The following is a 57464-nucleotide window of genomic DNA, read 5'->3' on the forward strand; positions in this document are numbered from 1 at the left end:
ATGTCGATTGCCGAGCTCTCCGTGACCGTGGGGCGCACCAAGAACGCTCTTCGCCCGGTCCTCCGCCATCTCGTCGAGGACGGAAGAGTGATCCCCACCGCCGGGCCCCGGAGCAGACACCGTCGATATCTGCTGCCGGAGCCGACGACCAGAGACTGCGAGACGTGACCTGGGGACTGTTAGATTAGGTACCCCCCTAATCTGACACTGATCCTCAATTTTCGCGATTAGTGACAGATTACGGCGGCGCCCCTCCGCCACTCAGAGCACCGCCTCGGCGGCCTGCTCGGCATCCTTGACGGTGATCCGGCCGTTCATGAGAATGGGAAGCAGTTCGTCGCGGGTGCGGGCCAGCGAGTCAATCTCCAACGAAGCTGCTACGGATCGGTCGTATAGGGGATCCACCGTCGACCGCACGACCGCGACCCAATCATCGAGCGGCACTGCTACCGTCTCAGTGGCCAAGTCCGACTTATTCAAATGTATTACGGTCGTGGCGACTTTTGACCGCTCGATAAGACTTAGCGGCCCTTCAAGCGCAACCATTGCCACGGCGTTACCATATTTTGCACTGGAAACCTTCATGACACGCTGATTAACTAGAGCCGCTGGGCCCGCCCAGCGTGTTGCTCGGAACTCTGCATCCATTCCGACGAGAAGGGTCCCCGGCTCAGCAATTATTTCGTTGCGACGAATTTCTTTCGTCCAGACCTTACACCTGAAGCTCTTAAGATCTCTGATGCGAATAAGTGGGCGGCCGGTTCCCGGCTCCGAGAAGTGCTCTCCCTTGAATGCTTCGCCGAACTTGAATGTGAAGGCCTCTACTAGTGGAAGTCGGGTAGTCGGAGTTCTACGAACCAATCCGCGAATCAACTGATCGCCCACCTCAATGACCTGCCGGTTCGCGGCGATCTTATCGTCCAGCGCGCCGATGACCTCAGAGATCGCGTCCTGTACGCCTCGGGGAGGGACCAATACCGGAACGTGTTTAATGTAATTCCGATTCAGCATCGGCTGAACGCTACCGGAATCGAATCCCGCTAGATCAAGCGTCTCGAACAGATGGTACAACCACTTGGGGTTGTTTCCTTTGAAATCCGTAGCGTAAAGGGTCGTATTCAGTGGCCAGAAGTCGGTTTCGCTCCACTGAGGCTTTCCGAGATTAGTCGCTCGTCCGACCGCAAACCCGGGCCCTTCCACCATTGCTTCGTGGTGAGTTCCATTGAGCTTCCCAGCCGAAACGACAGGAAAGGCTCCGGGTACGCGTTCAGAACTGGGCAGATCGAATCCTCGCCTGAGTTCGATCACGTCGTCGAGAGTCGCGCTTCTCCAGTTCACGCGAGCCTCCCCAACTGCTCGCGAACCACGGCATCGAGCCGGGCCGACTCGTCCAACGCTGCGGTGAGCTCTCCGGTCAGCCGTGCGATCTTCTCGTCGATCGGCTCAAGATCCTCTTCCGCCTCGGGCACACCCACGTAGCGGCCCGGGGTGAGCGCGTAGCCGGCAGCCTTGATCTCCTCGAGCGTCGCCGACCTGCAGAAGCCGGCCACGTCCTCGTACTCGCCCATCGCGGAGGGGCGCCCGCGCCAGGAGCGGAACGTCTCGGCGATACGCTGCAGGTCCTCCTCGCTCAGCGTCCGCTCCACGCGGTCGATCATGTGGCCGAGTTCGCGGGCGTCGATGAACAGCACCTGCCCCCGACGATCCACCGAGCCGCCCTTGCCAGCGGCCTTGTTCTTGGCGAAGAACCACACGCACACCGGGATGCCCGTCGCCCGGAATAACTGCCCCGGCAGGGCGACGATGCACTGCACCACGTCGCCCTCGACCATCGCCTTGCGGATGTCGCCCTCGCCGCTGGTCGAGGTGGTCATGGTCCCGTTGGCCATCACCACGCCGGCCTCGCCGTTCGGCGCCAGCTTGGACAGGATGTGCTGCATCCACGCGTAGTTGGCGTTGCGCTTGGGCGGCACCCCGTAGACCCACCGCGGATCGTCCTCGCGTCGCGCCCAGTCCTTGATGTTGAACGGCGGGTTGGCCATCACGTAGTCGGCCTGCATGTCCGGGTGGATGTCCCGGGCAAAGGTGTCGCCCCAGCGCGAGCCGAGGCCCTGCGAGTCGATCCCGTGGATCGCCAGGTTCATCTTGGCCATCCGCCACGTGCGCTCGTTGAGCTCCTGTCCGTACACGGCGACGTTGGTCGGATCCTCCTTGTGGCCCTCGAGGAACTTCTCCGTCTGCACGAACATGCCCCCCGACCCACAGCACGGGTCGTACACGCGCCCCGAGTGTGGCTCGAGGATCTCCACCAGCGTCCGCACCACCACGGGCGGGGTGTAGAACTCGCCGCCGCGCTTGCCCTCTGCCTTGGCGAACTTGTCCAGGAAGTACTCGTAGACCTCCCCGAGCAGATCCCGCGCCTTGGAAGCGCCACCACCGGTGAAACGCGCCGCGTTGAACAGGTCCACGAGCTCACCCAGTCGGCGCTGCTCCACATTGTCGCGACCGAACAACACCGGCAGCGTGCCCACCAACGACTCGTTGGCCTGCATCAACGCGCGCATCGCGGCGTCGATCAGCTCACCGATCGACTGCGCGTCGTTGGTCGACGACGCCGGGATGCCCTTGGCATGCCGCGAAAGGTACTCCCAGCGCGCCTCGGCGGGCACCCAGAACACGCCCGAGCCCAGGTACTCGTCGGCGTCCTCGAGCGTCTCCGCGAGGTAGGCCTCGTCCTCACCGGCCAGCTCCTCGCGGATCGCGTCCCGGCGCTCTTCGAAGGCGTCCGAGACATATTTGAGAAACACCAACCCCAGCACGACGTCCTTGTACTGCGACGCATCCATGGACCCGCGGAGCTTGTCCGCCGCCTTCCACAGCGTGTCCTTGAGTTCCTTGGGGGTCGATGCCTCCATGGGCATCGGAACCAGCACTTTCGCCATCAGGCGTTCTCCTCGTAGTTCTGATCTGAATAGTCGTGGTCTATGCGCAGCGTGCCCGCCGCGAGTCCGTCGGAAAGTTCTGTGGTGAGCGCGTCGAGCGCACGCAGTTCGGCCAGGAGCCGTGCCCGATGCTCGGCGGCCCGTGCCGCCACCGCGCGCCAAGGGCTACAGGCGTCGACGACGACGGTGCGCAGCCGCCAGGAACGGCAATCCGATCCCCGCGAAGCCGAAATATCTCGAACCGCGAGCTCGGGAAGAATACGTCGCGATCCCTCGACCGGCTCCAGACACCGCAGGATCCGCGCCGGCGCCTGAACGGCATTGCCGCCGACTGCGTCGATGATCGCGGCCGGCCCCCTCGTCGTCGTAAACACCACGTCGCCCGGCTCCGTGAGCCGGAACCGAGGTGCGCCACGGACCAGCGCCACCAGGTCGACCGACCGTGACCCGATCGCGCACTGCCCGCGCACCTCGTCCGGGCCGATCACCCCGATGCCGCCCGAACCCGCCGCGAAGACCTCCGCGGGGATGCGCACGCCCGTGATCACCCGCGCCGGCCGGTGCCGTCCCGAGGTCGCCGCCTTCCACGGCAGCGAGTGATCAGCCGCAGCTCCGGCAGCCACCACCTCGACCCCGTCGAGCACTCCGGACGCCGACGCATCGCGCTTCTCCCACAGTCGGGCCAGCGCATCACCGCCGTCCTCGACCAGGTGATCGGTCAACGGCAACGCCAGAGCGTCGAGGGCAACCACGGCCTCGGTGACGCGATGTGCGCTGCGCAGGAACGCATGTGAGCGGCGCGTCCCACCGCCCTGCAGCGCTGCCGCGATGTCGTGGGCCACCGCGCTGTTCTCCGCGTCGTCGAGCGCATGGCCCGCGTGCTCACCGAACGTGGTGAACTGACGCTCGGACTCCGCTTCACCGGGGTGGCCCAGCGCCCAGAGCGCCAGACGGCGACGCCCTCCGAAGCGGCACAGACCCGCAGGCAACCGCGCCACATACCGCAGCGGTGCGAGATACCCGCCTGGTTCCTCACCCAGCACACGGCGACGAAGCGCCGGATTCGGCAGCCGGTCGACCAGCAGCGGTGACGGGGCCACCACCAATGCGGCACTCCCGGGTTCCAAGCCGATCACCGTCTGATCGAGATCGTCGAAGAACGTCTCCGCATCGGCCGGCGCCAGCGATATCCACTGCCCCACCACCAGGGTCTCCACGCACGAACCGGCGGGCTCGAACTGCACCCCGAGCGCCGCGAGGTAGCGCCACAGCAGCTGATCGACCGGATTCGTGACCTGGCCCGGGGCGACGATCCGCGGACGACCGGACTCGGGCAATGACTCCAAGACTCGAACTAGAAGCCGCAGCCCTCCCGGCCCCCGCGGCACGAGTGCCCTCTCCGAGTCCTCAGCGACTGCGGAGACAACCGACGTCAGTAGACGATCCCCCTGAACCGTCAGGGTCTCCGACCCGAGGCGGGAACCGCTCGTCTCCTGCTTAGCCACCAGCTTCCCCAGCACGCGGGAGGCCGTCACGCCCGCCTCGGCCAGTGTATCGACCTGAGCGGTCAGCTCGGTGTCATCGAGTGCGGACGCGGCATCCGTCAGAGAAAGGACCGGATCGACGTCCGCCTGCGCGAGTAAGAGAAGAACGTCGTCCGGATCGCTCTCGGAGAGAGGCGAGCCCGACAGCGCGTGGAGGAGCAGTAACGCGGAGGCGTCCGCCAGGCGGACGGCGACGGCATCCGCGAGGGTCGAGTGAAGGAGTGCATCAGCACGCGCTTCACGGTTGTTTCCCCTGCCGGTCTCTTCCAACCATCGGCCGACCTCGTCGGCATCGAACACGAGTGAGGACGAAACCACCGGTGTGGGGAACGGCGAGTCGGACCCCGCACTTCGTCGGCGCCAGGTCGACACGACCGGCCGCCGCACGCCGGCGAGGTCGGCGACCTGCTGCATGGTCAGGGTTTCCTGCGGCCGCACCGAGCCACCCCCTCACGTCACTCTGGTCACCAGTGCGAATGACGCTACCGCTCAACATCGAGTGATTAAGCATGGCCTCCGCTAACACCCCTTATCGCGTGACTGGTTTTACGAATTGAGGGGTGCCATCCAGTGTGGTTGCCGGGCCGACGCCCAAGTCCAACCCAAGCCCCTTCACAAGGAGACCACGATGACCTCGACCTCTATCCGCACCTATGCCACGGCGTCCGTGGCCACCGCCCTGCTCGGAGCCAGCGCGGTCCTTGCACCCGCCCTTGCCGTGGCGCAGCCCCTCGCGCCGTCCGACATCATCAAGATCGACTCCCCGGAGCTACAGGTGCGGGTCAGCGGCGATACTGCCCACGTCACCGTGGCCGCGCCGAAGGACATGGTCTGCGTGGGCCCGCTGGTCGTCGAAGGCTCGATCGATGCCGACGACATCGACCCCGAGAACATCGATGAGACGTTCTTCGAGGACCTGTTCGACGAGGCTGTCTGGCCCACCGAGGAGAAGGACCTCCATGCGGTGGTCAACGAGGGCAGCCCCCTCGCGGACGAGCCGGGGGTGTCGGTCAGCCCGCTCAAGGTCAGCGTGCCCGACCTCAATGATGGCGCCTACGTCGCCACCTCCCTGTGCGTGACCGAGGACAGCATCAACACCACCAACGCGGCAGACCAGTTCAGCACCTACGCGGACGCGGACTACCCGGTGCAGATCCACCTGCGCAACTTCTCCGTCACCACCACCGGCAGCGTGAGCCTGGGCAGCGCCGACGTCTTCGGCAGCCTCGGCAGCATGGGCAGCTGACGGCGGAGACTTCGGCGGTCATCACCGACTACGGCCGTCGCCGGTAACCGCCTGCAGCCGCCCCGATCGTCCGGGGCGGCTGCAGGCCGTGCGCTGGATAACTACTGTGGCGAGAGCACCAGCCTCGATCTACGGGAGAAACCATGGACGTCGCCGCCGTTACTGCGATCGCACCAGACGCACCGTTGGAGAAGACCACGATCCGCCGGCGGGACACCGGCCCGGACGACGTGCTCATCAGGATCGAGTTCGCGGGCATCTGCCACTCGGACATCCACCACGCGCGCGGAGAGTGGGGACGCACCATGTACCCCACGACACCAGGTCACGAGATCGTCGGGATCGTCCGCGAGGTCGGCTCGGAGGTCACCCGGCATGCGGTCGGTGACCGCGTGGGCGTGGGCTGCATGGTGGGCGCCTGCCACGAATGTTCCTCGTGCGAGGCCGGCCAGGAACAGGAATGCGAGCGCGGGGCGGTGATGACCTACGGCTCCCCGCTGCCCGAGGACTCGGTCGAGGGCACCACCACGCAGGGCGGATATTCGACACACATCGTGGTGGAGGAGCGCATGGTCGTCTCCGTCCCTGAGGACCTGGATCCGGCAGCCGCCACACCACTGCTGTGCGCGGGTGTCACCATGTTCTCGCCGCTACGGCAGTGGAACGTCGGCCCTGGTTCAAAAGTCGCGGTGATCGGCATGGGCGGGCTCGGACACGTGGGCGTGCAACTCGCCGTGGCGATGGGCGCCGAGGTCACCGTCCTGTCGCAGACCACCTCCAAACGGGACGATTCGCTGCGCTTCGGCGCCGTCGAGCACTACGCGACCGCCGGCGACGAGGGCAAGCAGAACCTGCGCAACCTGATCGGCACCTTCGACGTCATCCTCAACACCGTGTCCGCCCCGCTGCCGCTCGACCAGTTCATGCGCACACTCAAGCCGCGCGGCGCAATGGTGGAGATCGGGATCCCCAGCGAGCCGATGTCGCTGCGCGCGGGGTCGGTGACAGGCGGGCGCAAGATCCTCACCGGGTCGATGATCGGCGGCATCCCCGAGACCCAGGAGATGCTGGACTTCTGTGCCGAGCACGGGATCACCGCCGAGATCGAGTTGATCGCGGCGGACACGATCAACGAGGCCTACGACCGCGTGGTCCGTTCGGACGTGCGCTACCGCTTCGTGATCGACGCCAAGACGTTCTAACACAAGAGCCGGGCCGTCAACGCCAGCCAAAGAACTGCATGCCGAAGAGCGTCACGAGGAGCACCAGGCCTGCGATGATGAGTGCGCATCCCTGTTCTTTCATGCTCGCGCCGAACCGACGCTTGAATTCCGTCCACTTGCCGTCCCAGAATCCCGGCTTGGCGTCGAGCGCCGGGTGTTCGTGGGGCCCTCCCGGCCGCCCCTGTGAGTCGGATGGCCAATTCTCATCGCTCATTGCCCAGTCATCCTTTACGTCATCCATCAAGAGAACTTTTCATGCACTGCGTCGCCGGCCTTCTGGCCCAGGTAGGTCCCGACCACCGCCCCGATCCCAGCGCCGATGAACGTGCCCACCGGCCCGAACACTGTTCCGGCCGCAGCGCCGGCAGCGGCGCCCCCCAGAGCTCCCCCACCAAACGCGGCAGTCGTTTCCACGACAGCTTCACCGGTTGAGGTCTTTCCCTCGGCATGCGCCTTCATCCCGTCGTAGACCGTAAGCCCACCACCCAGCGGACCGGCGAGCCTTCCGAGGCCCCTCAAGCCAGCGCTCGCGGCACGCCCGAAGTCGTCTGGGACCGGATTCAACTTGTGCCTGCCCCGGGTGTCCGGATCGAGTTCGTCGGCGAAGTCCGGGTATCCCCGTGACGCCGCCGCCGTCATCGCGTCCACTCCCCGACCGGGCCACGGGTCATCCGGGCCCGGGAGCGGCGATCTGTCGACCTCCGAGGGGATGGCGCCGTAAAGCCGGGCGGCGATCTCGTCGATCTGCCCTCCATAGTCATCGTCGAGCGAGACCACGGTGTCCACCGCTAATCGGATCGCCTCGGCGTGCTCGTCGACAGTTGCCTGGTCAATGTCATCGCGACCGGCGGCAGGACGCACCAACTCGTCTCCTACCTCGAGTCCGGCTCCTTCAGCCTCGGCAATCCGTTCGCGGACGGCCCGGACCGCCGAACCCAGGGCGGCCCGCGCTCTGCGGAGCACATCGGCGAGATCATCGAGCGCGTCGGCCAGCTTGGTGACATGTGCCCTTTCGAGCTCCACGGCATCGAGAACCGCGTCAGCGGCGAGTCCGTCCCAACCTTCGTCCAATGCCTCGCCGCCATCGGAGAGGATGCTCCGGGCGTCTTGTGCCACCGATGCCCGGCCCGCCACCGCATCGCCCGCCTCGATCAGGGCCCCGACCTCCCAGTTCCGGACCTGGCCCACCGAGTACGTCATGGCCCCGCCACCGCCCCGAGCAGGGCGGCGAAGTCGGCGTCCTCCGCCTCGAGGAACCGGTGCGCCTGGTCCGCGAAATCCGCCAGTCCCGCGAGCCGGTCCGAACTCCGGGCCGCGCACACCGCCGCCGCGCCGCAGGCCCGGTCCAGCGCCTGCTCTACGGCCGAACCTCCCGGCAACGCCACCGCTACTCCTGCGGCCACCTGCGGGAACTCCACGTCTGCGACTCGGTCGCCGGACGCGCGGAACACGGAGACCGCACTGGTGATCTTCCCGGCATCCGCCCTGATCGTCCCGTCGGGCATGGGCTCACCTCGTCGTCGTCATCACAGTCCGTCACCTTCTACGACGGGGCGACTACCGAGAATGGTTCCGGGAGCCGCCGACCTTCATCACGGCGACAACGACCACACGATGCCGTTTGCACGCATGTGCGGACGTCACACGTCCCGTGCGAGCTCATAGCGGCGCAGCGCCTCGCGGCGCTCCTCCGCATGATCTATGATCCGCTCGGGGTACCCGTGGTCGTACCCTTTGGAAGCCTTCCACGGTTCATGGGCATCACTCCCCCGCAGGTGGGCGAGTTCCGGAACCCACCGCCGCACGTAATCACCCTGCGGATCGAATCGTCGCCCCTGGGTAACCGGGTTGAATACCCGAAAGAACGGGGACGCGTCGGTCCCTGTCCCGGCGACCCACTGCCACCCGTGGTTATTGGAAGCGATGTCGCCGTCGAGCAGCAGAGACAGAAAATGACGTGCACCCACCGGCCACCACACGTGGAGGTCCTTGACCAAGAAACTCGCCGTGACCATGCGGACGCGATTGTGCATCCACCCCTCGGAACGAAGTTGCCGCATCCCCGCGTCCACGAACGGGTACCCGGTGCGCCCCTCTCTCCATGCCTCCACCAGACCAGCCACCTCCGGTCCGTCGTCATACGGCATTGCGGACAGCTCGTCGCGGAGGTCACACCACGCCGAATCGGGTCGATGCCAGAGGACATCGGCATAGAACTCCCGCCACGCCAACTCGGTCACGAACCGGTGCGCCCCGTCTCCGGAGGCGGACTGGTGGTCGGCGAGTTCGGCCAGAATCGTCCGTGGGTGGATCTCGCCGTACTTGAGGTGCGCCGACAGTCGACTGGTCGTGTCGAGATCAGGACGGTCCCGTCCCTCCTCGTAGCCGGTCAGATCCTCGGCGAGAAACGCGCGCCAACGGTCGAGCGCAGCGGCCTCGCCGACTCCGGAGGAATGCCCGATCACCTTCTCGCCCGGTGCCGTGGCCCACGTGACGTCCGCTGGTAGGCGACCCGGCCCGGGCCACCCGTGGTCGTGCCATGCGCGCGAGAACGGGGTGAACACCTTGTAGGGCTCACCCGAGCGGTTGAGGATACGTCCAGGTCCGACGGCGTACGGTGAGCCAGTCTCCACCAGTTCGCGAGAGTGGCGTTCGAGCTCGGTCCGGACACGGTCATCACGGCGCCGACCGTAGGGTGACGGCTCCCGCGAGACGTGCACCTGCCGGCAGTCGGCCTCCTCGGCCAGGTCGACGATCACCTCCGCCGGATCTCCGGTGCGCACCACCAGCTTGCCGTCCATGCTCTCCGACAGGGCCGCCAGGGACGCCTCGAGTCGTTCCACCCGCGCCCCACCGCCGGACAGCAGTACCGGATCACGGACGAACACCGGCAGCACCTCATCCGTCGACTCGAGAGCGGCGAGGAGGGCCGGATGATCCGCCAACCGCAGATCGCGACGAAACCACACAATCGAGGTACTCACACTGCTCCCGACCGTCCGGGAACGGGGACCCGGACCGCACCGCACCGACACTAGCGGTCCACCGCGCTGGTCGTCTCCGGATCCTCCTCACGCGCGCCGACCGCCGTGTCGGCCCCATGGTGTCTACTTGAGGTGTGGCCGGGGCCCCGATTCTACGGCCACCACCCGGCGGCGTCGCCCGGCGCCGGGATCTCTCCCCCAAGGAGTTCCTCATGCCACTCACCTGGTCCCCCACCGTCGACCGCGCGCTCGCCGTGGCCGCCCGGTGCCATGCCGGCCAGACCCGCAAGGACGACCCGACGCCCTACATCGCCCACCCCGTCGCGGTGGCGATGATCGTCTCCGACTTCACAGAGGACGAGGACGTGGTGGTGGCCGCGCTGCTCCACGATGTGCTGGAGGACGTGCCGCCGTCGGTGTACTCGGCCGCCGACATGACCGCCGAGTTCGGCGAGCGCGTCACCGAGATGGTGCGCGGGGTGTCCGAGGAGAAGACCGCCGGTCAGGAGACGCCGCCGTGGCGGGTGCGCAAGGAGGGCTACCTCGCGCAGCTGGCCGACGACTCCCCGGAGTGCCTGCTCATCTCGGCCGCCGACAAGATCCACAACCTGCGATCGATGGTCGCGGCGCACGGTCGCCTCGGCGACGAGATGTGGGGATTGTTCAACGCCGGGCCGGACGAGAAGTTGTGGTTCTACAACGCGATCGCGGACACAGTGACCGAGCGGCTCGGCGACTGTCCGGCATCCCGCGAACTGCGCCGGGCGGTGGACGACGTGGCCACGCTCGCACCCACGGGCTGATCTGCGCAGGTCAGTCGGCCCAGAACGAGACCATGGACTGGCTGGAGATCACGGCGCCGTCCTCGTAGATCACCATGCCCGCGGGGCTGATCGAGTACACGACGCCGTTGTTGGCGACCGTCGCGGTGCCGCCGGTCACGACCGGATCGTCCACCTCGACCCCGGAGCCGCCGGCCGACCCGCGGTAGTAGTAACGGCCGTTGTCGGGATTGATGCAGATCGAGAACGACGCCTGCGTGGTCCTTCCGATCATCGTCGCGGGGTCGCCGGCGTTGCACCGGGCCTGGCGGTTGTCCAACCACCCCGAGTAGTCCGCGCCGGACGGGTATCCCGCCGACGGGTTCGGGCGCGGCGCGGGCGCCTCGCGGGTCACCGTGACAGTCTCGCGCTGCGGCGGGGTGGTGAAGGCGGTCTCGGTGACCGGGGACTGCGGAGGCTGCGCCGCGGTGGTCGACGACGACGAGGCCACCACACCTTGAGCCTGCCCGTCTCCGGAGGGTCCGCCAGGACGCAGGAAGAGATAGGCGACCACGCCGAGCAGTGCCAACACCAGGACTGTCAGCAGGGCGATGAGTGCCGTCATCGGGCCGGAGATCCCGCGCTTCTGTTGGGGCTGATAGCCACCCCGGCCTGCCCCGCCACCGTGCCCGTCGTACGTCATCGATCGCTCCCCCGGCCGTGCTCATCAATGTGATCGGACGGTAGCAGGCCCATCCCGCGAGAGACCGGCGTCGCTGCGATCTGTCCCCGCGGGGGATGTCGCACCCGTGGGGCACCATGGGCACGTGACCGGATTCCAGACCAGTTCCACCACAATCGCGGACGCGGTTCACCGTGTCCGATCGCGCGATCCTCTCTCCCCCATCACCGTGATCGTGCCGTCGTTCGGGGCGGCTCGGGACCTCATCCGGGCGCTGGCCATTGCGGGCGGCGCGGCCAACGTGGCGGTGCGGACCGCGGCGCAGGTCGTCGCCGAGCTGGCGGCTCCCGCGCTGGCGCCACGGGCCGCCCTGCCGCTGCCATTGCTGGCCGCTGCGGTGGACAAGGCGTTGGACTCCGAACCGGGCCGGTTGCATGCGGTGGCCACGGAGCCGGTCACCGGGCAGGCCGTGGCCCGGGCCTGTCTCCGGCTGGGCGCAGTCGAACCCGGGTCGGTCGCGCCGGAGACCCCGCTGCACGAGGAAGTACTCCGTCTCTCGCGGGAGGCTCTCACGCGGACCGGCACCGCGTATTACACGCAGTTCGAAGCGGTGACCACGGCGCTCGAGCGGCTGGAGCTCCTCGGGAGCGTGATCGTGGCGGCGCCGCTGCGCGGAACCGAGGTCGAGCGACGGCTGCGGACGGCGCTCGAGGCCCGCGGGGTGGACGCGGTCCCGGGTGCCGGGTCGGACCACCTGGCCCCCGCCGCGGAGCCGGACGCCGAGAGCGCGGTGACCGGCACCCACGTGCTGCACGCCTCGGATTCGGACGATGAGATCCGGGCGGTGGTCCGCTTCGTCCGGTCGCGACTCGCCTCCGGCATCCCGGGCCACCGCATCGGCGTGTACTACCCCTCGCCGGACCCCTACCAGCGCCTGGTGCACCGGGCTTTCGCCGAGGCCGGTATCGCCGTCCACGGGCCGAGCGACTCCGGGGTGGGCCGTTCGGCTGCGGGCCGGTCGCTGATCCGGTTGCTGCGGATGGATCACGACCTGATGGGGCGGGCGGAGTTGCTGTCGATCGTGGCCGAGGGGGCCGTGGTCGCCACCGATGAGAGCGGGAAACAGGTGTCCTCCCGTCGGTTGGAGCTACTGACGCGCACCCGATTCCCCGTGATCGGAGGTGCCGACTGGGGCCGCTTGGCCGAGACTCTGCGCGTCGAGCCGCCGGGGCTGAGCGAACGCGACCGGGAGGCGGCCGCCGCCGTGCTAGACCTGATCACGCGCATCCGTTCCGGCCTGGCATCCATCGATGCCGCGGCGTCCTGGGCGGAGACCGCCGAGGCGGTGGATCGCCTCGTGACGGCAGTCTTCCGGCAGAGCCCGGACCGTGCGGCAGTGCGGGCGGTCGTCGCCTCGCTGGCCGACCTGGACACGATCGCACCTGCGATCACCCGTGAACGGGTCGTGGGTGCCATCTCCTCGCGTCTGGACCCGATCACCGATCGCGTCGGTGACCAAGGCGCGGGGGTCGCGTTGGGGCCGATCGACGACGCCGTGGGGCGGGATCTGGACACGGTGTGCGTGGTCGGTATGGCAGAGGGCCTGCTGCCGGTGCTGGGCCGACCCGATCCGCTGCTCCCCGAGGGTGTGGCCGAGCCGTCCGCCTCCGAGCAACTCGACGAGCGGTACCGGGTCCTGCAGCTGGCCCTCACCGCAGGCTCCACGCATCGGTTGTGTTCCTTCCCCCGGGGGTCGATGCGGGGTGGCGGGGACCGCATCCCCTCCCGGTGGCTGCTGCCCACACTGTCCCGGCTCGCGGGCGCCAAGGTCCACGCGACCCGCTGGCAGGAGGCGGTCGCAGAATGTCCGACCGTCACCGCCGTGCCGTCCTTCGTCGACGGCATCCTCAGCCCGCCGCCCGTCCTCGGTTCCGATCCCGCGACCTCCGCCGAACTGCGCATCCGGACACTCGCCGGTTCCGCCTGGCGGGTGGGGGCCGACTCACCCGACCTGCTCGTGCGGGCGCATCAGTTGCGCGCCGATCGCCGGCTGGGCCGCTTCACCCGGTTCACCGGGGACGTCTCCGCTGCCGCGGATCTGCTCACGGTGCTGGATCGTCCGCTCTCTCCGACCCGTCTCGAGGACTGGGCCCAGAGCCCCTACCTGTTCTTCGTCGGCACGATCCTCCGGGTCCGAACCCTCGATGACCCCGCCGATGCGATCGAGATGGATCTACGCGACTACGGCGACCTCGTCCACGCGATCCTCCAGCGCTACGTCGACGACCGGATCGAGACCGGTTCCGGACCGGACCGGGACTTGCTGATGTCCGCGCTCAAGACGGAGTGCGATGCCGTTGTGGCGTCATCACCCGGGCTCGTCGCCTCGCTGTGGCGGCGCCGCGAGCTGCTGCTCCGGGCCGAGCTCGACCGGTGGTTCGACGAGGACACGGCCGATGCCTACCAGGGCTGGCGCCCCACCGCGACCGAGCTCGGCTTCGGCAGGGCGGATGACGCCGGCGAGGTACTCGAGATCCCGTACGAGGTGACCACCTCCACCGGCACCACGTCGCTGCTGCTCGCCGGCTCGATCGACCGCATCGACAACCGGTCCGGAGCCCAGCGCGTGACCGACTACAAGACCGGCAGGAAGCCCGAGGACGACGACCAGCCGACAGCGGAGGACCCCACCAGGTCGGGCACCAGGTTCCAACTGCCGCTCTACGCCGCAGCGGCAGCGACCGCCCGCGACCTGCCGGTGACCGAGGCGCGCTACTGGTACTGCACCGAGAAGGGGGAGTTCACCCAGATCAGCCTGGCCATCACCAACCAGCTACTGGACCGTGTTCGCGCGGACGTCGGTCACCTGGTGGACGCCCTCCAGCGTGGTTGGTTCCCCCTCAAGGGCGGCCGGGGCTCGTCTCGCGATCTGGCGAACATCCTCGGGGGGACCGACCTCGACGACGCCTGGGCCGTGCTCTCCACCGCGGAACCGATGACCACCCATCCCGCGTTCGCCGGCCTCCTGAGCGCCGACCAGACCCAGAACGAATCGGAGTCGCGCCCATGACCGATCTCGCCGATCAGACCGCCCGCGACCGGGTCGAGTCCGACACCTCCGCCACCCTGTTCGTCGAGGCGGGAGCCGGCACGGGAAAGACGTACGCGCTGGTCCGGCGGCTCAGCGCGCTGTTACTGGACGACGAAGTGCCGATCGACCAGATCGCTGCCATCACGTTCACCGAGAAGGCCGCCGCTGAGCTCCGCGACCGGCTCCGCGTGCACCTGGTCGACGAGCGGGACAAGGGCGACCGCCGAGCCGACGCGGCGCTCGCAGGGCTGGATACCGCCGCGATCGGAACGCTGCACTCGTTCGCACTGCGGCTGCTGTCCGAGAATCCGCTCGAGGCCGGGATCCCGCCACGGGTCACCGCCCAGCAGGACACCGCCGAGGCCGCAGCCGTCGACGCCCTCTGGCAGGAGTGCGCCACCCTCCTGTTCGGCAGCGGTCCGACCGCGACCCGGGGCGGCGACCTCGCGCGGTCCGTCGACGACATGCTCGACGCCGGGGTGGGCCCCACCTCGTTCCGTGAGGTCGTCGAGGCACTGCACAGCGACTGGGACCGGCTGCCGGCCATGCCTCTCCACGACGGCGCGCAGCTGCCGCCGAATCCCGACCTCGACGAGGTCGTCGCGGCCGTCGGGTCGATCGTGGGCTGGCGCGACTCCTGCCAGGACGAGACCGACCTGCTGTACCAGACCCTCGGGAAGCACCAGACCTGGCTGGAGGACCTCGACGCGGCTCTTGCCGATGCCACATCCTCGCCCACATGGGTCGAACTGCTGGGTAAGCCCGTCGGGCCCGGAAACGGTGGAAAGGGCCCCAACTGGGGAGGCACCGACGTGGTCAAGGGCATCAAGGATGAAATCAAACAGCTGCCGGGGATCTGCGAGAAAGTCATGGCCACGCACTGGCGGCCCCGCATCCAGCTGACCCTGGATGCTCTCATCCCGGTAGTGCGCAGGCACGCCGACGAGCGGCGTCGCCACGGCACCCTGCAGTTCCACGATCAGTTGGTGCTGGCCCGTGAACTGCTTCACGACCGCGCCGTCCGCGACCGGGTCCAGGACCAGTACAGACGGATCCTCATCGACGAGTTCCAGGACACCGATCCGATCCAGCTGGACCTGGCGGAGTTGCTCACCGCCGCCGCAGACGGGCCGGGTTCCGAACCCGGCCGGTTGTTCACGGTCGGAGATCCCAAGCAGTCGATCTACCGGTTCCGGCGTGCCGACATCTCCACCTACCTCCGCGCCCGCGGGGGCCGCGACGAGTCCGATCCCCCCGTCGAAGTCGAGCAGCTGAGCACGAACTTCCGGTGCTCGCGGGCGGTGTTGGAGTGGGTGAACACGGTGTTCGGCGAGGTGCTGCTCCCGATCGAGGGGATCCAACCCGAGTACCGCGCACTCGCCCCGGCGCCAACACGACCCGCGCACGATCCGAAACACGGGCCGGCCCCGTTCGTCTTCCGGACCGAGGACGCTCCCGAGCACTGCCCGGACGACGCCAACGACGGTCAGCGGCGCCACTGGACCGAGGCGGCCGATGTGGCACGAGTGATCGCCACCGCGATCCGAGAGGGCTGGACCCACGAGTGGAAGGACGGGGAGCAGACCCGCCTGCGGCTCGGCGACATCGCCATCCTCCTGCCGTCGCGCGGATCTCTGCCGATGCTGGAGACCTGCCTCGACCACGCCGGGATCGACTACCGGACCGAGGCTTCGTCGATCGTCTACGGAACTCCCGAGATCCGCGAGTTGCTGCTGGCGGTGCGGGCCATGGCCAACACCGCCGACGAAGCCTCGCTCGTGGGAGCGCTGCGATCTCCGTTGTTCGGCTGCGGTGACGACGACCTGTTGCGCTGGCATGCGGCAGGCGGCACGTGGTCGCCGCACGCCCGCGTACCCGACGAGCTCGACGACTCACCCGTAGCCGAGGCGATGCGCTACCTGTCCGGGCTCTCGCGCGACACCCGGCGGCCGGGAGAACTCCTGGAAAGGCTCGTCAACGACCGCATGGTGTTCGAATCCGTTGCCGAGTCACCGCGGCGACGCGACCTGTGGCGGCGCATCCGTTTCGTCATTGAGCACGCCTGGCAGTGGGAGGAGTCCGCCGCCGACCCGGCCCGCGCCGACCTGCGCGAGTACGCGGACTGGGCGTTGTCGCTCACCGCCGAGGACGCCCGGGTGCCCGAGGCGGCGATTCCCGAGATCGGCGTGGATGCGGTGCGCATCACCACGATCCACGCGTCCAAGGGCCTGGAGTATCCGATGGTCGTCCTCGCCGGAATGAGCCGAAAATGGCCCGACGACCGGGCGCGACTGCTCTGGACCGAGGACGAGCCGCCGCGGCCCGTGGCACGATTCTCGACGATCGTGCGTGATCCGGCGTTCGCCGCTGCCGCCGACCGCGAGAAGGTGCATTCGCGGGCCGAGCGGATCCGGCTTCTCTACGTGGCCACGACCCGGGCCGAGAGCCGTCTGGCCGTTTCCGGGCACGGATACGCGCTGTCCAAGGCTGCGAAACCCAGGCCTCTCTCACTGTGGGGATCGCTGTTCGGGTCGGTGGTCGAGGAACCCGATGCGCCTGCGCTGGTGGAGTACGGGAAGGGCTTGCTGCAGAGCGCACCGGTGCCGGCCGTCGACATCCCCGACGCGCTCGAGTGGGCCGAGCGCAGTCGTGAGATCACCGCCCGGTCGGCCGAACGCGCAGGCTGGTCAGCGACACGCATCGTCCACCCCGCGGATCCCGCAGAGCCCGGCGCACAGGGAGTGCTCGACGGCTCGGAGCGGGACTCCGGCGATGCGGAGGGGACGCCCTCCCTCCCCGAGCAGCTCGCGACCGCCCTGCGTGAGCGGTTCACCCCGGCTCCCGCGCGAGCGGAGGAACTCCCGGCAAAGCCCCGCAGCGCTCCGATCGCCGCCGGGCCCGACGTGGGGACGGCTGTGCACTATCTGGCCGAGCACTCGGACCTGACCGCGCTGCACAACCCGGAAGCCGACACCGCCGCCGCTCTGAGCGAGTGGCAGGGCTGGGCCGAGGAGCAGCTTCAGGCCCTGGGATTGAGTGGGGGTCTGCGCAGCGCCCGCACGCCGGAGGCTGTCGCCGAGATGGTGGCGGTGGCCCGAACCGCGCTGGCCTCGGAGCCTGTCCTCCGGGCCGCGACGAGGCGGCACTGGGCCGAGCTTCCGGTGGCAGGCCCCCTGACCACGACCGACGGGGCGACGGTCGCGGTGGACGGAGTCGTGGACCTCGTCGTGGACGAGCCGGACGGCACGCTATCCATCGTCGACTACAAGACCGACGTCGCCGTCTCACCGACAACCATCGACGAGTACCTGCTCCAACTGTGCGCGTATGCGCAATTGCTCGGTACGGCCACCGGCAGGTCGGTGTCTCGAATCGAGCTGGTGTTCTGCCGGGGCCCGCGAGCGACGGTGGTGACGCGCGAACTCAGCTGAGGTTGGTCCACACCACGCGGCCGTCGACGACAGCCCCGACGGCCGCGTCGCAGGGCGAGCCGGTCGTCAACGACTGGTACAACTCCACGAGCAGGTCGACCACCGAGTCCCACAGGCGGTGCAGCGGCTCGTCGCCGCCGTACGCCCAGACCGAGCCGGCGTCGGAGCCGCCACCGTAGACGACCGCATAGCCGAAGCCACGACGCTCGGCGATAGGCCACAGACGAGAAGCCCAGCGAACATCGGAGCCCGGCCGGGATCCGAGCCCGCCCTCGGACATCGCGCTCTCGAATCGGACGGACTGCGCATCGAAGCCCAGGCCGGCCGAGAGCGGTTCGGCGAACGGGAACAGCCCTTCCAGCGAGTCCAGACCAGTCCGACGTAGATGCCACAGCAGGGTTCGGATGCCCGCCTGGTCGTCCACCCCGCAGCTGTCGAGCAGCGCCCCCGACTCATCGGATGAGGAGCGCGGGTCATCGGACCACGCACCGGTCGGTGGCCGCACCCCGGCCATCATGGCGATCGCGTCGCACAGCTCGCCGATTTGCTCGTTCAGCACCGCGGACGCATCCTCGCGCGCCGACATCGAGCGCCGGGCCGGGCGGGCCGAGCCCGCAGCCGAGTCCGCGTCACCGCCCGAGGCTGCGGCTGGGGCTGGGGCTGCGCCCGCGGCTCGCGCCGGAACGACCGGCGGCCCCGGGGTGCCCGCCACAGCCCGGGGCGCGGGCTCCGGCGGGGCCGAGAGAAGTGGCGGCGCCTCGATCTTCGACTTCTCCATCGCGGAGCTGATGCCGGCCAGGACCCCGTCGAAAGCCGCGCCGAAGTCCGTGCTCCAGTCGGAAGCGGGCGCGGCGTCCCACTGCGGTTCGGCGGCGTAGCGGGCGGAGTGATGGTCTTCGGAAGGAGACTCGGTGTAGGACGCCGCGGGTGCCGTGGGTTCAGGCGCCGGGGCGGGATCGGACCCAGAGGCGGGGATCGCGGGCAGCGCGCCCGTCACGTCGGCCAGCAGCTCCATGCGTGCGCGACGTCCGTCGTCGAGGCGCCTGCGCTCGGAGCGTGTGAAGGACATGACCGGCAGGGTCAGCAGCAACGCCGCCTGGCGGCCGGTGAAGCCGAATCCGAGCTTGAGCGCGCGCCGTGCTTCGACCGGGGATTCCGCCTCCCGGATGGCCTCCATGACCGCGTCGAGGTCTTCGGCGGCCAACAGAATCGCCTCGGCCTCGTCACACGCGCGTTCGAGATCATCCCCGGGTCCGAACCATCCCCCATCTGCACTGATCGCACGCATTCACGGCCCCGTTCTCTCACACATCCGGCCCGACCGGCACCGGACGCCCGGAATCCTACGCGTAGTCGGCCCGGATCAGCCGTCCGTTCTCCGCCTCGACCACGGGGTCTGTGACCGAAATCTCCTGACTACATCGCCACGCTGACCTGCGGCGACGCCCACCGGTTGCAATCTTCAGGATTGTGGAAGGTTCGTCGCGACAGAACTACGTAGGGTCAAAAGTATGAGTAACCGTCTGGCACTGCAGGCGTGGGAGGGCCCGCAGCCTGACACCGAGCACGCCGAGCACGCCGACCGGGAGCATCCCGCGCCGACCCGGTCCGCCGCGCACAGCAGCGCGGGGGGCACTGACGCGGCGCTCCTGCCGGCCCCGCTGCACGCCCTGGGCGCCGCCGCACTCGGCAGTCTGGCCGGGCTCGGTGCCGTCTACCTGGTGGCGTCGCGGCTGGCTGGCACGTTGGCGGCCGTGGTGGCTGTCGTCCTGATCTTCGCCGTGACCATGGCCGGGCCGTGGGTCCACGCCCGCGCGGGCACCGAACTCGGCCGCGTGATCGCCGTGGCCCTGCAGGCGGTGGCGTTCGGCGGCGCGATCGGCGGCCTGGCCATCATGACCTGAGGCGCGCCCCCAGGGCGTCCACCGCCTCGCCGTCCATCCCGGCGCCCTCTACGAGGTACCGGCGGATGTCACCGAACTCCTTCGCGAGCGCCTCGAGTGAGCGCCGGATGTTGGCCTCCTCGACCCCCATCAGCACCTCGATCGCGTCGGCCTGGTGGGGCATCTTGACCCGCACGTACTGCATGATCGCGGCGGTGAGCTCGGCGGTGTTGTTCTGCGTCAGCAGGTAGTCGGCCACCACATCTTCCTCGGAGACCCCGGCGAGGAGCTGCAGGATCGCGGAGGTCCAGCCCGTCCGGTCCTTGCCGGCGGTGCAGTGCACGATCGACGTGCCCGTGGACGCGGCCACGGCGCTGATCGCGCGCCCGAACGCGGCGCGCTCGTCGTCGCCGACGACGAACCGCTCGTAGGTGCGGGCCATCTCGCTGCGGGCCTCCTCGACGGTGACGATCCCGGAGTTCATGAGCGTCGCCGCGGTGGAGTTGCCCTGCAGGATGTCGATCTGCACGTTCCGCGCGCCCGGGACCGGAACGTCCGGCTGCTGGGCCACCTCGCCCTCGGTCCGCAGGTCCACGATGGTGGTCACGTCGAGGCTCTCGAGGATGTCCACGTCGCCGTCCGTGGCCGAGATCGCGGCCGAGCGGAACACGATCCCGCGTGCCATGGCCCCCGGCGATCCGGCCCCGGAGGGCGCGACCGGGTAGCCGGGCCCGGCCACGTCGCGGAAGTTGTGGATGCCGGACAACGTGACCACGCCGTCAGTGCCCTCGATCCGGCTGCGGACCGCCGTGTCGTCGTCGCCACCCCCGACGTCCATCCCGATGCTTCCGTCCTGCTTCGCGACCATGTCTCGACCTTCCCCCTCCGGGCCGCGCCCGAACGGGCGCGTCACGTTGTTCTTACCGGATCACGAAGCCGCCCGGCGGCGACTTGGTGCCGGAGGTGGATCATCCACGTCGATCGGCGGGCCGGCACCCCGAGCCGAGGCCGCACCAGGCACCTTGACGGGTGTCAGCAATACGGGGGATCCGTCGCCCCGCGGGCCCGCCATGGCCTACTGTCGCGGTCCATGAGCCCCGCCGCTGTCACACCCGGACGCTTCAACCCCGGACACGCCATGCCGCACGCGACGTTCGGCGACATCCTGCTCGAGCGCGCGACCGACGACCACCCGGGCCTGCGATTCGAAGACTCGTCCTGGTCGTGGCGCGAGTTCGTGGCCGAGGCCGCCGTACGCGCGGAGATCCTGCGCGCCCTGTCGCGGAAGCACGCCGGCTCCTACGCCGACCGGCCCGAGCGTTACCGCCGGCTGCATCTCGGCGTCCTGCTGGAGAACGTGCCCGAGTACCTGTTCCTGGTGTGCGGCGCCGCGATGGCGGGCGTGACGATCATCGGCATCAACCCCACGCGCCGCGGCGCGGAACTCGCCTCGGACATCCGGGGCGTCGACTGCGACGTGATAATCACCGACGACGACGGCGCCGCGCTGCTCACCGGCCTGGACACCGGTGGCGCCGGGAGTGTGGGAGTGGATTCCGCGCGGTGGCGGGAGCTGCTCGCCGCGCACGCCGGGGCCGAGCCGCGCCTGGACGAGGCCGCGCGCGACCCGCACACGCTGCTGGCCCTGCTGTTCACCTCGGGCTCGACGGGCGCGCCCAAGGCCGTGATGTGCTCGACCGGGCGGCTGGCCATGCTCGGCACGGTCAACTACCGGGGGCTGGTCCGCAGCGACGTCACCTACAACGCGATGCCGCTGTTCCACGGCAACGCCCTCATGGCCGCGTTCGCGCCGTCGGCCTACGTCGGCTGCACGTTCACGATGCGCCGCACGTTCTCGGCCTCGGGATTCCTTCCGGACGTGCTGCGCTTCGGCGCCACCTACGTCAACTACGTCGGCCGTTCCCTGTCGTATGTGCTGGCCCAGCCCGAGCGGCCGGAGGAGGCGCAGACGGCGCTGCGGATCGTGTTCGGCACCGAGGCCTCCGTGCACGACCGGGCCGAGTTCGCCCGCCGGTTCGGCGTGACTCCCGGCGAGTCCTACGGCAGCAGCGAGGGCGGCGTGGTGATCTCCCGGACACCCGGCACCCCGCCGGGAGCGCTCGGGGTCGCGGGTGCGCACATGGACGTCGCGATCCTCGACTCCCACGGTCGCGAGTGCCCGCCCGCGCGGTTCGACGCCGACGGCGGGCTCGCCAACGCGGCCGAGGCGATCGGCGAGATCTGCAACCTCAGCGGTGCAGCCCTGTTCGAGGGCTACTACCGCAACCCGGAGGCCACCGCCGAGCGCAATATCGGCGACGTTTTCCACTCCGGCGACCTGGGCTACAAGGACCCGGACGGCTACTTCTACTTCGCGGGCCGCTCCGGCGACAAGATCCGCGTGGACAGCGAGAACTTCTCCGCCGGCCCGATCGAGCGGATCCTCGACCGCTTCCCCGGCGTGCTCGTGGTGGCCGTGTACCCCGTGCCCGACCCCCGCACGGGAGACCAGGTGATGGCCGCGATCCAGCTCGAACCCGGTGCCCGCTTCGACCCCGCCGCGTTCACCGTCTTCTGCCGAACCCAGCCCGACATGGGCACCAAGTGGGCGCCCCGCTTCGTGCGGATCCTCGGCGCGATGCCGGTCACCGCCACCCGCAAGATCTCCAAGCCGAGCCTGCGTCGCGAATCCTGGACCGAGCCGGGCGAGGTCTACCTGCGGGATCCTTCCGGTGGGTACCGCCTGCTGACCGACGCCGACCGCGCCGAGCTGCTCGCCCAGTACGAGACCCACGGCCGCCGACCCGCCGGCGTGTGAGTGAGCGGGGTGTGAAGATAGGACCATGCAGCCTCTCCGCCAGGTGATCGCGGCCCTCGGTGTCGCCGTCGTCGTCCCCACCATCGCTCTGACCGCCACCCACGGCGCCGCGTCCGCCGATCCGCTCGGCTCGGCGGTGGTCGGCGCGGCCACCTCGCTGGGGGCCGTCGGCGCACCCGTGTCGGGGTCGGTGGAGGCGGTGCCGTCGGGCTCCCACGCGGGCTCGGTCGCCGCGCTCGACGCCGGGTCGGACGCGGCGTTCGACCTGGGGACGTCCTCGGACTCCGCCGGGGCCCCGATCGGCGCGTGTGAGGGCCCCACGCCGCGCGTGATGACGTTCGGCGCCACCCCACCGCCGGTGCTGGGCTGGACCGAGAACATGGCGTTCGACGCCCGGGGACGCCTGTGGGTGTCGAAGACGTTCCTGGACCGCGTCGACGCGTACGACGACGACGGCGAGGTGGTCGCCAGCGTCCCCGTGCGCGCGCCCGGGGGAATCGCCCCGGGCCCCGACGGGCGCATGCACGTCGCGGCCGGGACCGGCTATCTCGCCGACCGCTCCGATCTCGTCACCTTCGACCCCGGGGCGGAGCGGCCGGAGGCGCGCATCGAGGCCCGGCTGGAGAACCGGAAGAACGGGCTGGCCGTGGATTCAGACGGCAACCGCTACCTCACGAGCCTTGAGGACACCGGGCTGACCAGGGTCGGTCCGGACGGCGAAGTGGACCACGACTGGTCGCGGGCCGCCACGCTCGGGGTGTCCAACGGGATCGCGATCGAGGGCGACACCGCGTATGTCACGCAGTCCACCGACCGGACCGTGGTGCACGCCGTCCCGCTGGACCGGCCGGGCGAGTGGACCACCACCGAGCTGACCGCGCCGCCCACCACTCCGCGGGGGCTCGACGATCTCGACATCACCGCCGAGGCACTGTTCGTGACCTCGTGGTCCTCCGGCGAGGTGTACCGGATCGACCGGGCCAGCGGCGAGGCGTGCGTGCTGGTCGGCGGGATCCCGCGGGCGACGAGCGTGCTGGTGGCCGACGGGTTCGGCGACTTCGGGCCGGGCGACCTGCTGGTCTCCTCACTGCACGGGCCGATCCGGCACGTTGCGCTGGGCTGAGTCAGAGGGCGCGGTCAGGGCTGGGAGCGGCTCAGCGCAGCACCTTGAGCTGGAACGGGTAGTTCATCGTCTCGCCCTTGGTCGCACGGAGAGTGCCGATCACGTGGCCGATTATCTGGCCGAGGAAGGACACCGCGAGCAGGATCAGGCCGATCGGGATGCCGATGACCGTGATGATGAAGATCCAGCCGACGATGCTCATCAGCCACAGGCCGAGGTTGAAGTTGAACGAGCCCGCGGCGGCCTGGCGGACGAACGGGCTGCGGTCCTTGTAGATCAGCCACATCACGAGCGGGCCGACGAAGGACAGCCACCCGGCCGAGATCACCATGGCGATGAGGCTGGAGGCGTGTGCGAGGGCCGCGGCGGTGCGGTGTTCGGAGTCGACCGGGACGGGCTGGCCCGGCTGGTGGCCGTAGGGGCCGCCGGGGGTGGGCTCGCCGTACTGCTGAAATCCGGGCTGCTGCGTCATGTCTCCAGTGTCCTCGCCGGGCGGTGGGCCCGCATCAGGGATGACCCGGGGATTCACGCGGATGTCATACCCCGCGCCTACCCTGGCGCCATGGCCGACCACAGCGAGCCCACCCAGTCCGAGTCCGTTCTGCCCCCGGCCGTCACGACCGACGGGCCCGACCCGCTCGAGGGGGCCGTCGCCCCGTTGCGGGACGACGTGCGGTTCCTCGGCGCACTGCTGGGCGACACCGTTCGCGAGCAGGAGGGCCGCGAGGTCTTCGACCTGGTGGAGACCGCCCGTCGCACCGCGTTCGCCGTCCGCCGCTCGCAGGCCGACCGCGACGAGGTGTCCGCCCTGTTCACCGACGTGCCCACCGATCGGGTGATCCCGGTGATCCGGGCGTTCTCGCTGTTCGCACTCCTGGCCAACGTGGCCGAGGACCTGCACCAGGAGCGCCGCCGCCGGATCCACACCGCCGCCGGTGAGCCCCCGCCGGACGGCGATCTCGACGCGACCTGGGCCCGCCTGGCGGACGCCGATCCCGATCCCGAGCGGCTGGCCGCCGTCTGCGCCACCGCCCGCGTCGCGCCCGTGCTCACCGCCCACCCCACCGAGACGCGCCGCCGGACGGTCTTCCAGGTCACCCGGCGGATACTCGATCTCATGCGCCGCCGCGACGCCCTGCGCACCGGTCCCGCCGACCGGGTGTCGGAGGCGGAGATCGAGGCGATCGAACTCGACATCCGCCGCCAGGTGCTCACCCTGTGGCAGACGGCCATCATCCGCAGCGAACGGCCCCGCATCGAGGACGAGGTCCTGGGCGGACTGCAGTACCACGAGGCCACGCTCATGGACGTGATCCCGCCGCTCAACGCGGAGATCGCCGAACGGCTGGGCTGCGGCGACCGGCCCATGGTGCGCCCCGGCTCGTGGATCGGCGGGGACCGCGACGGCAACCCGTACGTCACCGGGGACGTGGTGCGCTTCGCCACCGGCCAGGCCGCCGCGCTGCTGCACCGGCACTACGCCGACCAGCTGAGACTGCTCGAGCAGGAACTGTCCCTCTCGCGGCGCCTGGTGGAGGTGCCCGCCGAGCTGCGAGACCTCGCGGACTCCCTCGCGGAGGCCGACGAGCCGGGAGCCGGGGCGCGCGAGGACGTCCCGTTCCGCCGCGCCGTGCGGGTGGTCCGGCGTCGGCTCGCGGCGCGGGAGAGGTCGTTGTCGTCGTCGGGATCATCGCCCGGGGCGGTGGGTGCGGCCGGTGGCGGCGACGACGAGGCCTCCACCCCGGGCCCGTACTCCTCCCCCGCGCAGATGCTGGCGGACCTCGACGTGATCGACGCCGCGCTCGGTGAGGTCGGCGGCGACCTGCTGCGGACGCCGCGCCTGCGTGACCTGCGGTGGGCGCTGCGCACGTTCGGGTTCCACCTGCAGGCGCTGGACATGCGGCAGAACTCGGAGTCGCACGAGGAACTGCTCGGCGAGCTGTTCGCGCTGGCCGGCGTGACCGAGGACTACGCGGCGCTCGACGAGGACGCGCGCGTGGAGCTGCTGCTGACCGAGCTGTCGCACGACCGGCCGCTGCTCGGGCCGCGCGCGGAGCTGTCCGAGACGGCGGCGCGCGAGCTGGGCGTCATGCGGGCGGCGGCCGCGGCCGTGGACCTGCTCGGACCCGAGGTGGTGCCGCACTACATCGTGTCGATGTGCGGGTCCGTGTCGGACCTGCTCGAGCCCGCGATCCTGCTGCGCGAGGTGGGACTGTTCTCGGGCGATCCGGCCGAGCCGCGGTCGGACGTGCGGCTCATCCCTCTGCTCGAGACCATCGACGACCTGGCGGCCGGGCCCGGAATCCTCGACGCGGCGCTGGCGATCCCGCAGTTCCGGGCTCTCGTGCGCGGGCAGGGCGACGTGCTCGAGGTGATGCTCGGCTACTCGGACTCCAACAAGGACGGCGGCTACCTGGCCGCGAACTGGGCGCTGTATGAGGCCGAACGCGATCTCGCCGAGATCGCGGACCGCGCCGGCGTGCACCTGCGCTACTTCCACGGCCGCGGCGGCGCTGTGGGCCGGGGCGGTGGCAACTCCTACGACGCGATCCTCGCCCAGCCGCCCGGCGCGGTGCAGGGGGCGCTGCGGATCACCGAGCAGGGCGAGGTCATCTCTGCCAAGTACTCCGAGCCGCAGCGCGCGCGCCGGAACCTGGAAGCGCTGGTCGCGGCCACGCTCGAGGCCTCGCTGCTGGACGTCGAAGGGCTCGGCGAGGACGCCGGCGAGGCCTATGGGGTGATGGGTGAGCTCGCGCGGCTCGGGCGCGAGGCGTACGCGTCGCTGGTTCACTCCGACCCCGGGTTCATCGAGTACTTCACCACCTCGACTCCGGTCAGCGAGATCGGGGAGCTCAACATCGGGTCCCGGCCCACGTCCCGGAAGCAGACCGCCGGGGTCGAGGACCTGCGGGCGATTCCGTGGGTGCTGTCGTGGTCGCAGTCGCGGGTGATGCTGCCCGGTTGGTTCGGGGTGGGCACGGCGCTGCGCCGCTGGGTCGACGGCGACGGCTCGGCGGGTAGCGCGGTCGGCGCCTCTGCCGGCTCCTTTGCCGACTCCTCACCCGAGGAGCGGCTCGCCACGCTGCGGCGGCTCTACGCCGACTGGCCGTTCCTGCGCACCACGCTGTCGAACATGGCGCAGGTGATGGCCAAGGCCGACATGGATCTCGCGGGCCGCTACGCCTCGCTGGTTCCCGACGCCGAGGTGGGCCGGCGCATCCATGGCGTCATCTCCGAGGAGTTCGACCTGGCGCGCGAGATGCTGCTGTCGGTGACCGGCCACGAGACGCTGCTCGACGACAACCCGGCGCTCGCCCGGTCCGTCCGCAACCGCTTCCCGTACCTCGAGCCGCTCAACGTCCTGCAGGTCGAGTTGCTGCGCCGCTACCGCTCCGGGGACGAGGATCCGAAGGTCCGCACCGGCATCCAGCTCACCATGAACGGCCTGGCCACGGCGCTACGCAACTCCGGCTGACCGGCCCCTTTCCTCCTCAAGAGTGTTCGGCACACGTTTTGCCAGAAGCACCTGCGCCGAACGCTCTTATCAATGAGGTGGCGAGGCGGCGGGGTGCACCGGGACCGGCGGTCAGCGGAGTTGGCGGGCCGTCAGCGGGATCAGCAGCGCGCACACCACCGCGATCGCGGCGATCCACGGCACCGGCCCGCCGAAACGCGAGAGCTCGGCGAGCACGTACGGGGTGCCCATCCCCAGGTAGGCGATCACGTAGAACACGGCTACGAGCCCGGCGTGATCGCGCGGGCCGGCCTGCAATTCGACCTCCACCAGGCCCGCGACCAGCAGCGTTCCGTAGCCGATGCCCAGCAGCACCGCGACGGGCAGCAGCCACAGCGCACGACCCGGCAGACCCGAAGCGGCGGCCAGGATCGCGCCGGCAGCCATACCGAGCGAGGCGGCCGCAAGCCCGACGATCGGCGGGCGGGACGCGGGCGCGGTCTCGGCGAGTCGGCGGATCACCGGCTGGATCAGCACTCCGGACCCCAGCGTCACGCCCACCATCACGCCCGCGTACGCGGTGGGCACGCCCCAGGCGTCGCCGCCGAGCAGGTCGGCCAGCACCGCGAACGACATGCTGGCGCAGCCGAACACCAGCCACGCCCACGGCGCCACGCCCAGCAGGAAGCGGCGCCGGCCGGCGCTGGCGGGGAGGAGCGGCGACGACGCGGTCTGCCCCGAAGGCTGGTACGGGTCGGCCGCGTTCCACGCCGCCACCAGCGCGACGGCCCCCAGGACGAGGTGCGGCACGTACGGCGAGATCATCGGCGCGGGCACCCACTGGCCGATCAACCCGGCGACCAATCCGCCGAGCCCGAACCCGCCCGTCAGGGCGATGGCGGCCCGCCGCGCACCCGTGCCCGGTGGGTCCCCGGCGGAGAGCTCGCGCACCCAGGCACTGCCTGCCCCGAACGCGGCGCCGGAGGCGAGCCCGGCCAGGAACCGGCCGGCGTAGAGCCACAGCGGGTCCTGGGGCCCGAAGAACATGCAGGAGGTCGCGACCAGCGACAGCACCAGCACCGGACGCATGAGCACGCGCCGCCCGTTGCGGTCCGACCAGCGTCCCGCCACCAGCAGCGTGGGCAGCAGGCCGACGATGTACACGCTGAACATCGCGGTGACGTCGGACTGCGAGAGCCCCTGGTCGGTGCGGTACAGGAACAGCAGCGGCGCGAACTGGTTGGCGCCCCACCCCACGGCGAACACCGCGAGGGCTGCGCGCAGCCAGCTGCGGTGGTCGACGTGAGAATCCATGCAGGAGAACTTAGCCCGCCTCCCGGTCAGGCGAGCGCGGCGACCACGAAGGCCACCCCCACGCCGACGAACAGCACGCTGGCCACGAGGTCGACCCACGGGAGTAGCCGCCCCACACGCTCGTTGACCACCCGGTGCGACGCGACCAGCGCGAGCCCGCCGAACCAGGCCAGCGCGACGGCGATCAGCCCCGCGACGATCCCCACCGACGCCACCACCGAGACCTCGCCACTCAAGAACGGCGTGAGCACGGCGCCGAAGAACACGAGCGCCTTGGGATTGGCGAGGTTGGTGAGCAGTCCGCGCATGAAGTCGGCCCGCGGCAGCAGATCGGGCGCGGACGGCGCGGGCGGGGCGGGTTGGGCTGGCGCGGGCGGGGTCGCGCGAGATCGCCACCAGCCGCGCAGTCCGAGCACGCCGAGGGTGGCCAACAGCAGTCCGCCGGCGACCTGGAGCGCGACCATGACCTGCGGGTACACGCGAACGAGCGCCGCGACGCCGGCGAACGCGGCCACGAGCCACACCGACAGTCCGGCGACGATGCCCACCGCGGTGGCCACCCCCTGTCGCCGCCCGGTGAGGGATCGCTGGAGGACGACGACGACGTCGGGCCCCGGCGAGATGACGGCCACCACCCACACCGCGAACAGCGCGGTCACGGCTGCAGCGGTCACGCGGCCGATTCCATCGCGAGGAGCCGCTGCTTCGCCTCGACGCCGCCGCGGTACCCGCCGAGCCCGCCGTCGGACCGCAGGATCCGGTGGCACGGCCACACGAGCGGGAGCGGGTTGGTGGCGCACGCGGTGCCCACCGCCCGGACCGCGCCGGGCCGGTCGAGTTCCGCTGCGAGCTGCTTGTAGGTGGCGGTCCGGCCGTAGGTGACGTCGGCGAGGTGACGTTGCACCTGCCCGCGGAAGCCGGTGGCCAGGCGGGTGTCCAGAGGCAGGTCGAAGTCGCGGCGGTCGCCGGTGAGGTACTCGTCGAGCTGGGCCGCGGCCGCGTCGAGGACCGCCGGGAAGCCGTCCGCGCCCGGCGCGTCGGTACGCAGCACGCGGGGACCCACGCGGGTCGCGAGCATGTCGAGGACGTCGTCGGTGTTCTCGACCTCGAACGCCACGTAGACCAGACCGTCGGTGGTCGCCGCCAGGAGGAGCCCGCCGATCGGCGAGTCGACCACCCGGTAGGCCACATCCACCAGGTCACCGCGCACGGCCTCGGCGGCCAGCCGATCGCGCAGGCCGGCGATGTCGGCGGGGGCGCCCCGCAGGCGCTCGACTGTGCGCCCGGCCGTGCGGTCGGTGTCGTGATCGGTCATGATTCCTGCTCCTTCACCATCATCCTGCGCAGGGCGGCCACCCCGTCCGAGGCGGCGCGCCTGGCCGCCGCCTCCGAACCCCCCGTCAATGCCGCTATCTCGGAATACCGGAGACCGCCCAGATACCGGTAGGCCACACAGACCCGCTGCCGGGCCGGCAGGGCCGAGACGATGGTCCAGATCTCGTGATCGTCGACGGTGGCGGCGGGGTTGTCGTCGTCGTCATTTCCTCCCACGCCACGCGCGTCGAGGAGCGCGAGGTCGTCGGCGACTCCACCCGGGGCATCCGCGCGCGCGGATGCGCGGACGACATCCACGGCCCGTCGGTGCGCGACCCGGACCAGCCAGGCCTCGACGTTCGTGTCCTCCGGCAGGTCCGGCCACGCGCGCAGTGCCGAGAGGAAGGTCTCGGACCAGGCGTCGTCGGCGTCGGCGCCGGGGCCCAGTACCGCGCGGCAGACCCGCAGGACGGTGGGGCCGTGGCGCTGTACCGCCGCGTCGAAGGCTGACCTCATGGGCCCGATTCTCCCCTCCTCGTCCGGTGGCCCGCGCGGGGCCGTTCACGAGGTAGTCGCGGCCGGCGGCATTTCCGTGAGGTGGCGGGGTGTCCGAAGGCAGAGCGGGCGCGAGGGGAAGCGACGGGTGGCCGCTCGACCGGGGCAGATTCTCAGGCCGCGCCTGTTCACTTTCGCGCGAGCGGCTCGCATACTGTGCTCAGCCTCACTTCTCCCCCCTCGGAGCCGTCATGTTGTTCCCCCGCCGTTGCGCCTCGCATCCCTCTCGCTCCCGGCTGGCCGGTCTGATCACCGCCGCCGCGCTCGCGATCCCGCTCGTGGCCGGGCCTGGGGTGGGCGCCGCGGCCGCGCAATCGTTGGAGGAAGGTGCGATCGGGGAACAGGTGCGCGCGCTCGAGGAGTCCGAGGAGTTCGGCCACCACGTGACCGCTGCCCTCAACGGCGCCAACGGCCCGCTCGGCGCCCCGGGCCCGCCCGCCGTCGTGGACACGCCGGTCAACTGCCGGCCGACGCCCGCGCATCCGCGGCCGGTCATCCTCGTGCACGGCACCTTCGACAACGGCCCCAACACCATGCCGCGTTTCGGCGTGCCGCTGCAACAGCAGGGCTTCTGCGTGATCGCCCCGACGCTCGGCGCCTACGCCGCCAAGCCGGAGCGGGGCGGGCTCGACTCGATCGTCGGCGCCTCCGGCCCGCAGCTCGCCGGGGTGATCGACCACGTCCGGGCGGTGACCGGGGCCGAGCAGGTCGACCTGGTGGGTTACTCGCAGGGCGCGGCGATCGCCGGCTACACGACCAAGATGCTGCGGCCGGGTGCTGTCGGGCGCGTGGTGTCGGTCGGCGGGTTCTGGGGTGGCAACCATGGCGGGCTCGTCCCCGACGGCCTCCCGTCCGAGGCCGCCGTCGCCGGGCTGTGGGCCGCCAACCTGCGCGGACTCGCCGAGCTGGCGCCGCACAGCCCGATGCTCGTGGCGTGGAACGGCCTCGAGGGCAGCCCGTATCTGCCGGGGGTCGACTACACGATCATCGCGACCCGCGGCGACGAGCTGCTGCCGCCCGAGCGCAGCTTCGTCGTCGGACCGGGCGTCCGGACCGTTGTCTCCGAGGACGCGTGCGGCGGCGGGCCGACGACCCATGCCGGGATGTCGGTGGACCCGCGTACGCACGCGCTGGTGTCGCAGGCACTCGGCGGGGCAGGCGGCTGTTGACGACCGAGGGCCGCTGGCCGAGTGCTGCAGTTGACCCGGCCGGCCCGGCGGATCAGGCGTTATCGCGCGGCTGCTCCTGCTTGTCTCCCTGCTTGTGCGCCTGCGTGAGCTCGTAGGCGTCACGCAGGCCCAGGCCCGGATGCGCCACCCGCAGCCGGCGGACGGTGTCGACTTCTCCTGCCGCCTGCTGCGCGGTGGCTTCCACCTCCGCGGACGAGATGCCGGCGACGATGCGCTGCGAACGATCTTCGGCGGCACCGGCGAACCACCACTGGTGGGCGGCCGAGGCGAAGAGCAACGCCGCGAGCGCACCCCACAGCAGGAAATCGACCACTGACGCGTCCTCCGAGAACACCGTGCCACCGAGCACGACCAGCGCACCTATCCCGCCGGCCAGCGTGGTCACCGTGTACGCGATGGTCTGCCCACTCCGCCTGCGCCGCGCACCCGTCTCGGACGCCACCTCACCCACAGCGCGCTGGTCAGCAGCGTCGGGCGACTGCGCGGACGATTGCCCGAACGAGTGCTCGGCGGAGCCACCGGTGGTCATCGGCGGGCTGCCTCGTCGTCGTCGGACCCGGAAGCCCCGCCACCCCCGGAGGCGTCGTCCGAGCCCGCGAGCCGACGCTCGACCCTCTCGACCTTGCCCGCGATCTCCCCGCTGCGCCCCGGCCGCAGGTCCGCCTTGAGCACCAGGCTGACCCGCGGCGAGACGGCCAGGACGGCGTCGGTCGCGGCGCGGATCACCGGCATGACCTCGTCCCATTCGCCCTCGATGGTGGTGAACATCGAGGTGGTCTCGTGGGGCAGGCCCGAGTCGCGGACGACGCGCACGGCCTCGGCGACCGCCTCACTCATGGAGGCGGTCTCGTCAGCGGTCGTGGTAGGGGCTACGGAGAACGCGAACAGCATGCGCACACCGTAAACCCGTCAGAGCCTCGAGACGGCCTGGGGTACCCCGGGTGTGAACCCGGCCTCAGTCAGAAGCTCCCGCACGCGGGGGATGACTTTACGTCCGTAGAGGTCGATGGAGGTCATGAGATCGTCGTGCGGAGTGGGCCCGGAGGCGTACTTGAGGTCGAAGCGGTCCAGGCCGAGGGTGCGCACGGTGGTGGCGATCTTCTGCGCCACCGTCTCGGGCGAGCCGACGTACATGGCGCCGGAGCGGGCCTCGCGGTGGAAGTCGGCCTCGGTCGCGTCGCCCCAGCCGCGCTCGCGCCCGATCTGGTTGCGGTTGGTCAGCCAGTGCGGCATCGCAAGTTCGGCGGCCTTGGCGTCGGTCTCGGCGATGAAGCCGGGCGAGTGGACGGCGATCGGCAGGCGCGGAGCCTCCGAGCCGGCGAGCTGCGCGTTCGCCTCGCGGTACAGGTCGGCGAACGGCGCGAACCGGCCGGCGGGGCCACCAATGATCGCCAGCATGAGCGGCTGCCGGTAGCGGGCCGCGCGCACGACCGACTCGGGGCTGCCGCCCACCGCGATCCAGGAGGCGAGCCCGCCCTCGGTCTTGGGGTAGACGTGCTGTTTCACCAGCGGCGGACGCAGCTCGCCGGACCACGTGACAGGACCCTCCGGCAGCAGCGCGGAAAACAGGTCGAGCTTCTCCGAGAACAGTTGCTCGTACTGCTGCAGGTCGAGGCCGAACAGCGGGAACGACTCGGTGAACGAACCGCGGCCCAGCACCACCTCGGCACGGCCGTTCGAGAGGGCGTCGACGGTGGAGAAGCGCTGGAAGACGCGGATGGGGTCGTCGCTGGACAGCACGGTCACGGCCGAGCCGAGGGTGATGCGCTCGGTGCGGGTGGCGATGCCGGCCAGCACCACGTCGGGGGCGGAGACGGCGAAGTCGGGCCGGTGGTGCTCGCCGATCCCGAACGCGTCGACGCCCACCCGGTCGGCGAGGACGCCCTGCTCCACCACGTCGCGCAGGACCTGTGCGTGGTGGACGGGTCGACCGGCGCGGTCGACGGTGATGTCGCCGAAGGTGTCGAGACCGAAGGCGACGCGCCCCGGGGCGACGCCGTGTGCGGGGGGCACCGGGGCCGAGTTAGACGACGACGACGAGGTGGTGCCGGCGGGGCCGTGGGCGGAGGCGGAGGAGTTCATACCGACACTCTAGATGACGCGTCAACCAGATTGCTGCCGCCGGTCCGCCCGCCGCGTGGCGCCGATGCCTGTGTTTCATCTGCGCCCCCAGGTCGCCCCGTGCAGAATGTAGGTTGTTGACGCTCGTCAACCACGGGCCATAATGTGACGCATGCCATAGTTTCCGGGCAACTGTTCGCGCTCGGGCGTCCCTGCCGAAGAGGTTTTCTATGACATCCACCCCTTCCGTCGCCGTGATCGGTGCGGGCATCAGCGGGCTGACCGCTCTGAAGATGCTCGAGGACTACGGGATCGAGGCCGTGTGCTTCGAGGCGTCGGACCGGATAGGTGGCAACTGGGCGTTCGACAACCCCAACGGCAGCTCGAGCGCCTACCGCTCGCTGCACATCGACACCTCCAAGCATCAGCTGAGCTTCCGCGACTTCCCGATGCCGGAGGAGTTCCCGGACTTTCCGCACCACACGCAGATCAAGCAGTACTTGGACGACTACGCGGACGCCTTCGACCTGCGGGGGTCCATCGAGTTCGAGACCCGCGTGCAGCACGCCGAGCGACTGCCCGAGGGCGGCTGGGAGCTCACGCTCGAGCGCACCGGATCGGCGGCGGGCGAGCCGGCCGGGACCCGACGATTCGATCTGTTGGTGGTGGGCAACGGCCACCACTGGGACCCACGGTTCGCCGACTTCCCGGGTGAGTTCACCGGCGAGATGATCCACTCGCACGCCTACATCGACCCGTGGGACCCCCTGCACCTCATGGACAAGAAGATCCTCGTGGTGGGGATCGGCAACAGCGCCGCCGACATCGCCGTGGAGCTCTCCTCCAAGGTGATGCGCAACGAGGTGGTGCTGTCCACCCGCTCGAGTGCGTGGATCGTGCCCAAGTACATCGCCGGCAAGCCGGCGGACAAGTACTTCGCCACGCTGCCGTACGTGCCGTACTCGTGGCAGCGCAAGATCATCCAGAAGATGCAGCCGATGTCGGCGGGCCGACCTGAGTCGTACGGACTGCCGGCCCCCAACCACCAGTTCTTCGAGGCACACCCCACCCAGTCCGTGGAGCTCCCCCTGAGGTTGGGGTCCGGCGACGTGGTGGCCAAGGGGGACATCGCACGGCTGGACGGCCGGACCGTGCACTTCGCCGACGGCACCAGCGGAGAGTTCGACGTGATGATCCAGGCCACCGGCTACAACACCACGTTCCCGTTCTTCGACCGCGAGTTCCTCAGCGCGGACGCCCACAACCACATCCCGCTGTACAAGCGGATGTTCTCCCCCGGCATCGACGACCTCGTGTTCGTGGGCTTCGCCCAGTCGACGCCCACCCTGTTCCCGTTCGTCGAGGCGCAGGCCAGACTGGTGGCCGCGTGGGCCGCCGGCCTCTACGCCACCCCGGATATCGAGGAGATGCGCCGCGTGATCGTGGAGGACGAGAAGAAGTACATCGGCCACATGCTGGACACCCCCCGGCACCAGCAGCAGGTCGACTACTTCCTGTATGAACACGACATGCGCACCACGGAGATCCCCCGCGGCCTCGAGCGCGCGCGGGCACGCCGCGCCACCGCCCAGACGCGGGTGACGGCATGAGCCCCGCGGCCCCGTCGGGCAGCACCTCGCCCCGCGGCGACCGGCGCCGGGAGGACATCCTCTCCGCCCTCGACGAGCGCCTGAAGACCACCGCGCTCGACGACATCTCGGTAGCCGATCTCACCGAGGCGGCGGGCATCACCCGATCGGCGTTCTACTTCTACTTCGACTCCAAGGCCGCGGCGGTGTCCATGCTGCTGGTGGTGGTGAACAAGGAGGCCGGCGAGGCCATCGACATCATCGTGGGCGGCGAGGGCGACTTCCGCCGACGCGTGACCGCCGGGCTCACCCGGCTCATCGACCGCGTGCTGGAGGTCGACCACATCTACCGTGCCCTGCTCACCGCGCGCACCAAGCACGAGCCGACGCGCGAGATGTGGGACGCCGGACGCCGCTATAACGCCGCGCCGGTCGCCGACTTCATCCGCGCCGAACGCGCAGCCGGCCGCGCCCCCGACGGTGCCGATGCCCAGAGCCTGGCCGAAGGCCTGATGCAGCTCAACCAGCAGATCCTCGAGCGCGTCGTCTACGAGCCGGGGGCGCCACGGGACGCGCTCCTGGCCATCACCACGGACATGTGGGTCCGCACCGTCTACGGCCGTATCGATCCGGCCGTCGACCCCGCCGGCGCGACGGATGCCGCCTTGACCGCGGGGAGCGCCGAATGACGAGCCCCGTCGATGTCACGTTCCGGTCCGGCACCGGCCGCGAAGCCGCGGACTGCCGCGGCTGGTCCCTGCCCGCCGCCGCTCCGGCCGGCCGGGTCGACGACAGTCCCGAACCCGGCGACGGCCCGCGCCCCTGCGTCGTGCTGGCCCACGGCCTGGGCGGCACCGCCGACTCGGGGCTGATGCCGTTCGCCGAGGCGTTCGCCGCCGCCGGGTACGCAGCCCTCGCCTTTGACTACCGCGGCTTCGGTCGCTCGGACGGCGGGCCCCGCCAGGTGGTCTCCCCCGCACGCCAGCAGGAGGACTACCGCGCCGCGATCGCCGCGGCGGCCGCCCGGCCCGGCGTGGACCCGGGTCGGATCGTGCTGTGGGGCTGCTCGCTGGCCGGCGGGCACGTCCTCGAGGTGGCCCGCGGACGCGAGGACATCGCCGCGGTGATCTCCATGATCCCGCTGGTCGACGGCCGTGCCGCGGCCATGGCGGCCGCGAGGCAACACAAGCCCACCGCCCTCCTGCGGGCCACGGGCACCGCGCTCGCCGCGAAGGCCGTCGCCGCGACGGGCCGCCCCGAACCCATGGTCCCGCTGGCCGGCCCGCCCGGCTCGACCGCGCTGCTCTCCCTCGAGGGTTACGAGGAGGCCTACACGTCCGTCGCGGGCTCTACGTGGCGCAACGAGGTGGGCGCCTCGATCGGCACCGAGTTGGGCTCGTTCCGGCCCGCCCGGCATGCGGACGACCTCGTCGTCGTCCCCCTGCTCGTCCAGATCGCCGACCTGGACCGGAGCGCCCCGCCGCACGCCGCCGCGACGGCCGCGTTCGCCGCGCGCGCCGAGGTGCGGCACTACCCGGGCGACCACTTCGATCTGTTCGCCGGGCGCCCCTGCCACGACCGCGCGGTGCGGCACGCCGTCCACTTTCTGCGGCGCCACGTGGGCTGAGACCGGGGCCCGACGCGCGTACCGTGTGAGACACACCACAACCTCACTTGTTGACACGTCACTCAAACAGACCTACTGTTGGTGACACAACAACAAGAAGTTGCCCGGCTCCACAGCCGGGGCCAACCCCACAAGGAGTCACCATGACCGCTCAGCTCAACGACCTCACCGGCACCTGGACCCTCGACGACACCCACACCCGTCTGGGCTTCGTCACCCGCCACGCGATGATCACCAAGGTGCGCGGCTCGTTCAACGACTTCACGGGCACCGTCACCGTGCCGGAGAGCGGCATCAGCGGCGCCGAGGCCAAGGTCACGATCAACGCCTCCTCGATCGACACCCGCAACGCCGACCGCGACGGCCACCTCAAGTCGAACGACTTCTTCGACATGGAGACCTACCCGGAGATCACCTTCACCTCCACCAAGATCGCCCCGAACGGCGACGGCGGCGTCGACGTGACCGGCGACCTCACCATCAAGGACACCACCAAGTCCGTGACGATCCCCTTCACCTACGAGGGCACCGCCACCGACCCGTTCGGCAACCAGCGCGCTGGCTTCGAGGGCACCACCGTCATCGAGCGCAAGGACTTCGGCCTCACCTGGAACGCCACGCTCGAGACCGGCGGCGTGCTGGTCTCGGAGAAGGTCACCCTCGAGATCGAGGTCTCGGCCATCAAGAGCGCCTGACCTGCTCTTTCGCGGCTGACACCGCGCCCCGGCTCTGAGCCGGACGACACCGCCCACCCGGAGAACCCGGGTGGGCGGTGTTCTGCATTGCGCGCGGCGGGGCCTGGTCGGTCGGTGCGGCGCGGTTCGAGCGGCGCAGCGCCGCGCGAGGAGTCGCCGATCAGTCGACGACGACGAGGACCGCCGTATGGGAACCGTCCACGTCCTGCCAGGTCCCGCTGAGCGTGCCGGGCGAGCCGATGAGCGGGCAGTCCGCCTCGGCGTTGTTCTCCTCGGAGAGCACACGGATGACCTGCGGGGTGTCGACGCCCTCGGCCGGGCCGTCGCCACCGCCGCGGATGTTGACCGGCGACGGGGTGATCGCGCCGTCCTCCATCTGCACGTGGTCGGCCGCGGTGTCGCGATGGCTGATCACCCGCCGCACCTCGGTCTTGTAGACGGGGTCGGCGGGCGCGTCGTACACCCAGCGACGGCCGAGGACCGAATGCTCCATCGTGCCGACCAGGGAGTCGGCGGCACCGTCCAGCTCGGCGCCGCGGTAGGTCACGGGGACGTGGAAGGTGTTCTCGCCGTCGGACAGCAGGAACGACTCCATGCCGACCTCGCCGGCCGGGTCGACGAACCGGTACGCGGTCACCTGCTCCAGGCGCTCCGGGTCACCGTCGAACCACGACTGGTGGCGAACCCACGACCGGAGCAGGTCGAGCTTGCCCGGGTCGAGGACGGCGTCATAGATCTCGGCGGTTCCACTCATGCGCTAAGAATCCCCCACGATGCGCGGTCCGGCAAACAGATAGGCCGCCGGGTGGGTCGGTGAAGAAGAATTCCCCGGGCGGGCGTTCGCGCTGTCCACGGCCATTGCACGCCCGGCCAGGGTCGGCTTGGATGTGAGTACGGTCACTGCGCTGCCGCGCGAAGCTCGATACCGTCGCCGCCATACCCCCGGGGATGCTCCCTGGTGGCCCCGATGGAAGGTGACGCACGATGAAGAAGACCATTGCCGTGATCGGCTCCGCCGCCGCCCTGTCCTTCGCCGGTGCGGGCCTGGCCGCCGCCCAGGACGTCGACACTCTCGATGACGACACCGGCGCCCCCCAGGGTGTGCAGGTCGAGACGACCCAGAACGACGACGAGCCCGGTGACGGAGAGAACGGGAACGACGACGAGGTCGACACCCCCGAGGAGGTCTCCGATATCGCCATGCAGCTCTGCGGCACCATCTCGGCCTACGACTTCCTCGGCTCGGCGGGCAGCTTCCTCCCCGGCCTCGAGGGCGAGGAGTGCGAGGCCAACGCCGACGCTGCGGTCGAGGCCGCGATGAGCGGCGACATCGGTGGCGCGCTCGACATCCTGCGCGGCATCGAGGCCGAGCTGCCCGACGGCGACGACGCCGTCGACACCGGCTCGGCCGGCCTCCTGGACGGGTTCGACTCGCTGAGCGGTGCCCCCGAGGGTGACGCCGAGCCCGCTGCCTGACCTCTTCGGTGAGGTGATCACCTGAGGTGATCGCCGCCCGGCGGATGCACTGAACCCCGGCGCCCGTGAACGCACGGCGCCGGGGTTCTTCCATGCCCAGACCAGCCTGATCCATCCCACCCGACATACCCGGCCTGCACCGACCCGGCGTGACTTGCGCGTCGGGAATGCCCGCCCGAGCCAGAGGTACGCGTCCGGAATGCCGCATACAGGACGCGTAGGTCAATGGTTCCTCGGCAACGAGGACGCGCAACCCGGCCGGTGTGCAGGGCCGACGGGCGAGCGGAGGTGGGCGGTCGGGGTCGGGCGGGCGGAGGCGAGCCGCGCTCAGCGCTGCGGCGCGCCCGCCGAGACCAGTTTTCCGAGCGCCTCGTGGCCGATGTACCCGGGCTCGGTGGAGGTCATGAAGTCCAGGAGAACCCGCTCGACCGCGGCCGGGTCCTCGACGTGCGGGTAGTGGCCGACGCCCGGGATGATCGCCAGGCGGCTGCCCGGGATCGCCTCGTGCGTGGCGTGCCCGTGGGAGACCGGGATGATCGGGTCGCGGTCGCCCCAGATCAGCTGGACCGGCAGCTGCCCGGCCAGGTGGAACCGGTTGGCGGCGGACACGGCCTGCCCCGTGTTGTCGACCACCGCGCGCAGCGTCTTGAAGAACGCCCGCCGGTGCCCGGGCCGGCCCAGGGACTCGAACGCCGCCCACGACTCGTCCATCGCGGCGGCGCGGATGCCCTTGTCCTGGAAGAAGCGGCGTACGGACTTGCCGGCGCTGACGAACACCGGCGCCGCGACCCCGGTGAGCAGGAGTCCGGCACCGGGGACGGCGAGCATCCGGAGGATCCAGCTGACCTCTTTGCCCAGGCCGCCGCTGTCGATCAGCGCGATCCGCTCACAGAACTCCGGGTACTGGTAGACGAACTGCAGGGCGACACCGCCACCGAGCGATTGCCCGATGATCGTGCACCGGGTGACGCCCTTGACCACCAGCAGATCCCGGAGCGCCGAGGCCATGGAACCGAGCGAGTAGTCGTCGAACTCGAGCGAGCTCTCACCGTGGCCCGGCAGGTCCGGGGCGATCACATGGAAATGGTCTTCGAGGCGGGGGATCACCTCCCGCCAGGTGTTCGAGCTTCCGGCCATCCCGTGGATGAGCAGCACCGCCGGCTTGCCCTCACCGGCGCCCGCCTCTCGATAAGCCAGTTCTCGGCCGTGAATCATCGTGGTCTGCATGGTCACACTCCCTTGAGGGAGGCACTCCGCGCCGTATCTCGTCGCAAGGACTGCCTGGGACCCATTCTGCCCCGTTCCCGCGCCGCCATGCAGTTCTCCCCATCACACTCCGGGCCTGGTCGGGCTGAGAAGTTCCCGCAGGTCAGCAGCATGCAGCGTCACCTATCGGATGTCACGCCACCTATCTGATCCCGTAGGTGGCGCGCGATCGGATAGGCGGCGTGCAATCCACTAGGTGGCGCGCGATCGGATAGGCGGCGTGCAATCCACTAGGTGGCGCGGGATCAGGCCGCCGGCCCGAACGCGCGCGCAAGCCGACGGTGCCGGTGCGAGAACAACGCGCCCACGACCGCGCGCACGACCGGCCCGGGCAGCAGCGCGCGGGGCTCGGCCCGCAGGGTGTCGGTGACGCGGGTCGAGCCGCCCGGGAGTTCCTCGAGTGCACGATGGTGCTCCCACACCCGGCACGAGCCCAGGCTAGAGCGCTCACAGAAGAACCGCGGCTCCTCGAGTTCGACGATCACCAGATCGTCGAACTCCACCGGCAGCAACCCGGCCAGCCGGATCCACGCCCGCCCGAGCGGCCGCCCCAGAGGCACGTCGGCGATCGACCGGCCCTCCAGCGCGGCCGGGAAACGCATGGTCAGCACCGGGCCGAACTCGTGGGCCACGCCAGCCGCCGTGACGACCCGGGCCCACACCTGCTCCCGCGGGGCGGCGACGACGCTCGAGCGCACCACCTCCACGGCCCGCACCCGGCCCGCCCCGTCAGCGGCCCGCGGGCCCCGAGCCCGAATCCGCGCCCGACTCCGCGCCGGTGTCCGTGCCGGGGGTGGGGGCCTCGTCGTCGTCATGCTCGTTCTCGTGGCCGTGCTCGTGGATGTGCGGGTGATCGGGCCCGGACAGGTCCCCCAACGACGGCAACACGCCCGGCCCGGTGTCCCGGTTGGCCAGGTACCTGACGATCGAGTTGGCCATCGCGGTGATGGGCACCGCGAACAACGCGCCGAGGATGCCGAACAGGTACGTACCGCCCGCCACCACGAGGATCACCGCCAGCGGGTGCAACGCCACCGCGTGGCCCATGAGCAGCGGCTGCAGCACGTGCGACTCGGTCAGGTGCACCACCACGACGATCGCGAGCATGATCAGCGCGACGCCCAGGCCCCGCTCCACCAGCGCGAGCAGCGTGGGGATCAGCCCGCCGACGAGGGTGCCCACGATCGGCACGAACGAGGCCAGGAACACCACAACGACGATCGGGATGACGAAGGGCACCCGCAGGACCAACGCGCCGATGCCCACCCCGGCGGCGTTGATCGCGGCCACCGCGAGTTGCGTGCGGGTGTAGGCGCCCAGGCTGGTCCAGCCGTGGCGGAACGCGATGTCGAAGTGCTCGCGGCTCGCGGCCGGCATCCAGCGGACGAAGAACATCCACAGCTTCTCACCCTGGTAGAGGAAGAAGAACAGCGAGACCAGGCAGATGAGTGCGCTCGCGACGGTCTCCACCGCGGTGTGCCCGACGTGGACCGCGCCCGTGGCCAGCAGGTCGGAGTGGTGGGTGAGCCAGCCGCGGGCCTGATGCACGGCCTGCTCGAGGCGGTCGGCGGTGAGGTGGAGCGGCCCGTCCTCGAGCCACCGGATCGCCAGGTCGGTGCCGGAGGCGATCCGATCGCGCATCCGCGGGACCCCCGAGGCGAGCTGGGAGGCGACCAGGGCGAGCGCGGCGACCACCGCGGCGAGGACCCCGACGACGACGACGACGGCTGCCAGCACCCGCGGCACCCGGCCCGGGATCCGGTTGACGAGGGGCCTGAGCATGGCGGCCAACAAGACCGCGATCGCCACCGGGCCGACGATCAGGGCCAGCCGGCCGATCCCCTCCCCGATGAGCCACGCGCCTGCGGCGATGAGCAGCAGGCACACCGACCAGGCCGCGGCCAGACGGACCGGGTACGGAAGGTGGTCACGCGCGATGCGGACAGGGGCCTCTGTGGTCATGAAGAGCAGCTTAGGCGGGGCGCTCAGACGATGAGCCCCATTCGCCGCGCCAGCCACGGCAGCTCCAGTCGCAGGCCCTCGGACCACACGGCGTAGCTGTGCCCTCCGGGCAGTTCGGCGTAGCGGACGTCCGCACCGGCCCGCATCGTGGCGTCGTGGAGCGCGCGCACCCCCGGCCCGTACTCGGTGTCGTCGGAGCCCACGACGAACGCGCCGGCGAGGTCCGGGAACGGGCGGCTCGCGAGCAGGTCGGCGGGGTTCGCGGCCCGGAACGCCTCCGGGTCGCCGCCGAAGAAGCGGGCGACGGTCTCGGCGCGCGTGCCGACGGTCGGCTCCGCCTGGGCGGACATGGCGAGGAAGTTCGGGTAGACCTCCGGCTCGGTGAGCGCGAGCTGGAGAGCACACGTCCCGCCGAAGGACAGCCCGCCGATCGCCCAGGCCCCCGGGTCCTCATCCACCTGCAGGGTGGCGCGGATCCACCCGGGGACGTCCCGGGCGAGGTAGGTGTGCGCGTTTCCCTGCGGCGAGTCCACGCACAGTGTGTTGGCCAGCGACGATCCGATCGGGTCGGCCACCACGATCACCGGGGCGAGTCCGGCGTGGTCGGCGGCGAACTCGTCGGCCACCACCGGTAGGCGGCCCGAACGGACCCAGTCCTCGGGGCCGCCGGGCTGCCCGGCCATGAGCACCAGGACCGGCAGAAGCGGCCGCGGCTCGGTGAAATAGGCGGGCGGCAGATAGACCTGGGCCGGGCGGGCCTCGAATCCCGAGGCGGTCCCCGGGATCGGGGTCTCGACCACCGCGCCGGTCCCCGGCATCCCCGACGGCGGTGTCCACACGGACTCGAGCGTGACCCCCGGCCCGAGGTCCCCACCGACCGTCGCCGCCGTGCGGCCGGTGACCTGCTCGAGCGACATGGTCCGGTACTCCCGCAGGCCCAGCAGCGTGCCGACCGAGGAGAACTCGGCGTAGACACGGTTGACGTGCCCGGCCGCCGCCACCACGACGAGCAGCAGGGCCACGACCGCGGCGACCGCCCGCCACGGTCGGCGAGCCCGTGCCTCCACCGCGGCGCCGCGGACCCCCAGCAGCACACCGAGCAGACCCACCCCGATCCACAGGTAGACCCCGGGCGGGATCGCGTCGGGGAACGGCCGCAGCACCTTCTCCACGAGCAGCGCACCGACGAGCGTGACGACGGCCGCGATGAGGACCGACAGCGGCAGCACCCGGGACCACCACCGGCGGGCTCCGCCGCCCGTCGAGCCGAGCGCGCCGAGCACCACCGCGCCCACGACGAGCGCCGCCCACACCGCGATGAGCCCGGGGACCCCGAGAAGCGGGCCACTGAGCGGGGTGTCGGCGGCCGCCTGCACCCAGGTCACGACGCTCCGCCCCCGGCCGGTCCCACTCCCTCGGGCGACCCGCCGACCGGTCCGACCCACGGCCCGGGGCGGCCCGCCCTACGCCGACGGGACGCACCGTCCAGCACCATCACGACGACCGTCACCCACAGCACCGCCACGCACCAGCCGGCGAGGATGTCGCTCGGGAAATGCACGCCCAGATAGATGCGCGACAGGCCCACCACGAGCACATACACCGCCCCCACGATGATCGCGGCCCACCGCCACCGGGTCGACCAGGCGATCACGACGAGGGACGCCGCGAGCGACATCGACGCCATGGCGTGACCGCTCGGGAACGAGTACGAGTGCTCCACCACCAGGTGCTCCCAGAAGTCCGGCCGGTCCCGTTGGAAGACCGCCTTCAACGCCGTGTTGAGCAGGGCCGACCCGATGACCGCGGCCGCGAGCAGGGCCGCATCCCGGCGACGACCACCCCACCACAGCAGCCCGGCCCAGACGACCGCGATGATCGGCACCACCACGAGACCGCCCAGTTCGGTGGCCGCCATCATCGTCGTCGTCACCACCGGCGACGCGCGCTCGTTAAGCCACACCATGATCGAACGGTCGTAGGGCAACGCACCGAAGGTCACCACGTCGGAGGCCAGGCTCACGAACACCAGCAAGGGCAACAGGAACATCAGTCCCGCAGCCGCGAGATGCAGCCAGGAGCGGGGCGGCGGCGCAGGTTCCGCGGGTGAGCCATGCGGGTCGGACAGGGACGGGGTCGGCACCTCACCGACCCTATTACCAGCGGCCCGCCCCGGGGGCGTGTCGGCGGGGCCGACGCAGAGTACGCCTCCCGACGTCCGTCCGCGACTGGTTGCGCGCCGCGGCAGGAGTGGCACAGTGACTCCCCACCGGGCCTGACCGGCCCGGCGTACACACGACCACGACGAGAACCGTCCCTGCCGCGCGAGCGGGTCGGCTCAGCGAAGGAGCATCGTGTCCGCCAAGAAGCCCGACCCCCGAAATGCCGCCGAGAAGCTCGTCGACAAGGCCGAGAAGGTCGCCGACGACCTCACCGACGCCCTCTCGCCCCGCGGCGACGTCGTCCCCGGCGCGCCCGGCTCGGAGCCGCCGAGCGTCGACGAGCCCACCGAACCCACCGATCCCCTGCCGCCCAAGCCGGACCAGAAGGGCGCCACCCCGCACAGCCCGACGGGCGCGCCGTCCAAGGACAGCGAAGACGCGCAGCGTCAGCAGGGCGCGTACCTCACCACCGCCCAGGGCGCCCGGTTGTCCGAAACCGACCACTCGCAGAAGGCGGGCCGTCGCGGACCGACTCTCCTGCAGGACCATCACCTGCGCGAGAAGATCATGCACTTCGACCACGAGCGGATCCCCGAGCGCGTGGTCCACGCCCGCGGTGCCGGCGCCCACGGGGTGTTCACGGCCAACGGCGCGGCGGCCAGCGTGTGCCGTGCGGGCCTGTTCGCGGAGGGTAAGGAGACCGAGGTCTTCGTCCGCTTCTCCACCGTGCTCGGCTCGCGCGGGTCCGCCGACACCGTCCGCGACACCCGGGGATTCGCCACCAAGTTCTACACCGACGAGGGCACGTGGGACCTGGTGGGCAACAACATCCCGGTGTTCTTCATCCAGGACGCCATCAAGTTCCCGGACGTCGTCCACGCCGGTAAACCACACCCGGACCGCGAGATCCCCCAGGCGCAGTCCGCGCACGACACCTTCTGGGACTTCGTCTCCCTGCACACCGAGGCGCAGTTCCACACCATGTGGAACATGTCGGACCGCGGCATCCCCCGCTCGTTCCGGATGATGGAGGGCTTCGGCGTCCACACGTTCCGCCTCATCAACGCCGCCGGCGAGACGAGTCTGGTCAAGTTCCACTGGAAGCCCCATCTGGGCGTGCACTCGCAGCTGTGGGAGGAGGCCCAGCTCGCCGGCGGCATGGACCCCGACTTCCACCGCCGCGACCTGGCCGACGCGATCGAGGCCGGCGCCCACCCGAGCTGGGACCTGGGCATCCAGGTGTTCCCCGACACCGTGGACTCCGACGGGGTGAGCGAGATGTTCCACGGCATCGACCTGCTCGATCCGACCAAGATCGTGCCCGAGGAGCTGGCGCCGGTGCAGGTGATCGGCACCATGACGCTCAACGGCAACCCCAAGAACTACTTCGCCGAGACCGAGCAGGTGGCCTTCCACCCCGGCCACCTGGTCCCGGGAATCGACGTGACCAACGACCCGCTCCTGCAGGGCCGCCTGTTCTCCTACCTGGACACGCAGCTCTCGCGCCTGGGCGGCCCGAACTTCGGGCAGATCCCCATCAACCGCCCGCACGCGCCGGTCAACGACATGCTCCGCGACGGCATGCACCAGACGGCCGACCACGTGGGAGTGGCCCCCTACCGGCCCAACAGTCTCGACGGCGGCTGTCCCTTCCTGGCCGGCACCGCCGACGGCGCCCTCGTGGAGGTGGCGCAGGAGATAGCCGACGCCCAGATCGAGCGTCGGGCGCCGGCCAGCTTCGACGACCACTTCTCCCAGGCCACCTTGTTCTGGGCGAGCCTCACAGAGGTCGAGAGGGAGCACACCGCGGCTGCATACACCTTCGAACTGGGCAAATGCTACGAGGAGGCCGTCAAGATCCGGCAGGTCGAACAGCTCGCGCATATCGATCACGGCCTCGCCACGACCGTCGCGCAGGGGTTGGGCCTACCGGCGCCGGCCGAGGTGCCGGTCGCCGAGGTCGTGACCAGCCCGGCGCTGTCACAGGTCGGTCGTGAGTGGCCGACCGACGGGCGGCAGATCGGGATCCTCGTCAACGCCGACTCCGACGTGGCCGCTGTCGCGGAGATCCAGCAGGCCGTGTTCGGGGCCGGTATGGTGCCGCTGGTGATCGCCCCCACGGGCGGCACACTCGGCGGCGATGACCCGGACGCCGACGACGCTCCCACGGTGACGATCTCGCGGACCTATCGGACGCAGCGTTCGGTGGAGTTCGACGCCCTCGTCGTCGTCGACCTCCCCGCCGACCCGCACTCCGACATCCTCATCAGCGAGATGTACCGGCACAAGAAGGCCCTCGCCACCCTCGTCCCGATCGACCGGTACGGCGAGTTCGAGATCAACTCATCCACCCCGGGCGTGGTCGAGGTCGGCGCGGCGGCAGACGTGCTCCCCGCGCTGACGCCACTGCTGGCCGCGCACCGGGCGTGGGACCGGCCGGACCCCGCGCGGGTCTGAGGGACGGTCTCCGACGGGCCGGTGCCCGGGGTAGCGTCGCCGACATGACGGACAGCGAACAGCACGGCTCGTCCCACGGCGATGCGAATCCCGCGTACCGGCTCGAGGCCCGGCGGGTCATCCCCGCTCCTCCGCAGGAGGTGTTCGCGGTGTTGTGCGATCCGGACGGACACGTGGCGATCGACTCCTCCGGGATGCTCCAGTCGGCCGAGGGCGCGCAGGTCACGGCGGTCGACGACCGGTTCGTGGTCCATATGGACCGCGAGTCGCTCGGCGACTACGACCTCGGGCACTACGACGTCACCGTGATCATCACCCGTTTCGATCCCGGCGCGGAGATCGCCTGGACCATCGACGGCGCCATCAAGCCCCCGATCGGCCACACGTACGGGTACCGTCTCATCCCGGTCGACGACGGCTCGGCCACCGAGGTCGTCAGCTACTACGACTGGTCCGAGGCGCACCCGGAGTGGCGCGACTCGGGTGTCCTGCCGGTGCTCGACGCGTCGGCGCTCAAAGCCACGCTCGGGATCCTCGAGCGGGCCGTCCGGAGGGGGTACGTCCGTGGTTGAGTCACGACCGAAGGAGATCTACGTCGAGCGTGGCGGCATGGAACTGCGCGCCGTCGACTCGGGACCGACGAACGGCGAGCCGGTCGTGCTCCTGCACGGCTTCCCGCAGCGCGCCTCCAGCTGGGACCGCGTCACGCCGCTGCTGCACGCCGACGGGCTGCGGACGATCGCGCTCGACCAGCGCGGCTACTGCGCCTCCGCCCGGCCCCGCGGCCGGCGCGCGTACCGGATCTCGGAGCTGATCGGCGACGTGATCGCCCTGCTCGACACGGCCGGCCTGGCCGACGCCCACGTGGTGGGACACGACTGGGGCGCCGCCGTCGCGTGGGGCCTCGCCGGCAACCACCCGGAGCGCGTCCGATCGCTGACCGCGGTCTCGGTCCCGCACCCGGCAGCGTTCCTCAAGGCGATGGTGGTCTCCGACCAGCTGCTGCGGTCCTGGTACATGGGCTTCTTCCAGCTGCCGCTGCTGCCGGAGCTGGTCCTCAGCTCGGCCGGGCCGCTGCCCGCCCGGGCGCTGGCCGGGATGGGGATGACCCGGGAGATGATCGAGCGCTACCGCGCGGAGATGGTCACCGACGGTGCCGTCCGCGGCGGCCTGGGCTGGTACCGGGCGCTGCCCTTCGCCTCGCCCCGAGGCGCGACCGCGCGGGTACGGGTGCCCACGACGTTCGTGTGGAGCGACAACGACGCGGCACTCGGCCGCGGCGGCGCCGAACTCACCGAGCGGTACGTGGACGCCGACTACCGGTTCCTTGAGATGAACGGGGTCAGCCACTGGATCCCCGACGAGCGGCCCGTCGAGCTGGCGGAGGCGATCGTCGCGCGGGCCCGCGACGCGGTCTAGGCGCGCGTCAGTCGTCGGATGCCCACGGCGGCGGGATCGCGGCCGCCACGGCCGCGGCCAGCAGGGCCATCGCCCCGCCGAACACCAGTCCCGTGCGGAGCCCGAGCTCGGAGGGGACGAACAGGCCCTCGAAGTCGGTGGACATCTGGGTCAGGATCACGCCGAGTACGGCCGCCGAGGTGGTGGTGCCGATCGACCGCATGAGCGTATTGACGCTGTTCGCCGACCCCATCTCAGTCCGCGGGACCGATGCCATGATCAGCGCCGGCATCGCCCCGTACGCGAGACCGACGCCCGCGCTGATAACGATGCCGGTGGTCATGACACCCCACGTGGAGCCCATGAGGAACAGTCCGGCGAAGTAACCGGCGGAGATGACGAGCGCGCCCAGGATCAAGGTGGTCTTGGGGCCGCGGTTGTTGATGAGTCGGCCGCTGATCGGGGAGACCGCCATCATCGCCAGTCCGGCGGGGGCGCTCCACAGGCCCATCGCGACCATCGACTGCCCCAGGCCGTGCCCGGTGGCGATCGGCAGCTGCAGGATCTGCGGCAGGATCAGCAGCTGCGCGTACAGTCCCATCCCCACGGTGACCGAGGCGATGTTGGTCATGAGCACAGGTCGACGGGCGGCCACGCGCAGGTCGACGATCGGCGAGCGGTGCCGCAGCACCCACAGGCCCCAGACCGGGAAGGCGACCGCGGCGAGCAGGAACAGGCCCAGCGTGAGCGGCGAGGCCCAGCCCCAGTCCGCCCCTTTGGACACCGCCAGCAGTAGCGCGACCAGCCCCGCTCCCAGGCCGAGCGCGCCGATCAGATCCAGAGTGCCGTCCGGCTTGGCCGCGGGAAGAGTCCTGAGCCGGACGGCCATCAGCAGCATGATCCCCAGGCCCATGATCGCCGAGCCCCAGAACATCCACTGCCAGGACCCGTACTGGGCCAGCGCGGCGGCGGCCGGCAGCCCGAGCGCGCCGCCCACCCCGAGCGAGGAACTCATCAGCGCGATAGCCGGTCCCAGTCGCGCGGGCGGGAGGATCTCCCGCATGGCCGCGATACCGATCGGGATCACGCCGATCCCTACGCCCTGCAGCGCGCGGCCGATGAGCATCGCCCACAGTGATCCCGAGAGAGCGCAGAGCACGGAGCCGAGCACCATGACCGCCGTGCAACCGATCAGGACGTACTTCTTCGGGTAGAGGTCCCCGAGGCGTCCCATGACCGGTCCCGCTACCGCGCCGGCGAGCAGGGTGATGGTCACGACCCACGAGGCGTTGACGGCGCTGGTGTTCAGGATCGAGGGCAGCAGGGCCAGCAGCGGGATGACCAGCGTCTGACTGAGCGAGACGACGATCCCGCCGAACGCCAGGACCACGACGAGGCGGTTGTCGTCTCGCCGGGCGGCATCCGCGCCGCGCACCTGTGCACTCATCCCGTGTCCTTCCGAAGCCCTTCGTCGGACATTACAGACAGGTGTTGAATCGGCCGAATACGTACGGTATCGACGTCTCACGCGTGCGCGCCCCTGGCCGGGCGAGCTGCCGGCGGACGGGCTCGCGCGCTCGACCTCGGTAGCGGTCCGGACCGCATCCCGCGCGTCAGCCGAGCAACGCCTGCGCGGCCAGACGCCAGTCCGCCACCGGCGGGACCAGCACATTCTCGCCCAGCACCTGCACGAGCACGCTCGAGGCACCCGCATCGAGATGCTCCTGCACCCGCGCCCGCGTGGCCTCCAGCCCGCGCGTGACCAGCGCCGCCTTGAGCCGGTCGCTGCCCCCGCGCACGTAGTCGGACTCATCGAATCCCTGCCGGGTCCACGAGTTCCGATAGTTCGGCAGACCCGTGTAGACGTTCAGGTGGTCGTGGGCGCGGGAACGCCAGAGCTCGTCGTCGTCGACCCCCTCGGCCACCACCGCGGCGGTCTCCACGACCAGGGCCGGGCCGTCGTCGGCGGTCCCGCCGAGGATCTCGCGCGCCTGGGCGGTGTGCTCGGGCAACGTCAGGTACGGGTGCGCGCCGGCAGTACGGTCCCGCGCCAGCTCCAGCATCTTCGGGCCCAGCGCGGCGAGCACGACCGGCGGCATCGCTTCCTCACCAGCGGCGAGCGCGCGCGTGCCGTCGAGTGCGTCGAGGTACTCGCGCATCGCCGCGAGCGGCCGACCGTAGAGGTGCCCGCGATGCCGCTCGACCAGTGGCGCGTGCGAGACGCCCAGGCCCAGCACGAACCGGCCCGGATGGAGCGCTTCGAGCGTGCGGGCGGCCGCGCCGGCTGCGGAGGCGTCGCGGCCGTAGATGTTGGCGATGCCGGTGCCGATCGCCATGCGCCGCGTCGCGCCGAGATACATCTGGGCGGCGATGAACGCCTCGCGCCCCACGGCCTCGCCGAACCAGAGCGAGCCCCAACCCTGGTCATCGAGCTCGCCGAGGACATCGGGGAGTTGTCCGGGCGTCAGGCCCTCGAGGGAGCCGGTCCACAGTCCGACGCGACCCAACTGGCCGCGGCCGGCGGGGCGGCCCGCGCTACTGGCGGTGGTGCTGGCGGTCGGGTCAAGGTTGCCACTCATATCCCCGAGTGTGCCGGACTTGGACGGCCGTCTGGGCCAAACGCCCGCGGCCACCACGGAGCCGGTCCAGACTGGCCGGGAACGTGTTGCAGAACAGCACCGAGGAGACGAGACGCCGATGTACGAGTGGTCCGAGACCGACCTGATGATCCGCGACGCCGTGCGGGCCTTCATCGACAAGGAGATCCGCCCGAATCTCGACGCGTTGGAGAGCGGCGAGATCCCGCCGTATCCGATCATCCGGAAGCTGTTCGCCGAGTTCGGGATCGACGCCATGGCCCGCGACAGCGTGGAGAAGATGCTGGCCCGGGAACGCGCGAAGGCCTCCGGCGAGGACGACGACAACGCCGCCCGCACTTCCGACACCGGGAGCGGTGGCGGCGCCTTCGAGGGCCAGGACTCGCTCATGGCCGTGGTGACCAGCGAGCTGGCCGGTGTGTGCATGGGCCTGGTGTCGGCGCTCGGGGTGAGTCTCGGGCTGGGTGCCACGACCATCATGTCGCGGGGGACGCTGGCACAGAAGGAACGCTGGCTGCCGGGGATCGTGACAATGGAGAAGGTCGCCTCGTGGGCGATCACGGAGCCGGACTCGGGCTCGGACGCGTTCGGCGGAATGCGGACCTACGTGCGGCGCGACGGCGAGGACTACATCCTCAACGGCCAGAAGACGTTTATCACCAACGGCCCGTACGCGGACGTGATGATCGTCTACGCCAAGCTCGACGAGGGCGGCGCGGGCGGTTCGTCCGGCGGCGCGTCTGCTGAGGACAAGCGCAACCGCAAGGTCCTCACCTTTGTGCTGGACAAGGGCATGGAAGGACTGACCCAGAGTGCGCCTTTCGCCAAGATGGGCCTGCACAGCTCCCCCACTGGCGAACTGTTCTTCAACGACGTCCGCCTGGGCCGCGACCGGCTGCTCGGTGAGTCCGAGGAGGGCCGCGGCGGGGACGGGCGCGAGTCGGCGCGGTCGAGCTTCACCGCCGAGCGGACGGGCGTGGCGATCATGGCGCTCGGGATCATCGAGGAGTGCCGCCGGCTGTGCATCGACTACGCGCGCGAGCGGACACTGTGGGGCCAGGAGATCGGGAAGTTCCAGCTCATCCAGCTCAAGCTCGCCAAGATGGAGATCGCGCGGATCAACGTGCAGAACATGGTCTTCCACTCGATCGAGCGTGCCCGGGCCGGAAAGCCGCTGTCGCTGGCGGAGGCCTCGGCCATGAAATTGTACTCGTCGGAGGCGGCCACGGACGTGGCGATGGACGCCGTGCAGCTGTTCGGCGGCAACGGCTATATGGCCGAGTACCGGGTGGAGCAACTGGCCCGCGACGCCAAGTCACTCATGATCTACGCCGGCAGCAACGAGATCCAGGTGACTCACATCGCCAAGGGGCTGCTGGCGCGTTGAGACCGTCGGTTTCCGTCGAGCGCTTTCCTCACCGTGATGTCGCGTCGTTACCGATAACCAAACCTTGTGACAAGCTGGCGGCCGGGGGCGTCCTCCGGTCGACTTCAGCGGCCGGACATCCGCTGTCGTTATCCGCTGATTCTGTAGCACTGGGAAGTGAGATCCACTGTCGGTACGAGTGCAGGGGGAAGCAACCCGTCAGATTGAGCGTCCGGCGTTGTGTGCGTTTCATTCGGCGGGTAGGTCGATGATGAATTGGGCGCCGTGGCCCGGGCCGTGACTGGTGGCACGGATGCGCCCTCCGTGTGCTTCGACTAATGCTCGGGTGATCGCGAGGCCGATCCCGCTGCCGCCTGCGGTGCGGCCTCGGGCGGGGTCGGCGCGGTAGAAGCGGTCGAAGAGGTGGTCGAGGTGCTCGGCGGCGATTCCGTCTCCGGTGTCGGAGACGGTGATGGCGACGGTTCCCGGGCCCGGGCGGTGGCTGCTGAGGGTGACGGTCCCGCCGGGTGGGGTGTGGCGCAAGGCGTTGTCGAGGAGGTTGGCCAGTGCCTGTCCGATGCGGTCGGCATCGACGGTGACTGCGACCGGGTCGATCTCACGCAGATGCAGGTGCACGCCTTTGTCGAGGTAGCGTTCGCGTGCTGCCTCGGCGGCAGTGGCTATGAGGGCGTATGTGGTGGTCGAGGTCGGGTGTAGTCGGGTGAGGTGTTCTTCCGCGTCGGAGACGGCGACGATGTCCGCGGCGAGGCGCTCGAGACGTCTGGTGGCCGCCCACAGCACCTGTCTGGTGGTCTCGTCGAAGGTGCGCACGCCGTCGTCGATGGCCTCGAGGTAGGAGTCAATGGCGGCCAGCGGGGTGCGCATCTCGTGACCGAGGTCGGCGAGCATCCGACGTCGGGTGACATCGGTAGCATCCAGACGTCGGGCGAGTTCGTTGACGCTGGTGGCCAGGTCGTCGAACTCGCGGCCGAGCTTCGGGCTGGCCATCCGAGTCGCGTAGTGCCCTTGGGCGATGTCGGCGGTGGTGGTGGTGACCATGGTGACCGAGCGTTGGACCCGGTGAGTGAGGTACCAGGTCGCGGCCAGTGCTAGCAGCACGGCGATGCCCACCGCGAGTCCCCAGGCCAGGATGATCGCGACGGTGAATGCTTCTTCGACGTGGGCGGCTTGGGTGGAGTTGTGGTCGATGCCGGCTTGACCGAGGTGATCATGGAAGATGCCCGGGGCCAGTGCGGAGGCGACGAGCCACGCGCTGGCTGTGCATCCGACGACCACGCTGGTCATCGCCAGCAGCAGTCGGGTGCCGAAGCTGACTCCGGCCGCGCGACCACGAGGCCGAGGCCGACCGTCGACTGTGTGCGGTGATGGGGTGGGCCTCATTGGCATGGTCCCATGCGGTAACCGACCCCTCTGACCGTGCGGACGTAGCGGCCCACGGCGGCGTCGTCGCCGAGTTTGCGACGCAGGTGGCCGATGTGGACGTCGACCAGGTGGTCATCGCCCACCCAGGTCGGGCCCCACACTGCGGCCATCAACTGTGCGCGGGTGACGACGATCCCGGGGTCGCGGGCCAGGGCGGCGAGGATGTCGAACTCGGTGCGGGTCAGATCTACGGTGGTACCACCGATGGTGACCTCTCGCCCGGCGGTGTCGATGGTCAGCTGGCCGATCGAGTGCACACGGGGTGATGTCTTTCCGCCGCCCTTGGCAGTGCCCTGCCGTGGTCGGCGCATCATCGCCTGAATCCGGGCCGAGAGCTCTCGAGGGCTAAACGGTTTGGTCATGTAGTCGTCTGCGCCAATAGACAGTCCGATCAGGGTGTCGACCTCGTCGGTCCGGGCGGTGAGCATGACGATGTAGGCGTCACTGTGGGTTCTGACCTGCCGGCAGACCTCGATGCCGTCCAGCCCGGGCAGGCCCAGGTCGAGAACGATCACGTCCGGGGCGATGCGGCGGGCCAGGTCCACAGCATTCTGGCCGTCACCGGTGATCGTGACGTCGAAACCGTCGCGCTCGAGATAGGAACCCACCAGATCGGCCAGGGGCTCCTCGTCGTCAACCACCAGCGCTCGCAACCCGGGGGAATCGGCGAGGCGCGGACGGCGGTCACCGGGGTCTTCGAGGAAGGTCATGCCCGTCATCTTCGCCTCACCGACTGGTGGCCCGTCACTGCGGTGGGGGTCTTGATCGAATCTTCACACGATCTCCACCGAAGCTGCCGGGATGCACGGTCACGATGGCCACTGAAGTCAGACGCGGGAGGTACATCATGGTCGGGTGGGGCGGGATGCTGCTCGGCGGCGTCGTCGTGGCCACCCTGTGGGCCTCGACGATGCTGCTGGTCACTGCGCTGTTCGGTGATCCGTCGGCGGAGTCGCAACAGTGACCGGGATGTCCCGGAGAGCATTTCTCCTCGGGTCGGCCCTGGCCAGCGCCGGGGCGATGGGCGCGTGTGGCCAGTCCCGGCCCTCGGGGGCGCCTGTGGCGGCATCGGACCCGGTGGTGGGCGATGTCGAGGCGCAGCGCCAGCGTGCAGGTCAGCGCATCGTCGACGCCCGCTTGTCCCCAAGTCCGGCGGAGGTGGACCTGGGTGGGATCGTGGTCGCCACCTGGGCCTACGGCCCGACCGTGCCGGGCCCTGTCCTGCGTGCCAGGGCCGGTGACCTGCTGCGCGTGCAGGTCGATAACCAGCTCGACGAGCCGACCAGCGTGCACTGGCACGGCATCGCCCTGCGCAACGACATGGACGGCGTGCCCGGCCTGACCCAGGAAGCGATCGAGCCAGGAGACCAGTTCACCTACGAGTTCACCGTTCCAGATGCCGGTACCCACTGGTACCACTCGCATTCCGGGCTGCAACTCGACCGGGGCCTGTACGGCCCGCTGATCATCGACGACCCGGCCGAACCGGGGGACTTCGACCACGAATGGGTGGTCGTTGTCGATGACTGGCTCGACGGTATCGACGGCACCCCAAACGACGCGGCCCGCGCATTGGGCATCGACACTCCGGGGCCTCGAGGTCGAGCAATGGGATCGATGGGCCACGGCCGGATGCACGGTGGTGGCCCGGGGCATCAGAGCATGAATTCCCGGTTGCTCGGCGCCGCCGGCGACGTCAGTTACCCGCACTTTCTGCTCAACGGGAAGGTTCCCGCCGATCCAGTCCGGTGGACCGCCAGACCGGGACAGCGGGCGAAGATCCGGTTCATCAACGCCGGCGCCGACACCTTTTTCCGCGTCGCCGTCGGTGGGCACACGATGACCGTCACCCACACCGACGGCTTTCCCACCACTCCGCACCAGACAGAGTCGATCCTGCTCGCCATGGGCGAGCGAGTCGACGTCCTGGTCACCTTGGCCGACGGGGCATTCCCGATCTTCGCCGAGGCTGAAGGCAAGAACGGCCACGCCTTCGCCATCGTGCGCACCGGTGCCGGCGACCTGCCCGCCAACCCCCGCCCCATCGAACTCGACCGGCCGGTGCTGCTTCCGGCAGACCTGACTCCGGCCCCGGCATCGCGCCTGACAGACCGGGGACACGACCGCTATCTCAGCGTCGACCTAGGCGGCAGCATGATGCCCTATCGCTGGACCCTCAACGGGCAATCCCATCCCGACACCACACCGCTGGAGGTCTCCCGCGGTCAGCGGGTACGGATGCGGCTGCGCAACATGTCCGACATGGCCCACCCCATGCACCTGCACGGTCACACCTTCGCCCTCGCCGATAGCGGGCTGCGCAAAGACACCGTCACCATCCGACCCATGCGCACCGCCGAGATCGAATTCGACACCGACAACCCCGGCCAGTGGGCCTTGCACTGCCACAACGCCTACCACATGGAGGCCGGAATGATGACCACCCTGTCCTACCTGGCCTGACCACCACTTTGCTCATCAACCCGAAAGGCGCTCCACCCCATGACCTGCACCACCATGCTGATCCCCGCCACCCTGATCGCCGCCACGCTGGCACTATCGGCCTGTACCGACAACACCGAGGACTCCCCGGCCGCGTCCATACCGGCAACCAGCACGTCCACTCCCGAGACAGGCACCGCCGACGCCTCACAGAGCCAGTCCGCCCATGGCGACCAGGGGGGTCACGATGGCATGGAACATCCCGCGGACGGCGGCCCGGTGCCCGAGGGCATGGCACAGTCCACCGATCCGACCTACCCGGTCGGCACCGAAGTCACGCTGACGGCCGACCACATGGAGGGCATGAACGGCGCCACCGCCACCATCGTCGGCGCCTACAACACCTACACCTACGCGATCAACTACACCCCCACCGACGGCAACGATCCCGTGCTCGACCACAAGTGGGTCGTCCAGGAAGAGCTCAAGGACGTCGGCGGCGACCGTCTTGACGATGGCACCGAAGTGACCGTGACCGCCAACCACATGCAAGGCATGGGCGGGACAACGGCGACGATCGCGTCCTCGACCGACGAAACCGTCTATGTCGTGGACTACGAAGCCGACGGGATGACGATGACGAACCACAAGTGGGTCGTCGAAAGTGAAATCCGGCCAGCGTCCTAGGCAACGGGATCCGGGCTGGAGGGACGGACAGACTATGAACGACCAGCACACCCACCACGGGACCACCGAGGCCCAGACCCGCGAGCAGGGCGGCCACCACACGCACGACGAGCACTCGGTACACCAGTCTCACGGCAGGCACGAGAACCATAGTGGCCACGACGATGCAGGCCATGGCGGGCACGGTGATCATGTCGGCCAGTTCCGGCGACTGTTCTGGATCACCCTCGTCCTGGCGATCCCAGTGGTGGCGTTCAACGACATGTTCGCCCACCTCATCGGTTACGACCTGCCCGACGCGGAGTGGGTGTGGTGGGTCTCCCCCGCCCTGGGCACCGTGGTCTACTTCTGGGGCGGCAGGCCGTTCTTGACCGGGGCCGTGTCAGAGCTCCGCGCTCGCCAGCCCGGCATGATGCTGCTCATCGGCCTGGCAATCACCGTGGCGTTCACCGCCTCCTGGGGCGCGAGCCTGGGCGTGCTCGATCACGCGCTGAACTTCTGGTGGGAACTGGCCCTGCTGGTGGTCATCATGCTGCTGGGCCACTGGATAGAGATGCGCTCACTGGCGCAGACCACCTCCGCACTGGATTCACTGGCAGCCCTGCTGCCGGATGAGGCCGAGAAGGTCGACGGCGAGAACGTCATCACCCTCGCCCCGGCCGAGCTGCAGGTCGGGGACGT

At 70.1% G+C, this 57464-nt stretch carries 51 protein-coding genes (1 of these 51 running past the window's edge); 23 read left to right on the forward strand and 28 right to left on the reverse strand.

What is annotated here, in order from left to right; all coding sequences use genetic code 11:
• Positions 1-261 precede the first annotated feature (261 nt).
• The 3 genes from K3888_RS15645 to K3888_RS15655 are packed head-to-tail and all read right to left on the reverse strand — an operon-like array spanning position 262 to position 4924.
• Positions 262-1338 carry a restriction endonuclease subunit S gene (locus K3888_RS15645; RefSeq protein WP_230931211.1) on the reverse strand — a complete coding sequence of 359 codons (1077 nt, stop codon included), beginning with the start codon at positions 1336-1338 and terminating at the stop codon, positions 262-264.
• Complete coding sequence (locus tag K3888_RS15650) at positions 1335-2942, reverse strand: class I SAM-dependent DNA methyltransferase (protein ID WP_230931212.1); 1608 nt, start codon at positions 2940-2942, stop codon at positions 1335-1337. Before K3888_RS15650 ends, K3888_RS15645 begins: the two co-directional genes overlap by 4 nt.
• Positions 2942-4924, reverse strand: coding sequence for a DNA-binding protein (locus K3888_RS15655; protein WP_230931213.1), 1983 nt, complete (start codon positions 4922-4924; stop codon positions 2942-2944). The genes K3888_RS15650 and K3888_RS15655 overlap by 1 nt, the downstream gene beginning before the upstream one ends.
• A gap of 190 nt (positions 4925-5114) precedes the next feature.
• On the opposite strand from K3888_RS15655, the gene K3888_RS15660 reads away from it, so the two are divergent.
• On the forward strand, positions 5115-5732 hold the full coding sequence (locus tag K3888_RS15660; RefSeq protein ID WP_230931214.1) for a hypothetical protein: 618 nt from the start codon (positions 5115-5117) through the stop codon (positions 5730-5732).
• Between the two features lie 143 nt (positions 5733-5875).
• The gene (locus tag K3888_RS15665; protein ID WP_230931215.1) at positions 5876-6934 is read left to right on the forward strand and encodes an NAD(P)-dependent alcohol dehydrogenase; all 1059 of its coding nucleotides are present in this window, start codon (positions 5876-5878) and stop codon (positions 6932-6934) included.
• A 16-nt stretch (positions 6935-6950) separates the two neighbouring features.
• Here the strand turns inward: K3888_RS15665 and K3888_RS15670 are convergent, their stop codons facing one another.
• The 4 genes from K3888_RS15670 to K3888_RS15685 all read right to left on the reverse strand — a co-directional run bounded on the left by K3888_RS15670 (position 6951) and on the right by K3888_RS15685 (position 9939).
• Positions 6951-7169: a hypothetical protein gene (locus K3888_RS15670; RefSeq protein WP_230931216.1), complete on the reverse strand. Its 219-nt coding sequence runs from the start codon at positions 7167-7169 to the stop codon at positions 6951-6953.
• Positions 7170-7195: 26 nt separating this feature from the next.
• On the reverse strand, positions 7196-8143 hold the full coding sequence (locus tag K3888_RS15675; protein ID WP_230931217.1) for a WXG100 family type VII secretion target: 948 nt from the start codon (positions 8141-8143) through the stop codon (positions 7196-7198).
• 8 nt (positions 8144-8151) lie between these two features.
• Complete coding sequence (locus K3888_RS15680) at positions 8152-8460, reverse strand: hypothetical protein (protein ID WP_230931218.1); 309 nt, start codon at positions 8458-8460, stop codon at positions 8152-8154.
• Between the two features lie 135 nt (positions 8461-8595).
• Entirely contained in the window at positions 8596-9939 is a 1344-nt protein-coding gene (locus tag K3888_RS15685; protein ID WP_230931219.1) for a cryptochrome/photolyase family protein, read from the reverse strand.
• 212 nt (positions 9940-10151) lie between these two features.
• On the opposite strand from K3888_RS15685, the gene K3888_RS15690 reads away from it, so the two are divergent.
• Entirely contained in the window at positions 10152-10742 is a 591-nt protein-coding gene (locus tag K3888_RS15690) for an HD domain-containing protein (RefSeq protein WP_230931220.1), read from the forward strand.
• 10 nt (positions 10743-10752) lie between these two features.
• On the opposite strand, the gene K3888_RS15695 is transcribed toward K3888_RS15690, so the two are convergent.
• On the reverse strand, positions 10753-11403 hold the full coding sequence (locus K3888_RS15695) for a hypothetical protein (protein ID WP_230931221.1): 651 nt from the start codon (positions 11401-11403) through the stop codon (positions 10753-10755).
• A gap of 124 nt (positions 11404-11527) precedes the next feature.
• Between K3888_RS15695 and K3888_RS15700 the strand changes: the two genes are divergently transcribed.
• Both K3888_RS15700 and K3888_RS15705 read left to right on the forward strand, forming a co-directional pair.
• Positions 11528-14452: a PD-(D/E)XK nuclease family protein gene (locus K3888_RS15700; RefSeq protein ID WP_230931222.1), complete on the forward strand. Its 2925-nt coding sequence runs from the start codon at positions 11528-11530 to the stop codon at positions 14450-14452.
• A complete protein-coding gene (locus K3888_RS15705) occupies positions 14449-17904 on the forward strand; it encodes a UvrD-helicase domain-containing protein (RefSeq protein WP_230931223.1) in 3456 nt (1151 codons plus the stop codon). Before K3888_RS15700 ends, K3888_RS15705 begins: the two co-directional genes overlap by 4 nt.
• Here K3888_RS15705 and K3888_RS15710 read toward each other — a convergent pair.
• Positions 17897-19192 (reverse strand): DNA gyrase subunit A, encoded by a 1296-nt coding sequence (locus K3888_RS15710; protein ID WP_230931224.1) that lies wholly within the window; start codon positions 19190-19192, stop codon positions 17897-17899. The genes K3888_RS15705 and K3888_RS15710 overlap by 8 nt on opposite strands.
• Before the next feature lie 223 nt (positions 19193-19415).
• On the opposite strand from K3888_RS15710, the gene K3888_RS15715 reads away from it, so the two are divergent.
• Positions 19416-19808: a hypothetical protein gene (locus K3888_RS15715; protein ID WP_230931225.1), complete on the forward strand. Its 393-nt coding sequence runs from the start codon at positions 19416-19418 to the stop codon at positions 19806-19808.
• Here the strand turns inward: K3888_RS15715 and K3888_RS15720 are convergent.
• Positions 19798-20655 (reverse strand): tyrosine-protein phosphatase, encoded by an 858-nt coding sequence (locus tag K3888_RS15720; protein ID WP_230931226.1) that lies wholly within the window; start codon positions 20653-20655, stop codon positions 19798-19800. The genes K3888_RS15715 and K3888_RS15720 overlap by 11 nt on opposite strands.
• A gap of 222 nt (positions 20656-20877) precedes the next feature.
• On the opposite strand from K3888_RS15720, the gene K3888_RS15725 reads away from it, so the two are divergent.
• Complete coding sequence (locus K3888_RS15725; RefSeq protein ID WP_230931227.1) at positions 20878-22605, forward strand: AMP-binding protein; 1728 nt, start codon at positions 20878-20880, stop codon at positions 22603-22605.
• Between the two features lie 25 nt (positions 22606-22630).
• On the forward strand, positions 22631-23728 hold the full coding sequence (locus K3888_RS15730) for an SMP-30/gluconolactonase/LRE family protein (RefSeq protein ID WP_230931228.1): 1098 nt from the start codon (positions 22631-22633) through the stop codon (positions 23726-23728).
• Between the two features lie 31 nt (positions 23729-23759).
• On the opposite strand, the gene K3888_RS15735 is transcribed toward K3888_RS15730, so the two are convergent.
• Positions 23760-24200 (reverse strand): DUF4870 domain-containing protein, encoded by a 441-nt coding sequence (locus K3888_RS15735; RefSeq protein WP_230931229.1) that lies wholly within the window; start codon positions 24198-24200, stop codon positions 23760-23762.
• Positions 24201-24290: 90 nt separating this feature from the next.
• Between K3888_RS15735 and ppc the strand changes: the two genes are divergently transcribed.
• Positions 24291-27203: a phosphoenolpyruvate carboxylase gene (gene ppc, locus K3888_RS15740; RefSeq protein WP_230931230.1), complete on the forward strand. Its 2913-nt coding sequence runs from the start codon at positions 24291-24293 to the stop codon at positions 27201-27203.
• Between the two features lie 111 nt (positions 27204-27314).
• Here ppc and K3888_RS15745 read toward each other — a convergent pair whose 3' ends face one another.
• The 4 genes from K3888_RS15745 to K3888_RS15760 are packed head-to-tail and all read right to left on the reverse strand — an operon-like array spanning position 27315 to position 30326.
• Positions 27315-28496, reverse strand: coding sequence for an MFS transporter (locus K3888_RS15745; protein ID WP_230931231.1), 1182 nt, complete (start codon positions 28494-28496; stop codon positions 27315-27317).
• A gap of 26 nt (positions 28497-28522) precedes the next feature.
• Positions 28523-29170 (reverse strand): LysE family translocator, encoded by a 648-nt coding sequence (locus K3888_RS15750; RefSeq protein ID WP_230931232.1) that lies wholly within the window; start codon positions 29168-29170, stop codon positions 28523-28525.
• A complete protein-coding gene (locus K3888_RS15755; protein WP_230931233.1) occupies positions 29167-29811 on the reverse strand; it encodes a methylated-DNA--[protein]-cysteine S-methyltransferase in 645 nt (214 codons plus the stop codon). Before K3888_RS15755 ends, K3888_RS15750 begins: the two co-directional genes overlap by 4 nt.
• Positions 29808-30326 carry an RNA polymerase sigma factor gene (locus K3888_RS15760; RefSeq protein WP_230931234.1) on the reverse strand — a complete coding sequence of 173 codons (519 nt, stop codon included), beginning with the start codon at positions 30324-30326 and terminating at the stop codon, positions 29808-29810. Before K3888_RS15760 ends, K3888_RS15755 begins: the two co-directional genes overlap by 4 nt.
• 230 nt (positions 30327-30556) lie before the next feature.
• Between K3888_RS15760 and K3888_RS15765 the strand changes: the two genes are divergently transcribed.
• Positions 30557-31534 carry an esterase/lipase family protein gene (locus K3888_RS15765; protein ID WP_230931235.1) on the forward strand — a complete coding sequence of 326 codons (978 nt, stop codon included), beginning with the start codon at positions 30557-30559 and terminating at the stop codon, positions 31532-31534.
• Positions 31535-31586: 52 nt separating this feature from the next.
• Here the strand turns inward: K3888_RS15765 and K3888_RS15770 are convergent, their stop codons facing one another.
• From K3888_RS15770 to K3888_RS15780, 3 genes are read right to left on the reverse strand one after another with little or no spacing between them, the layout of a single operon-like run.
• Complete coding sequence (locus K3888_RS15770; protein WP_230931236.1) at positions 31587-32084, reverse strand: hypothetical protein; 498 nt, start codon at positions 32082-32084, stop codon at positions 31587-31589.
• Positions 32081-32446: an MTH1187 family thiamine-binding protein gene (locus tag K3888_RS15775; protein WP_230931237.1), complete on the reverse strand. Its 366-nt coding sequence runs from the start codon at positions 32444-32446 to the stop codon at positions 32081-32083. The genes K3888_RS15770 and K3888_RS15775 overlap by 4 nt, the downstream gene beginning before the upstream one ends.
• Before the next feature lie 18 nt (positions 32447-32464).
• Positions 32465-33637 carry an LLM class flavin-dependent oxidoreductase gene (locus K3888_RS15780; RefSeq protein ID WP_230931238.1) on the reverse strand — a complete coding sequence of 391 codons (1173 nt, stop codon included), beginning with the start codon at positions 33635-33637 and terminating at the stop codon, positions 32465-32467.
• 209 nt (positions 33638-33846) lie between these two features.
• Here K3888_RS15780 and K3888_RS15785 point away from each other — a divergent pair, with 209 nt between their 5' ends.
• From K3888_RS15785 to K3888_RS15800, 4 genes are all read left to right on the forward strand, one after another.
• Positions 33847-35226, forward strand: a complete 1380-nt coding sequence (locus tag K3888_RS15785) for a flavin-containing monooxygenase (RefSeq protein WP_230931239.1) — start codon at positions 33847-33849, stop codon at positions 35224-35226.
• Positions 35223-35894: a TetR/AcrR family transcriptional regulator gene (locus K3888_RS15790; RefSeq protein WP_230931240.1), complete on the forward strand. Its 672-nt coding sequence runs from the start codon at positions 35223-35225 to the stop codon at positions 35892-35894. Before K3888_RS15785 ends, K3888_RS15790 begins: the two co-directional genes overlap by 4 nt.
• The gene (locus K3888_RS15795) at positions 35891-36832 is read left to right on the forward strand and encodes an alpha/beta hydrolase (RefSeq protein WP_230931241.1); all 942 of its coding nucleotides are present in this window, start codon (positions 35891-35893) and stop codon (positions 36830-36832) included. The genes K3888_RS15790 and K3888_RS15795 overlap by 4 nt, the downstream gene beginning before the upstream one ends.
• 143 nt (positions 36833-36975) lie before the next feature.
• Positions 36976-37527, forward strand: a complete 552-nt coding sequence (locus K3888_RS15800; protein ID WP_230931242.1) for a YceI family protein — start codon at positions 36976-36978, stop codon at positions 37525-37527.
• 160 nt (positions 37528-37687) lie between these two features.
• On the opposite strand, the gene K3888_RS15805 is transcribed toward K3888_RS15800, so the two are convergent.
• The gene (locus K3888_RS15805) at positions 37688-38281 is read right to left on the reverse strand and encodes a maltokinase N-terminal cap-like domain-containing protein (RefSeq protein WP_230931243.1); all 594 of its coding nucleotides are present in this window, start codon (positions 38279-38281) and stop codon (positions 37688-37690) included.
• A 230-nt stretch (positions 38282-38511) separates the two neighbouring features.
• On the opposite strand from K3888_RS15805, the gene K3888_RS15810 reads away from it, so the two are divergent.
• On the forward strand, positions 38512-39003 hold the full coding sequence (locus K3888_RS15810) for a hypothetical protein (RefSeq protein ID WP_230931244.1): 492 nt from the start codon (positions 38512-38514) through the stop codon (positions 39001-39003).
• Positions 39004-39330: 327 nt separating this feature from the next.
• On the opposite strand, the gene K3888_RS15815 is transcribed toward K3888_RS15810, so the two are convergent.
• The 5 genes from K3888_RS15815 to K3888_RS15835 form a co-directional block, all read right to left on the reverse strand.
• Positions 39331-40230 (reverse strand): alpha/beta fold hydrolase, encoded by a 900-nt coding sequence (locus tag K3888_RS15815; protein ID WP_230931245.1) that lies wholly within the window; start codon positions 40228-40230, stop codon positions 39331-39333.
• Positions 40231-40514: 284 nt separating this feature from the next.
• On the reverse strand, positions 40515-40976 hold the full coding sequence (locus tag K3888_RS15820) for an Rv1443c family protein (protein ID WP_230931246.1): 462 nt from the start codon (positions 40974-40976) through the stop codon (positions 40515-40517).
• A gap of 22 nt (positions 40977-40998) precedes the next feature.
• Positions 40999-42231, reverse strand: coding sequence for an AI-2E family transporter (locus tag K3888_RS15825; protein WP_230931247.1), 1233 nt, complete (start codon positions 42229-42231; stop codon positions 40999-41001).
• A 23-nt stretch (positions 42232-42254) separates the two neighbouring features.
• On the reverse strand, positions 42255-43616 hold the full coding sequence (locus tag K3888_RS15830) for an alpha/beta hydrolase (RefSeq protein WP_230931248.1): 1362 nt from the start codon (positions 43614-43616) through the stop codon (positions 42255-42257).
• Positions 43613-44374 carry a phosphatase PAP2 family protein gene (locus tag K3888_RS15835; RefSeq protein ID WP_230931249.1) on the reverse strand — a complete coding sequence of 254 codons (762 nt, stop codon included), beginning with the start codon at positions 44372-44374 and terminating at the stop codon, positions 43613-43615. Before K3888_RS15835 ends, K3888_RS15830 begins: the two co-directional genes overlap by 4 nt.
• 211 nt (positions 44375-44585) lie before the next feature.
• Here K3888_RS15835 and K3888_RS15840 point away from each other — a divergent pair, with 211 nt between their 5' ends.
• The 3 genes from K3888_RS15840 to K3888_RS15850 are packed head-to-tail and all read left to right on the forward strand — an operon-like array spanning position 44586 to position 48269.
• A complete protein-coding gene (locus tag K3888_RS15840; RefSeq protein WP_230931250.1) occupies positions 44586-46850 on the forward strand; it encodes a catalase in 2265 nt (754 codons plus the stop codon).
• A gap of 44 nt (positions 46851-46894) precedes the next feature.
• The gene (locus K3888_RS15845; protein ID WP_230931251.1) at positions 46895-47422 is read left to right on the forward strand and encodes an SRPBCC family protein; all 528 of its coding nucleotides are present in this window, start codon (positions 46895-46897) and stop codon (positions 47420-47422) included.
• Positions 47423-47459: 37 nt separating this feature from the next.
• Positions 47460-48269, forward strand: a complete 810-nt coding sequence (locus tag K3888_RS15850; protein WP_230931262.1) for an alpha/beta fold hydrolase — start codon at positions 47460-47462, stop codon at positions 48267-48269.
• 7 nt (positions 48270-48276) lie between these two features.
• Here K3888_RS15850 and K3888_RS15855 read toward each other — a convergent pair whose 3' ends face one another.
• A complete protein-coding gene (locus K3888_RS15855) occupies positions 48277-49695 on the reverse strand; it encodes an MFS transporter (RefSeq protein WP_230931252.1) in 1419 nt (472 codons plus the stop codon).
• A gap of 166 nt (positions 49696-49861) precedes the next feature.
• On the reverse strand, positions 49862-50827 hold the full coding sequence (locus tag K3888_RS15860; protein WP_230931253.1) for a TIGR03620 family F420-dependent LLM class oxidoreductase: 966 nt from the start codon (positions 50825-50827) through the stop codon (positions 49862-49864).
• Positions 50828-50945: 118 nt separating this feature from the next.
• On the opposite strand from K3888_RS15860, the gene K3888_RS15865 reads away from it, so the two are divergent.
• Positions 50946-52232 (forward strand): acyl-CoA dehydrogenase family protein, encoded by a 1287-nt coding sequence (locus K3888_RS15865; RefSeq protein ID WP_230931254.1) that lies wholly within the window; start codon positions 50946-50948, stop codon positions 52230-52232.
• A gap of 228 nt (positions 52233-52460) precedes the next feature.
• Here the strand turns inward: K3888_RS15865 and K3888_RS15870 are convergent, their stop codons facing one another.
• Together K3888_RS15870 and K3888_RS15875 are read right to left on the reverse strand one after the other, a co-directional pair.
• A complete protein-coding gene (locus K3888_RS15870; RefSeq protein ID WP_230931255.1) occupies positions 52461-53516 on the reverse strand; it encodes a sensor histidine kinase in 1056 nt (351 codons plus the stop codon).
• 92 nt (positions 53517-53608) lie between these two features.
• Positions 53609-54364: a response regulator gene (locus tag K3888_RS15875; RefSeq protein ID WP_230931256.1), complete on the reverse strand. Its 756-nt coding sequence runs from the start codon at positions 54362-54364 to the stop codon at positions 53609-53611.
• Between the two features lie 104 nt (positions 54365-54468).
• Here K3888_RS15875 and K3888_RS15880 point away from each other — a divergent pair, with 104 nt between their 5' ends.
• The 4 genes in view from K3888_RS15880 to K3888_RS15895 are tightly spaced (at most 39 nt apart) and all read left to right on the forward strand, a layout consistent with a single transcriptional unit that may run on beyond the window.
• Complete coding sequence (locus K3888_RS15880) at positions 54469-54618, forward strand: hypothetical protein (RefSeq protein ID WP_230931257.1); 150 nt, start codon at positions 54469-54471, stop codon at positions 54616-54618.
• A gap of 5 nt (positions 54619-54623) precedes the next feature.
• The gene (locus K3888_RS15885) at positions 54624-56117 is read left to right on the forward strand and encodes a multicopper oxidase family protein (protein ID WP_230931258.1); all 1494 of its coding nucleotides are present in this window, start codon (positions 54624-54626) and stop codon (positions 56115-56117) included.
• Between the two features lie 39 nt (positions 56118-56156).
• Entirely contained in the window at positions 56157-56783 is a 627-nt protein-coding gene (locus K3888_RS15890; RefSeq protein WP_230931259.1) for a YdhK family protein, read from the forward strand.
• A 34-nt stretch (positions 56784-56817) separates the two neighbouring features.
• A protein-coding gene (locus K3888_RS15895) for a heavy metal translocating P-type ATPase (RefSeq protein ID WP_230931260.1) crosses the window boundary here: on the forward strand, positions 56818-57464 show its start. 1492 nt of this gene lie beyond the right edge of the window; 647 of the gene's 2139 nt are visible here — the first part of the coding sequence; its start codon is at positions 56818-56820; the stop codon falls past the right edge of the window.

Origin of the sequence: Dietzia aurantiaca (genome assembly GCF_021033825.1) — a bacterium.
GTDB lineage: Bacteria > Actinomycetota > Actinomycetes > Mycobacteriales > Mycobacteriaceae > Dietzia > Dietzia aurantiaca.

Excerpts from the sequence above, each read along its gene's own strand:
- K3888_RS15650 (WP_230931212.1), bottom strand. The coding sequence starts at position 2,942 with ATGGCGAAAGTGCTGGTTCCGATGCCCATGGAGGCATCGACCCCCAAG.
- K3888_RS15660 (WP_230931214.1), top strand. The coding sequence starts at position 5,115 with ATGACCTCGACCTCTATCCGCACCTATGCCACGGCGTCCGTGGCCACC.
- K3888_RS15665 (WP_230931215.1), top strand. The coding sequence starts at position 5,876 with ATGGACGTCGCCGCCGTTACTGCGATCGCACCAGACGCACCGTTGGAG.
- K3888_RS15670 (WP_230931216.1), bottom strand. The coding sequence starts at position 7,169 with ATGAGCGATGAGAATTGGCCATCCGACTCACAGGGGCGGCCGGGAGGG.
- K3888_RS15680 (WP_230931218.1), bottom strand. The coding sequence starts at position 8,460 with ATGCCCGACGGGACGATCAGGGCGGATGCCGGGAAGATCACCAGTGCG.
- K3888_RS15690 (WP_230931220.1), top strand. The coding sequence starts at position 10,152 with ATGCCACTCACCTGGTCCCCCACCGTCGACCGCGCGCTCGCCGTGGCC.
- K3888_RS15695 (WP_230931221.1), bottom strand. The coding sequence starts at position 11,403 with ATGACGTACGACGGGCACGGTGGCGGGGCAGGCCGGGGTGGCTATCAG.
- K3888_RS15705 (WP_230931223.1), top strand. The coding sequence starts at position 14,449 with ATGACCGATCTCGCCGATCAGACCGCCCGCGACCGGGTCGAGTCCGAC.
- K3888_RS15710 (WP_230931224.1), bottom strand. The coding sequence starts at position 19,192 with ATGCGTGCGATCAGTGCAGATGGGGGATGGTTCGGACCCGGGGATGAT.
- K3888_RS15715 (WP_230931225.1), top strand. The coding sequence starts at position 19,416 with ATGAGTAACCGTCTGGCACTGCAGGCGTGGGAGGGCCCGCAGCCTGAC.
- K3888_RS15720 (WP_230931226.1), bottom strand. The coding sequence starts at position 20,655 with ATGGTCGCGAAGCAGGACGGAAGCATCGGGATGGACGTCGGGGGTGGC.
- K3888_RS15725 (WP_230931227.1), top strand. The coding sequence starts at position 20,878 with ATGAGCCCCGCCGCTGTCACACCCGGACGCTTCAACCCCGGACACGCC.
- K3888_RS15730 (WP_230931228.1), top strand. The coding sequence starts at position 22,631 with ATGCAGCCTCTCCGCCAGGTGATCGCGGCCCTCGGTGTCGCCGTCGTC.
- K3888_RS15735 (WP_230931229.1), bottom strand. The coding sequence starts at position 24,200 with ATGACGCAGCAGCCCGGATTTCAGCAGTACGGCGAGCCCACCCCCGGC.
- ppc (WP_230931230.1), top strand. The coding sequence starts at position 24,291 with ATGGCCGACCACAGCGAGCCCACCCAGTCCGAGTCCGTTCTGCCCCCG.
- K3888_RS15745 (WP_230931231.1), bottom strand. The coding sequence starts at position 28,496 with ATGGATTCTCACGTCGACCACCGCAGCTGGCTGCGCGCAGCCCTCGCG.
- K3888_RS15755 (WP_230931233.1), bottom strand. The coding sequence starts at position 29,811 with ATGACCGATCACGACACCGACCGCACGGCCGGGCGCACAGTCGAGCGC.
- K3888_RS15760 (WP_230931234.1), bottom strand. The coding sequence starts at position 30,326 with ATGAGGTCAGCCTTCGACGCGGCGGTACAGCGCCACGGCCCCACCGTC.
- K3888_RS15765 (WP_230931235.1), top strand. The coding sequence starts at position 30,557 with ATGTTGTTCCCCCGCCGTTGCGCCTCGCATCCCTCTCGCTCCCGGCTG.
- K3888_RS15770 (WP_230931236.1), bottom strand. The coding sequence starts at position 32,084 with ATGACCACCGGTGGCTCCGCCGAGCACTCGTTCGGGCAATCGTCCGCG.
- K3888_RS15775 (WP_230931237.1), bottom strand. The coding sequence starts at position 32,446 with ATGCTGTTCGCGTTCTCCGTAGCCCCTACCACGACCGCTGACGAGACC.
- K3888_RS15780 (WP_230931238.1), bottom strand. The coding sequence starts at position 33,637 with ATGAACTCCTCCGCCTCCGCCCACGGCCCCGCCGGCACCACCTCGTCG.
- K3888_RS15785 (WP_230931239.1), top strand. The coding sequence starts at position 33,847 with ATGACATCCACCCCTTCCGTCGCCGTGATCGGTGCGGGCATCAGCGGG.
- K3888_RS15790 (WP_230931240.1), top strand. The coding sequence starts at position 35,223 with ATGAGCCCCGCGGCCCCGTCGGGCAGCACCTCGCCCCGCGGCGACCGG.
- K3888_RS15795 (WP_230931241.1), top strand. The coding sequence starts at position 35,891 with ATGACGAGCCCCGTCGATGTCACGTTCCGGTCCGGCACCGGCCGCGAA.
- K3888_RS15800 (WP_230931242.1), top strand. The coding sequence starts at position 36,976 with ATGACCGCTCAGCTCAACGACCTCACCGGCACCTGGACCCTCGACGAC.
- K3888_RS15805 (WP_230931243.1), bottom strand. The coding sequence starts at position 38,281 with ATGAGTGGAACCGCCGAGATCTATGACGCCGTCCTCGACCCGGGCAAG.
- K3888_RS15810 (WP_230931244.1), top strand. The coding sequence starts at position 38,512 with ATGAAGAAGACCATTGCCGTGATCGGCTCCGCCGCCGCCCTGTCCTTC.
- K3888_RS15815 (WP_230931245.1), bottom strand. The coding sequence starts at position 40,230 with ATGCAGACCACGATGATTCACGGCCGAGAACTGGCTTATCGAGAGGCG.
- K3888_RS15825 (WP_230931247.1), bottom strand. The coding sequence starts at position 42,231 with ATGACCACAGAGGCCCCTGTCCGCATCGCGCGTGACCACCTTCCGTAC.
- K3888_RS15845 (WP_230931251.1), top strand. The coding sequence starts at position 46,895 with ATGACGGACAGCGAACAGCACGGCTCGTCCCACGGCGATGCGAATCCC.
- K3888_RS15850 (WP_230931262.1), top strand. The coding sequence starts at position 47,460 with ATGGAACTGCGCGCCGTCGACTCGGGACCGACGAACGGCGAGCCGGTC.
- K3888_RS15855 (WP_230931252.1), bottom strand. The coding sequence starts at position 49,695 with ATGAGTGCACAGGTGCGCGGCGCGGATGCCGCCCGGCGAGACGACAAC.
- K3888_RS15860 (WP_230931253.1), bottom strand. The coding sequence starts at position 50,827 with ATGAGTGGCAACCTTGACCCGACCGCCAGCACCACCGCCAGTAGCGCG.
- K3888_RS15865 (WP_230931254.1), top strand. The coding sequence starts at position 50,946 with ATGTACGAGTGGTCCGAGACCGACCTGATGATCCGCGACGCCGTGCGG.
- K3888_RS15870 (WP_230931255.1), bottom strand. The coding sequence starts at position 53,516 with ATGACCAGCGTGGTCGTCGGATGCACAGCCAGCGCGTGGCTCGTCGCC.
- K3888_RS15875 (WP_230931256.1), bottom strand. The coding sequence starts at position 54,364 with ATGACCTTCCTCGAAGACCCCGGTGACCGCCGTCCGCGCCTCGCCGAT.
- K3888_RS15880 (WP_230931257.1), top strand. The coding sequence starts at position 54,469 with ATGGCCACTGAAGTCAGACGCGGGAGGTACATCATGGTCGGGTGGGGC.
- K3888_RS15885 (WP_230931258.1), top strand. The coding sequence starts at position 54,624 with ATGTCCCGGAGAGCATTTCTCCTCGGGTCGGCCCTGGCCAGCGCCGGG.
- K3888_RS15890 (WP_230931259.1), top strand. The coding sequence starts at position 56,157 with ATGACCTGCACCACCATGCTGATCCCCGCCACCCTGATCGCCGCCACG.